This is a genomic window from Anaeromicrobium sp. (genome assembly GCF_025210435.1).
Taxonomy (GTDB): domain Bacteria; phylum Bacillota; class Clostridia; order Peptostreptococcales; family Thermotaleaceae; genus Anaeromicrobium.
Genome location: NZ_JAOART010000081.1, coordinates 1 through 43,866, shown reverse-complemented (window position 1 = coordinate 43,866; position 43,866 = coordinate 1). Strand labels below are relative to the sequence as shown.

The 43,866-nt window shown below is 33.0% G+C and carries 59 protein-coding genes, 1 pseudogene and 1 riboswitch; of the genes and pseudogenes, 1 reads left to right on the top strand and 59 read right to left on the bottom strand.

Annotation, left to right across the window (positions count from 1 at the left end; all coding sequences use genetic code 11):
• Positions 1–310 precede the first annotated feature (310 nt).
• The 5 genes from N4A57_RS09785 to N4A57_RS09765 form a co-directional block, all read right to left on the bottom strand.
• Positions 311–1,963: a bifunctional diguanylate cyclase/phosphohydrolase gene (locus N4A57_RS09785; protein ID WP_293657812.1), complete on the bottom strand. Its 1,653-nt coding sequence runs from the start codon at positions 1,961–1,963 to the stop codon at positions 311–313.
• Positions 1,964–2,013: 50 nt separating this feature from the next.
• A complete protein-coding gene (locus N4A57_RS09780) occupies positions 2,014–2,151 on the bottom strand; it encodes an AgrD family cyclic lactone autoinducer peptide (RefSeq protein WP_293657811.1) in 138 nt (45 codons plus the stop codon).
• Between the two features lie 15 nt (positions 2,152–2,166).
• Positions 2,167–2,781, bottom strand: a complete 615-nt coding sequence (locus N4A57_RS09775) for an accessory gene regulator ArgB-like protein (protein ID WP_293657810.1) — start codon at positions 2,779–2,781, stop codon at positions 2,167–2,169.
• Positions 2,765–3,190, bottom strand: coding sequence for a hypothetical protein (locus N4A57_RS09770; protein WP_293657809.1), 426 nt, complete (start codon positions 3,188–3,190; stop codon positions 2,765–2,767). Before N4A57_RS09770 ends, N4A57_RS09775 begins: the two co-directional genes overlap by 17 nt.
• 230 nt (positions 3,191–3,420) lie before the next feature.
• Positions 3,421–4,269: a patatin-like phospholipase family protein gene (locus tag N4A57_RS09765; protein WP_293657808.1), complete on the bottom strand. Its 849-nt coding sequence runs from the start codon at positions 4,267–4,269 to the stop codon at positions 3,421–3,423.
• A 506-nt stretch (positions 4,270–4,775) separates the two neighbouring features.
• Here N4A57_RS09765 and N4A57_RS09760 point away from each other — a divergent pair.
• A complete protein-coding gene (locus N4A57_RS09760; protein ID WP_293657807.1) occupies positions 4,776–5,657 on the top strand; it encodes a ComEC/Rec2 family competence protein in 882 nt (293 codons plus the stop codon).
• Positions 5,658–5,688: 31 nt separating this feature from the next.
• Here the strand turns inward: N4A57_RS09760 and purF are convergent, their stop codons facing one another.
• The 54 genes and pseudogenes from purF to tuf all read right to left on the bottom strand — a co-directional run.
• Positions 5,689–6,990, bottom strand: a complete 1,302-nt coding sequence (gene purF / locus N4A57_RS09755) for an amidophosphoribosyltransferase (protein WP_293657806.1) — start codon at positions 6,988–6,990, stop codon at positions 5,689–5,691.
• Positions 6,991–6,992: 2 nt separating this feature from the next.
• Positions 6,993–8,306: a phosphomethylpyrimidine synthase ThiC gene (thiC, locus tag N4A57_RS09750; RefSeq protein WP_293657805.1), complete on the bottom strand. Its 1,314-nt coding sequence runs from the start codon at positions 8,304–8,306 to the stop codon at positions 6,993–6,995.
• Positions 8,307–8,717: 411 nt separating this feature from the next.
• Positions 8,718–8,827, bottom strand: a riboswitch (TPP riboswitch).
• Positions 8,828–8,912: 85 nt separating this feature from the next.
• Positions 8,913–9,971: a DUF6765 family protein gene (locus N4A57_RS09745; protein ID WP_293657804.1), complete on the bottom strand. Its 1,059-nt coding sequence runs from the start codon at positions 9,969–9,971 to the stop codon at positions 8,913–8,915.
• A gap of 354 nt (positions 9,972–10,325) precedes the next feature.
• Positions 10,326–11,420 carry a GerAB/ArcD/ProY family transporter gene (locus N4A57_RS09740; protein WP_293657803.1) on the bottom strand — a complete coding sequence of 365 codons (1,095 nt, stop codon included), beginning with the start codon at positions 11,418–11,420 and terminating at the stop codon, positions 10,326–10,328.
• Positions 11,421–11,436: 16 nt separating this feature from the next.
• Positions 11,437–12,567: a Ger(x)C family spore germination protein gene (locus tag N4A57_RS09735; RefSeq protein ID WP_293657802.1), complete on the bottom strand. Its 1,131-nt coding sequence runs from the start codon at positions 12,565–12,567 to the stop codon at positions 11,437–11,439.
• A 6-nt stretch (positions 12,568–12,573) separates the two neighbouring features.
• Positions 12,574–12,789: a hypothetical protein gene (locus tag N4A57_RS09730; RefSeq protein WP_293657801.1), complete on the bottom strand. Its 216-nt coding sequence runs from the start codon at positions 12,787–12,789 to the stop codon at positions 12,574–12,576.
• Between the two features lies 1 nt (position 12,790).
• Positions 12,791–13,933 (bottom strand): Ger(x)C family spore germination protein, encoded by a 1,143-nt coding sequence (locus N4A57_RS09725; protein ID WP_293657800.1) that lies wholly within the window; start codon positions 13,931–13,933, stop codon positions 12,791–12,793.
• Between the two features lie 5 nt (positions 13,934–13,938).
• Positions 13,939–15,417 (bottom strand): spore germination protein, encoded by a 1,479-nt coding sequence (locus N4A57_RS09720; protein ID WP_293657799.1) that lies wholly within the window; start codon positions 15,415–15,417, stop codon positions 13,939–13,941.
• A 270-nt stretch (positions 15,418–15,687) separates the two neighbouring features.
• Entirely contained in the window at positions 15,688–17,139 is a 1,452-nt protein-coding gene (locus tag N4A57_RS09715) for a 4Fe-4S dicluster domain-containing protein (protein WP_293657798.1), read from the bottom strand.
• 11 nt (positions 17,140–17,150) lie between these two features.
• Entirely contained in the window at positions 17,151–18,323 is a 1,173-nt protein-coding gene (locus N4A57_RS09710) for a SpoIIE family protein phosphatase (protein WP_293657797.1), read from the bottom strand.
• Positions 18,320–20,020 (bottom strand): [Fe-Fe] hydrogenase large subunit C-terminal domain-containing protein, encoded by a 1,701-nt coding sequence (locus N4A57_RS09705; RefSeq protein ID WP_293657796.1) that lies wholly within the window; start codon positions 20,018–20,020, stop codon positions 18,320–18,322. Before N4A57_RS09705 ends, N4A57_RS09710 begins: the two co-directional genes overlap by 4 nt.
• Positions 20,021–20,022: 2 nt before the next feature.
• Positions 20,023–20,265 carry a (2Fe-2S) ferredoxin domain-containing protein gene (locus N4A57_RS09700; protein ID WP_330671497.1) on the bottom strand — a complete coding sequence of 81 codons (243 nt, stop codon included), beginning with the start codon at positions 20,263–20,265 and terminating at the stop codon, positions 20,023–20,025.
• Between the two features lie 355 nt (positions 20,266–20,620).
• Positions 20,621–21,322: an N-acetylmuramoyl-L-alanine amidase CwlD gene (cwlD, locus tag N4A57_RS09695; protein WP_293657795.1), complete on the bottom strand. Its 702-nt coding sequence runs from the start codon at positions 21,320–21,322 to the stop codon at positions 20,621–20,623.
• 559 nt (positions 21,323–21,881) lie between these two features.
• Positions 21,882–23,039, bottom strand: a complete 1,158-nt coding sequence (locus N4A57_RS09690; protein ID WP_293657794.1) for an AI-2E family transporter — start codon at positions 23,037–23,039, stop codon at positions 21,882–21,884.
• A 155-nt stretch (positions 23,040–23,194) separates the two neighbouring features.
• The gene (gene rpsI / locus N4A57_RS09685; protein ID WP_293657793.1) at positions 23,195–23,587 is read right to left on the bottom strand and encodes a 30S ribosomal protein S9; all 393 of its coding nucleotides are present in this window, start codon (positions 23,585–23,587) and stop codon (positions 23,195–23,197) included.
• Between the two features lie 29 nt (positions 23,588–23,616).
• Positions 23,617–24,045, bottom strand: coding sequence for a 50S ribosomal protein L13 (rplM, locus tag N4A57_RS09680; protein ID WP_293657792.1), 429 nt, complete (start codon positions 24,043–24,045; stop codon positions 23,617–23,619).
• A 136-nt stretch (positions 24,046–24,181) separates the two neighbouring features.
• Positions 24,182–24,916, bottom strand: a complete 735-nt coding sequence (gene truA, locus N4A57_RS09675) for a tRNA pseudouridine(38-40) synthase TruA (RefSeq protein ID WP_293657791.1) — start codon at positions 24,914–24,916, stop codon at positions 24,182–24,184.
• Positions 24,917–24,934: 18 nt separating this feature from the next.
• On the bottom strand, positions 24,935–25,735 hold the full coding sequence (locus tag N4A57_RS09670; protein WP_293657790.1) for an energy-coupling factor transporter transmembrane component T family protein: 801 nt from the start codon (positions 25,733–25,735) through the stop codon (positions 24,935–24,937).
• Position 25,736: 1 nt separating this feature from the next.
• Positions 25,737–26,591 carry an energy-coupling factor transporter ATPase gene (locus N4A57_RS09665; RefSeq protein ID WP_293657789.1) on the bottom strand — a complete coding sequence of 285 codons (855 nt, stop codon included), beginning with the start codon at positions 26,589–26,591 and terminating at the stop codon, positions 25,737–25,739.
• Entirely contained in the window at positions 26,582–27,412 is an 831-nt protein-coding gene (locus tag N4A57_RS09660; RefSeq protein ID WP_293657788.1) for an energy-coupling factor transporter ATPase, read from the bottom strand. The genes N4A57_RS09665 and N4A57_RS09660 overlap by 10 nt, the downstream gene beginning before the upstream one ends.
• 165 nt (positions 27,413–27,577) lie before the next feature.
• On the bottom strand, positions 27,578–27,919 hold the full coding sequence (rplQ, locus tag N4A57_RS09655) for a 50S ribosomal protein L17 (RefSeq protein ID WP_293657787.1): 342 nt from the start codon (positions 27,917–27,919) through the stop codon (positions 27,578–27,580).
• Positions 27,920–27,942: 23 nt separating this feature from the next.
• On the bottom strand, positions 27,943–28,890 hold the full coding sequence (locus N4A57_RS09650) for a DNA-directed RNA polymerase subunit alpha (RefSeq protein ID WP_293657786.1): 948 nt from the start codon (positions 28,888–28,890) through the stop codon (positions 27,943–27,945).
• Positions 28,891–28,953: 63 nt separating this feature from the next.
• Positions 28,954–29,574, bottom strand: a complete 621-nt coding sequence (gene rpsD / locus N4A57_RS09645) for a 30S ribosomal protein S4 (protein WP_293657785.1) — start codon at positions 29,572–29,574, stop codon at positions 28,954–28,956.
• 23 nt (positions 29,575–29,597) lie between these two features.
• Positions 29,598–29,984, bottom strand: coding sequence for a 30S ribosomal protein S11 (gene rpsK / locus N4A57_RS09640; protein WP_293657784.1), 387 nt, complete (start codon positions 29,982–29,984; stop codon positions 29,598–29,600).
• An 18-nt stretch (positions 29,985–30,002) separates the two neighbouring features.
• A complete protein-coding gene (gene rpsM, locus N4A57_RS09635; RefSeq protein WP_293657783.1) occupies positions 30,003–30,374 on the bottom strand; it encodes a 30S ribosomal protein S13 in 372 nt (123 codons plus the stop codon).
• Between the two features lie 152 nt (positions 30,375–30,526).
• Positions 30,527–30,640, bottom strand: a complete 114-nt coding sequence (gene rpmJ / locus N4A57_RS09630) for a 50S ribosomal protein L36 (RefSeq protein ID WP_029267374.1) — start codon at positions 30,638–30,640, stop codon at positions 30,527–30,529.
• Between the two features lie 17 nt (positions 30,641–30,657).
• A complete protein-coding gene (gene infA, locus N4A57_RS09625) occupies positions 30,658–30,882 on the bottom strand; it encodes a translation initiation factor IF-1 (protein WP_095134799.1) in 225 nt (74 codons plus the stop codon).
• Positions 30,883–30,910: 28 nt separating this feature from the next.
• A complete protein-coding gene (locus tag N4A57_RS09620; RefSeq protein WP_293657782.1) occupies positions 30,911–31,189 on the bottom strand; it encodes a KOW domain-containing RNA-binding protein in 279 nt (92 codons plus the stop codon).
• A gap of 21 nt (positions 31,190–31,210) precedes the next feature.
• On the bottom strand, positions 31,211–31,957 hold the full coding sequence (map, locus tag N4A57_RS09615; protein ID WP_293657781.1) for a type I methionyl aminopeptidase: 747 nt from the start codon (positions 31,955–31,957) through the stop codon (positions 31,211–31,213).
• A gap of 2 nt (positions 31,958–31,959) precedes the next feature.
• Positions 31,960–32,604 carry an adenylate kinase gene (locus N4A57_RS09610; protein WP_293657780.1) on the bottom strand — a complete coding sequence of 215 codons (645 nt, stop codon included), beginning with the start codon at positions 32,602–32,604 and terminating at the stop codon, positions 31,960–31,962.
• A gap of 57 nt (positions 32,605–32,661) precedes the next feature.
• Positions 32,662–33,939: a preprotein translocase subunit SecY gene (gene secY / locus N4A57_RS09605; RefSeq protein WP_293657779.1), complete on the bottom strand. Its 1,278-nt coding sequence runs from the start codon at positions 33,937–33,939 to the stop codon at positions 32,662–32,664.
• Between the two features lies 1 nt (position 33,940).
• Positions 33,941–34,381, bottom strand: coding sequence for a 50S ribosomal protein L15 (gene rplO / locus N4A57_RS09600; RefSeq protein ID WP_293657778.1), 441 nt, complete (start codon positions 34,379–34,381; stop codon positions 33,941–33,943).
• A gap of 18 nt (positions 34,382–34,399) precedes the next feature.
• Positions 34,400–34,582, bottom strand: coding sequence for a 50S ribosomal protein L30 (rpmD, locus tag N4A57_RS09595; RefSeq protein WP_293657777.1), 183 nt, complete (start codon positions 34,580–34,582; stop codon positions 34,400–34,402).
• Between the two features lie 14 nt (positions 34,583–34,596).
• Positions 34,597–35,103 (bottom strand): 30S ribosomal protein S5, encoded by a 507-nt coding sequence (rpsE, locus tag N4A57_RS09590; protein ID WP_293657776.1) that lies wholly within the window; start codon positions 35,101–35,103, stop codon positions 34,597–34,599.
• 16 nt (positions 35,104–35,119) lie between these two features.
• Positions 35,120–35,476, bottom strand: coding sequence for a 50S ribosomal protein L18 (gene rplR / locus N4A57_RS09585; protein WP_293657775.1), 357 nt, complete (start codon positions 35,474–35,476; stop codon positions 35,120–35,122).
• 17 nt (positions 35,477–35,493) lie between these two features.
• Positions 35,494–36,033: a 50S ribosomal protein L6 gene (gene rplF, locus N4A57_RS09580; RefSeq protein WP_293657774.1), complete on the bottom strand. Its 540-nt coding sequence runs from the start codon at positions 36,031–36,033 to the stop codon at positions 35,494–35,496.
• Positions 36,034–36,063: 30 nt separating this feature from the next.
• Positions 36,064–36,462 carry a 30S ribosomal protein S8 gene (gene rpsH, locus N4A57_RS09575; protein ID WP_293657773.1) on the bottom strand — a complete coding sequence of 133 codons (399 nt, stop codon included), beginning with the start codon at positions 36,460–36,462 and terminating at the stop codon, positions 36,064–36,066.
• A gap of 25 nt (positions 36,463–36,487) precedes the next feature.
• A complete protein-coding gene (locus N4A57_RS09570) occupies positions 36,488–36,673 on the bottom strand; it encodes a type Z 30S ribosomal protein S14 (protein WP_095134789.1) in 186 nt (61 codons plus the stop codon).
• 15 nt (positions 36,674–36,688) lie between these two features.
• Positions 36,689–37,231 carry a 50S ribosomal protein L5 gene (rplE, locus tag N4A57_RS09565; RefSeq protein ID WP_293657772.1) on the bottom strand — a complete coding sequence of 181 codons (543 nt, stop codon included), beginning with the start codon at positions 37,229–37,231 and terminating at the stop codon, positions 36,689–36,691.
• A 29-nt stretch (positions 37,232–37,260) separates the two neighbouring features.
• The gene (gene rplX, locus N4A57_RS09560) at positions 37,261–37,566 is read right to left on the bottom strand and encodes a 50S ribosomal protein L24 (protein ID WP_293657771.1); all 306 of its coding nucleotides are present in this window, start codon (positions 37,564–37,566) and stop codon (positions 37,261–37,263) included.
• Between the two features lie 18 nt (positions 37,567–37,584).
• Entirely contained in the window at positions 37,585–37,953 is a 369-nt protein-coding gene (rplN, locus tag N4A57_RS09555) for a 50S ribosomal protein L14 (RefSeq protein WP_095134786.1), read from the bottom strand.
• Between the two features lie 26 nt (positions 37,954–37,979).
• Positions 37,980–38,234, bottom strand: coding sequence for a 30S ribosomal protein S17 (gene rpsQ, locus N4A57_RS09550; RefSeq protein ID WP_095134785.1), 255 nt, complete (start codon positions 38,232–38,234; stop codon positions 37,980–37,982).
• 30 nt (positions 38,235–38,264) lie between these two features.
• Entirely contained in the window at positions 38,265–38,465 is a 201-nt protein-coding gene (rpmC, locus tag N4A57_RS09545; RefSeq protein ID WP_095134784.1) for a 50S ribosomal protein L29, read from the bottom strand.
• Complete coding sequence (rplP, locus tag N4A57_RS09540; protein WP_293657770.1) at positions 38,455–38,895, bottom strand: 50S ribosomal protein L16; 441 nt, start codon at positions 38,893–38,895, stop codon at positions 38,455–38,457. Before rplP ends, rpmC begins: the two co-directional genes overlap by 11 nt.
• 31 nt (positions 38,896–38,926) lie before the next feature.
• Positions 38,927–39,727: a 30S ribosomal protein S3 gene (rpsC, locus tag N4A57_RS09535; protein ID WP_293657769.1), complete on the bottom strand. Its 801-nt coding sequence runs from the start codon at positions 39,725–39,727 to the stop codon at positions 38,927–38,929.
• 16 nt (positions 39,728–39,743) lie between these two features.
• Positions 39,744–40,079 (bottom strand): 50S ribosomal protein L22, encoded by a 336-nt coding sequence (gene rplV / locus N4A57_RS09530; protein WP_095134781.1) that lies wholly within the window; start codon positions 40,077–40,079, stop codon positions 39,744–39,746.
• A 23-nt stretch (positions 40,080–40,102) separates the two neighbouring features.
• A complete protein-coding gene (gene rpsS / locus N4A57_RS09525; RefSeq protein WP_293657768.1) occupies positions 40,103–40,387 on the bottom strand; it encodes a 30S ribosomal protein S19 in 285 nt (94 codons plus the stop codon).
• An 80-nt stretch (positions 40,388–40,467) separates the two neighbouring features.
• Complete coding sequence (gene rplB / locus N4A57_RS09520; protein ID WP_293657767.1) at positions 40,468–41,301, bottom strand: 50S ribosomal protein L2; 834 nt, start codon at positions 41,299–41,301, stop codon at positions 40,468–40,470.
• A 33-nt stretch (positions 41,302–41,334) separates the two neighbouring features.
• Positions 41,335–41,628, bottom strand: a complete 294-nt coding sequence (rplW, locus tag N4A57_RS09515; RefSeq protein WP_293657766.1) for a 50S ribosomal protein L23 — start codon at positions 41,626–41,628, stop codon at positions 41,335–41,337.
• A complete protein-coding gene (gene rplD / locus N4A57_RS09510) occupies positions 41,628–42,251 on the bottom strand; it encodes a 50S ribosomal protein L4 (protein ID WP_293657765.1) in 624 nt (207 codons plus the stop codon). Before rplD ends, rplW begins: the two co-directional genes overlap by 1 nt.
• A gap of 30 nt (positions 42,252–42,281) precedes the next feature.
• Positions 42,282–42,911 carry a 50S ribosomal protein L3 gene (gene rplC, locus N4A57_RS09505; protein WP_293657764.1) on the bottom strand — a complete coding sequence of 210 codons (630 nt, stop codon included), beginning with the start codon at positions 42,909–42,911 and terminating at the stop codon, positions 42,282–42,284.
• Between the two features lie 105 nt (positions 42,912–43,016).
• Entirely contained in the window at positions 43,017–43,337 is a 321-nt protein-coding gene (rpsJ, locus tag N4A57_RS09500; protein WP_095134775.1) for a 30S ribosomal protein S10, read from the bottom strand.
• A complete protein-coding gene (locus N4A57_RS09495; RefSeq protein ID WP_293657763.1) occupies positions 43,295–43,486 on the bottom strand; it encodes a hypothetical protein in 192 nt (63 codons plus the stop codon). The genes rpsJ and N4A57_RS09495 overlap by 43 nt, the downstream gene beginning before the upstream one ends.
• 178 nt (positions 43,487–43,664) lie before the next feature.
• A pseudogene (gene tuf / locus N4A57_RS09490) lies at positions 43,665–43,866 on the bottom strand (elongation factor Tu); the annotation flags it as partial.

Here is a 43,866-nt window from a genome sequence, read left to right as displayed (position 1 = left end):
TTTATACAGTAACTTGCCTACAAGGGAAAATATATTGAAAATCTTTGGAACCCTGGAACGTCACAACATCCTATGCTACCTCAACATGACTCATGAACCTACCTACCAATATTCACACTTTCACTTGTGACAAGGACTTGGGTGGAAAAGATTTTCAATATATTTTCCTGAAGTAGGCTCACATAAAGCAAGTTTGAAAATGATAAATCTATAATCCCATTTTCAAATTGATTTTATTTTAATATTAATTATACCATGTATAGAAAATAAAAAGAATATGAATAATGTATAATTTACCACTTCATATCCTTTATAATTTCTCTTTTATTATTTTTATGAATTCATCAGTAATATGTGGATCAAATTGGATTCCCTTATTCTTTAAAAGTTCTTCAATGGCCGCTTCAGAGCTCTTGCCCATTTTATAAGGCCTATTAGAAGTCATTGCATCAAAACTATCTACCACCGTCAAAATCCTTGATAAATAGGGAATATTCTCGCCTGAAATACCACTAGGATATCCTCCACCATCATATCTTTCATGATGGTGTAATATAAGAGGCACTATATCCTTTAAACTTTCTACAGGCTTTATAATATCCACCCCATAATTGGGATGCATTTTCATATTAGCCCATTCTTCATTTGTAAATTTAGTCTTTTTATTTAAAAGGGCCTTAGATAGGTTTATCTTTCCTATATCATGTAAATATGCTCCATATTTTAGTTTTTTAGTATCCCATTCATTTAGTCCTAACCTATGGCCTAATATATCACAATACATTACTACTCTCTCTGTATGAGCATAAGTATACCTATCCTTAGCATTTATAACACTTATTAAAGTTTTTATAGAACTTATTATATCTATGTGTTTATCTTCAATTTCATTCTTTAATTCCTCTAAAATAGATACATAGGATTCTACCCTATTTTTATGAAAAAACTTAGCCCTATATAGGGCATCATCAGCACTATTTATAAGTTCGCTTTTTCCTATAGATTTCTCTGGATATGATGATACCCCCACTGATATGGTTAATCTCCCATATGTAAGGGCTTCCTCTCCATAAAAATTATTTTTTTCCACTGCCAACCTTATATTTTCACCAATAACAACAGCCTCATTTAAATTCTTTCCTGGTATGACTATGGCAAACTCTTCTCCTCCATATCTAGCTACCATGGCCTTATCTCCAGCTTGCCTTTTTAATATGCGGCCTATTTGTCTTAGTACATGATCTCCCGCTGTATGTCCATAGCAATCATTATAGTTTTTAAAATAATCTATATCAAGTAGTAGTAGTGATACTACATTTTTTTCTTCTTCAGCTCTTTTTATTACCCTATGAAGATATTCTTGAAAATATCTATGATTATAAAGATCAGTCAGTTCATCCTTAACTGCTAACTCCATAATACTATCCCTATACTCATTCTCAAGTTCTATATAATGGCCCAATAGCCAAGCTGTTAATATGAATATACCGGATACTATTAAATCACTCTCAAAGTATGAATTTATGCCCCTGTATCCTGCTTCTATTAAATCTATTCCTAATATTATAATTGAACAAATCCCCGCCATATTCAAACCAATTTTTTTACCATGTTGTATAGATGATACTATGATTAAGAATATGAAAATTGGCTTGTATAAGCTTAAATATCCTCCAGTTATATTGATTAGTATTGTTAAAAAAAACAGCATTAGGATTGTCTCTATTATATGTATAATTTTCCCTTCATGTCCATTTGTAGAAAGTCTATAGGCTGTTACTAATATAATCATCAATATTAGTATTAGCATCAACACATTATATTGTAACTTTTGTACCAAACTTATGCCTAAGTTAAAATCAAGACCTACAAATAAAATAATAGCCCCCTGTAATATGGTCAGTACCTTTACTATAGAAACAATTTCATGTATTTTAATTTCTCTTTCCCTTGTTGTATTCATATTTTACTCCTACTTATAATAAAATATAAGAGATTTTCATCTCTTATATTTTATTCATCTCTTAAACATTTAGGTTCCTCTGGCTGATAACTTCCCCATGCGCACGCAGACGCAGCTGTAGCATTTGCTAATAACGCAAATACACCAGATCCTAATACAACAGCTAGTTTAAATAATTTGTTTTTCATTTGTACACTCTCCTTTTAATTTATTATATTAGATAATATATTATCTAATTTTGACAAAGTAACATTTCCCAATTTAGTTAGGGTAAATATTTGATAAAATATTCCCATAGCAATTGCCATAGATACATTATCTTTAATAAATAGCATGGTGATTATGAGATATATACTTAAAAGTACAAGAGATTTGTTTCTCAATTTTTTTCTCTTTATATCATTCTTTATTCTTTTAGATTCTGTATCTACAGGTACATATTTAAATATTACATAGTATCCATATAGGAATATCCCTCCTATTAAATATAGACTTATATGATTACTTAAATAAATATATTTTACTCCTAATGCCATTACCCCAAATATAAAATTTCCAATTACCACACATCTATTCAAAGAGGTAGCATGGACCCCTCCAGAATACCTTCTTAAAATTGATGCTGTAAATGATATTATTAAAATTTCTTTTAAGGTTCCACAGACTAACCCTATTATTATGGATACTAATATTGAATATAGAATCTGCATTGACACAAAGACACCATATTTTATTACTTCCCGCTGATCATTGTCATGATTAAGTTCATTTTCAATTTTTTCAGAAATATGATTTGATAATTTATGTATTAAATCCATTTTTTCTTCTTTCCCTTATAAATTTTATTAAAAATAACATTATAGCAATTGTAACTAATGGCCCCATACTATATAATGAACTGACCACACCCCCATTTAGTAATTGTTCTATACTTAATTTAAATAGATTCGTATATAATCCTAGAGCTATCCAATCACATATAGATAATATTAAAAACAAAATAATTCCATTAGATATTATATTTATAATATTTATATTGCTTATTTGACTTACCATATATATTAGTCCTGTTAAAGATAATACACTGTGTACCCCAAAGCTTATTGGCAATAATCTAATAACATTTACAATTATTCCATGTATAATACCAACATATATTGCTTTTTTATCTAATTTTTTACTAGACAATATATATATTCCACCTACTAGCAATATACTCTCTATCATTTGCCTTATGATTAATATTGTCTTAGCCCCACCTATCAAATTATATCTCAACTCCTAAATAGTCATATGACACCAACATTTTCTATATTTTTCCTTTTTTCTTATTTTACCATATTTATGCAATACATTTAAACCCCCATTCCTTCGATAAAAAAAGACATGCTTTTTCATGTCTTTACATTTATATACATTTTAATCTAATTTTCTGAAAGATATGACTTTATTTTACTTTAATTTATAAACTCAATTAAATTATCCATATTTTCCTTTGCCATTTCATATCCCAGTTTATAAATGCCATCTATTTTTTCCTTATTTCTCTCTATTCTTCCAACTTGTAAATGTTCTCTCGGTCGAATAACAAAGGCCTTTCCTTCTTCTTCTAATTGCCTTATATATTCTAAAGTTTCATTATAGACCCCATGTGCTTTTAGGAGGGTATTTATTAGATTAGGGTATTGTCTATACTTATATTCTATTAATCTTCCTAGCTTCAAAGGTTTTTTCATATATGACAAGGGTCTTGTTAAAACTAATACTACTTTATTATTCCCATCCTCTATGGCCTTTTTCACTGGAATTGCATCAGCAATAGCTCCATCTAAATATTTTTTACCATTCATATCCACCATATTGGATATGAGAGGTAGACTGCTAGATGCTTTACATACCTCATACATATCTTCTGAATCACCCTTTCTAAAATATATGGCCTGTCCTGTATTACAATCTGTGGCTACGGCTATAAACTCTTTTTTCGAATTCATAAATGTATCCATATCAAAGGGTAATATATTTTTAGGTAAATCTCCAAATATGAAATCCATACCAAATAACTCTCCCTTAGTTATTAAGTTACTATAGCTAAAATACCTTTTGTCCCTTAAAAACTCCGTATTTACCCTGTAATTCCTTCCCCTTTGTTCTGATACATAGGTAGATCCATTACATGCTCCCATGGAAACTCCTATCACATAGGGAATATGTATATTGTTATCTAAAAAATAATCTAGTACGCCAGAAGTAAAATTCCCCCTAAGTCCCCCACCTTCTAATACTAATGCCACCTTATTTTCCATATGTTCCTCCTTTATGACTATAATTATATTAGTAATTATGGCCTTATTTTCATAATCCTATAATTTATTAATCCTATATGCCTTAATAGACAAAATGTGATAAAATTTTATTTAGGCATATGAAAAAAATAAACTAGTCAATTTCCTGAGGAATTTGGATTATTTTCAAGGCATGGTGAGCGAGCATATTGAACATATGTAAGCGATTCCATAACGAAGAAAATAATTCAAATAACCAGTGAAATAACTAATTTATTTTTTGAATATGCCTTAGACTTACATAAATCCAATATTAAAGGAGTAGTTATATGGATATTTTATTTTCTTTTATGGCTTTTTTATTCTTATCACTTTTTATCCTAGGCTTATTAGAACCCAAGTATGTTATTTGGACTAAAAACAAAAAACGGCTTAAAGTTCTCAAGTATTATGGTTCTTTATTTTTAATATTTTTTCTAACATCCACATATATTTTCCCTTTAGGTGGAGAAATTCAAAAAATTCCTGTGAAGGATTTTAATGTCTCTTCCCTTCTATTATCCTTAAAGGATAAAATCAAAAAAGATACTCCCGTCTTATCAGAAGATGTTCATGTATCTGAGGATTATAGTGGAAAACTGAGAGTTCATTTTATAGATGTGGGGCAAGCAGATTCCATATTGATTGAAAATAATGGGGAGACTATGCTAATTGATGCTGGTAATAATTCTGATTCCAAATTATTGTTAAGTTATCTTAGAAAAAATAATATTAAAAAATTAAATTATGTGGTAGGTACCCATCCACACGAAGATCATATAGGTTCCCTAGATACGGTAATAAATAACTTTAAAATTGGAAATGTACTATTACCCAACATAATTCATACCACAAAGACCTATAGGGATGTAATAAGCGCTATAAAAAACAAGAATATTAAAGTAACAAAACCTAAGATTGGAAATACTTTTAAAGTTGGTGATTCCACCTGTGTTATACTGGCTCCAAGGGATAAAAAGTATCACAATCTTAATGATTATTCCATAGTAATTAAAGTTATATTTGGAAATACTTCCTATATATTCACAGGAGACTCTGAAAAGGACTCTGAGGAAGAAATGGTTAGAAATAGAATTAGTTTAAAGTCTAATGTATTAAAGGTAGGTCACCATGGAAGCAGGTCTTCTACTAGTGATGCCTTCTTAAATGAAGTATCTCCTCAATATGCTGTCATATCCTGTGGAAGAAAAAATGACTATAAGCATCCCCATAGGGAAACAGTAGAAAAACTTAGATTAAAGGGAATACCCCTTTATAGGACAGATGAATCTGGTACAATAATTAGTACTTCTGATGGCAATAGTATTGAGTTTAACGTATCTCCAGGTTCATATAATTATCCAAAATAATAAGGATAGATGGCAATGCCATCTATCCTTATTATTTATTAGTAAAACATAACGTACAAATATTTTTCCCTAATATGCTTATTAAATCCTCTGTACTTATATATTTTAGTGTATCTGCACCTATCTCTTCCCTTATTTCTTCTATCTGTTTAAAATGACCTATTATGTTTTCATTTTTCATATTTATTCCCAAGTCACATTTACATCTTATAATGGGCGAAGCTACCCTATAGTGAATCCTATTAGCACCTGCTTTTTTTAACTTTTTTATCAATTCCTTACTGGTAGTTCCCCTTACTAGGGAATCATCCACTACTATCAGGTCCTTTTCTCTTATTCTATCCTTCAATATGAAAAATTTATCATTCACTTTATTCTTCCTATTATTTGGACATATGAAGGTTCTTCCTACATACTTATTTCTAAGGATTCCTGGTTCATATTTAAGATTAGATTCATAGGCATAACCTAGGGCTGGTAAAGTCCCCGTATCTGGCACTCCCATAACCATATGGTCATTACTAAAATCTTCTTTTCCTAGAATTTTTCCTAATTGGGTTCTTATTTCACCTACTGAAATTCCATCTATTTTAGAGTCTTCCCTAGCAAAGTATATATACTCAAATGCACAAGTATTGATACTTTTACTTCCCCTTCTTATTACAGAAACTCCATTTTCGTCTATTTTTATTACCTCTCCTGCCATTAGATCCCTAATAAATGATCCACCCATAGCTTCTATGGCACAACTTTCTGATGCTACTATGTAGCCATCTTCTATCTTACCTAGGCATACGGGACGAATTCCTAAGGGATCCCTCATGGCTATTAACTCATCATCCTTCATAATAACTACTCCATATGAGCCCCTTATCCTATTATAAATTCCCTTTATGCCTTCTTCTTCGAATACTTTTAATATTACTTCCGAATCCGTATCTGTACTAAATTTTATTCCCTTTTTCATGAGATTTTCTTTTATATGATCTCCATTTGTAAGGGTTCCATTATGGGCTAGGCTAATATTGTTACTAAACAGAGGTTGTGTATTTTTAATATTACTCTCCCCCCAGGTAGAATATCTTACATGGCCTATTAATAGATTAGTATTAATCTTTAATCCTTCAAATAGGTTATCTACTAGTCCCATCTTTTTAATATTTTTAATTTCATTATTATCTCTATAGGATATGCCACAGCTTTCTTGACCCCTATGTTGAAGGGCCAATAAACCTGAATATACTTGTGTCTCTACATTTTCTTTCTTGCCTAGAAACACTCCTAATATGCCACATTCTTCTTTGAATTTATCATTAAATTCATCTATTGTCATGGTTAATCATCATCTCTTAATATGTTTATATCTTTCCCAGCCATTACCTTGTTCATATTTCTCATGGAACACATTTTTCCACACATGGTACAGCTATCCTCATTATGTGGCATAGATTCTTCCCTATATTTCCTTGCTTTTTCTGGATCCATACTCAATTGAAACATTTTTTCCCAATCTAAGTTTTGTCTAGCCTCACTCATGTCAAAATCCCATTTCCTTGCTCCAGGTATATTTTTAGCAATATCCCCTGCATGGGCTGCTATTTTAGATGCTATGATACCTTCTTTCATGTCCTCTAAGGTTGGCAATCTCAAATGCTCTGCTGGAGTTACATAACATAAAAAATCTGCTCCTGAGCTAGCTGCAATGGCTCCTCCTATGGCACTTGTTATATGATCATATCCTGGAGCCACATCTGTAACTATAGGCCCTAATACATAAAATGGAGCTCCATGGCACAATCTTTTTTCTAATACCATATTTGCCTCTATTTCATTTATTGCCATATGACCTGGTCCCTCTATCATAACTTGTACATCCCTTTTCCAGGCCCTTTTAGTAAGTTCTCCTAATGTTATTAATTCTTTAATTTGACTTGCATCAGTAGAATCATTTATACTTCCTGGTCTTAACGCATCACCTAAACTTAAAGTAACATCGTACTCTCTACATATTTCTAAAAGTTCATCATAGTATTCATAAAAAGGATTTTCCATATTATTTAATTCCATCCATGCATATGTTAATGATCCGCCCCTAGATACTATATGGTTTAATCTTTCATTTCTTTTAAATGTATTTACAGTTTCTCTATTAAGCCCTGCATGGATAGTAACAAAATCCACTCCATCCTTTGCATGTTTTCTTACCACATCTAAAAACTCTTCTGCCTTTATATCCTTAAGTTCCTTATCATAAAAACCTACTGCATCATACATTGGTACAGTCCCTATCATTGCTGGAGAAATTTCTACTATTTTTTTTCTAAATTCCTCTGTTTTTCCAAAGGAACTTAAATCCATTATGCCTTCTGCTTTCATATCTATGGCCATTTTTACCTTTTCAATTTCCTTATCTATACTAGGACAGTCCTTTGATATTCCTAAATTAACATTTATCTTAGTTCTAAGGCCACTTCCAATTCCTTCTGGACTGATACTTTTATGATTCTTATTAGCTGGTATTACTACTAATCCCTTTGCCACTAAATCTCTTAATTTATTTACATCCATCTTTTCCTTTTCCGATACTATTTCCATTTCCTTTGTTACTATTCCAGCTTTAGCAGCTTCCATTTGAGTATTATATTTCATAATTGTCCCCCTTATAATTTATTAAATAATTAAAGTTCAAAGAGTAGGCCCATAACTCACTCTCACATATGTATGATTTTGGAATAATTAACTAACTATAGATTTATAGATTTCTTGATTTTAAATTTATTTTATTACAGTAGCTTGCCTACAAGGGTAAATATATTGAAAATTTTTGGAACCCTGGAACGTCACAACATCCTATGCTACTCCAACATGAGTCATGAACCTATCTACGGAGATTCATACTTTCGCTTGTGACAAGGACTTGGGTGGAAAAGATTTTCAATATATTTTCCTGAAATAGGCACACATAAAGCAAGTTTATAATCAATAAATCTATAGCCATATCTATATAAAAAAAATAGACTCGTAACGAGTCTATTTTATATGAATTATACACAATTATTCCATACTAAATATAAACATCCCTACGTTGGCATTATCCAAAATCAGGTTATGAGGGTCAGAAATAACATTTCTCTCTCAGGCTATCCTTATAGCCTCCCCTTGTCTTAATATTATTTTTTACAATCTAAGTATACTTTTTTTATCTATCCTTGTAAAGTCTATAGATTATAAAATTGTATAACTTTTATATAAATGTTACCAGTTTTTTAAATCTAAATAGGAAAAGTTTTTCTTACTCAATATATTAAAAGCCACCTTTTGGTGAGTTTTAACTGCTTCTTGGAATTTATACCAATGACTTTTAGTATAGTTCTTGGAATTTTTCCAAGTATATATATCCGTTAAAGGGTCATATCTATTTAATCCTACACTAACTCCATTTATAGCTATTACCCCCCTATCTCTAATTCCTAAAATTTCTTCATTTACTACTTGGTCAAACCATTTATCCCTTTGGTAATCTTCTAAGACTCCTCCCCCGTATTCTTTTTTCCTTGCCAATTCCTTATATCTTTTTATCCTATTATCCTTTTCTTCATTTCCCTGATCCATTTTCCCTATGGCATTATTTAAATCTTCTAATAATTTTTTAGATTCCCAATGTACATGTTGTGAAGTTTCATTTGGATTTAATGACAAATAAAGTTTCCTAAATATTTCCCGTGCTGCTTCTAAAAATCGTTCCCTATTATTTACTTTAATATATTTTCCCACTAATCTACTATCTTTCCAAATAAGGGCTGGCCAATCAGGATAGTAATAGGCAGAAGCATGGCCTATATATGGTATAATCTTTTCTACACCTCCATCAACACTATTAAATGTATCATAATATCCTGTAAAATTTTGATGGGCCCAAGTATCCGCAAAGGAATGGAGTGCTATTCCAATTCTATATAGATTTTTACTATAAATTGCCATATCAAATATACTATTAACATTTGTACTATTTGGTGTAGTATTTAACATATGTAATTTCCCATCTTTCCTCCTAGCAGATAGGGCTAATGGGTCCCCTGGGATGAAATGAAACAAGGGGTATATTCTAAATAGTTTTTTCTTAGGCTTAATTATATTCATAGTTTGGCTAATATGATTTGTATATTCTTCTGGTGTCCCTTTACTTATGGTAAAAATCATATCATTGTCATCCACATATTGAGAAGAAATAGCCATTATTTTAGCTGACTCTGGTCTAAAACCTGCTCTAGTAGCTATTAAATAAATCATATAATAATGAAACTCTATATTCATAAAAAACCCCCACTCATATAATTTATACATTATATGAATAGGGGTAACACATAATACCTTAACTTTTTTCCCTACTATACATTATTGGTTATTTATAGATTTATCAACACTAAGCTTTCTTCATACAGTAACTTGCCTACAAGGGAAACGATTGAAAATCTTTGGAACCCTGGAACGTCACAACATCCTATACTACTCCAACATGACACGTGAACCTATATACGAAGATTCACACTTTCGCTTGTGACAAGGACTTGGGTGGAAAAGATTTTCAATCGTTTCCTGAAATAGGCTCACATAAAGCAAGTTTATACACCAGAAATCTATAATCATATATTAAAATTACTATTCCATTTAATTTCCTACCTTGCCCCTTTTGTTTTTATTAATATATACTCCTAAAAATACTATCAGAGGTAAAAATACTTCAAAGACTATAGCATAATAGGGATATATATTAATACCCCAACTTACAAATCCCATGGCTGAAGGAAAAATCCTGTAGCCAATACCTACTATTAACAGACCTACAGGTGAAACTATGTAATTGTATTTTTCCATATTCAATAGGGTTGATATACCCTTGCACGTGAAATAGAGGCAAACAGATATTTTTATAAATGAAGATACACTGGTGGCTAAAATAGTAACAATTTCCATTCTCTCTATAAACTCTCCCACACTGGCTTGACTAGCAACCACATAAACGGGGAAATATGTATTTGAGTATATATTATGGCCAACTACTAATATTTCAGAAACTGTAACTCCCACTAAAGTTATACCACCTATTAATATACCTATAGCATAGCTTTTATACATATTTTTCTTGTCTTTAATTTCTTCTATTAAGGCTATTGCCACAAAAGTTTCTCCAAAGGGAAAAGTAAAGGTACTTAATGTTCCTTTCATAAAATTTGAAAGGCCACAATGTAATAGGGGCATTATATTTAAATAATCCATCTTAGGTATTAATAATAATACGGTAAATACGGGTATGGGGGACGTTAAAAAAACTATAATTACTGCACTTTTCCCTATTACAACAGGTCCCTTTTTCACTAACCATATGGAAAGAATCATCATTCCCATGAAAAAAATAACTAATGGTGTGTTATTTAAAGTAGTTGATGTGGGAAACTCTCCAAAATCATAGAGAGTCAGAGCACACAAATGTATCCCAAACCATATGAAAAGTATATTTATTATGGTGCCAATGAACTTTCCAAAAACTATCTCTATCACTTTGAAAAAATTTTTATTATCATATTTACTTACTATATAAGAATAAATCTTTGCCATGCCTATGGATAATACCATTCCCGTAAATATAACTATCCATATGTCCTCATGTGCCTGAGTTCCCAAGGGAAGTACAAATCCTGATGACAATATGAACAATATTATTATACAGCTAACTTCTACTTCATTTATTTTATTATTATCCATAAAATAGCACTCCACTCTAATTATTAACCTTAATAGGACTATTTTTCTTTTCACTTCCCTTTATTAATACATTAACATTTATATTAAATTTTACTTCCCTAAATATTCTATCCCAATCCCCTCTTACTTTAGCCCATAACTTAGGTTGTTGAGCTTTCACATGCCTAGAGAAATCAAATATGTCTACTCCAAATTCATTTTGAACCTTTTTTATTAAATCTTCCATGTCCTTCTTTTTCTTTTCTTCTAATTTCTTCTCAAGAATGTCCCTCTTTTCCTTTATGTAATCCACATCTCCACCTAGCTCAATAATATTTGCCTGAGTATCCACATCTATATAAATATTTATTTCATTATCTACTAATTTTACTTTAATTTTAGTTTTGCTGTCTAAAATAGACAAGCCCACTGGAATTTCACCCTCATAATATTCATATCCCCTTTTAACATTATCTTCTATAATGAGTAAGATATTAGATTCTTCATCAGTGAACCACCCTAATAGTTTGTCCTTTTTAAATAGGGCTAGTCCCGTTACTACCACATGTTCTGTACCATTATTTTTTTCTATCTTCACCCCTGGTAATGATGGATTTTGATTAGGTTCATATAGCCTTTGTATAAACTCGTCCATAGGAACAGCATGTAACCCTACTAGACTATTTTCACTTTCCATCCGAAGAATTCTCGCTATTCTAAAGGACGATATTGGCATATATTCATTCTCTTCTATCTGCAATATATCTCCTGCACTCTTTCCCTTTGAAATGAGTATCCACATATCATTTCTCATTTCACCATCCCTATATATATAATCTAAAATATGCAAAATTTCATCTTTTGCCAATTCCTCACTGAATATGAAAATCTTTGCATGGGACCAATAAAATTTTATACCAGACTTACTTACCATATTTCTTACTGAATCAAAGGGAGAATCTCCTTGTGTAGTAAATATTTCACCTCTATTTTCCTCCCCTTCTTCAGTCATGGGATCTATGGCTTCCAGGGTTAATATATATTTCTGGGTATTAGGATTATAGTCTATGGCAGCACCAGCTATAAGTCTCCTATCATTTATTTCCCTATAGTTCCAACAACCACATAGCATTATGGGAATAAATAGAATTACTATGTATTTTTTCACCACAAATCATCCCTGCTTTCCAATGACAGCTTCTACCATTTTTTGTATAGGTATGGCTGGTGATGGCACCTTCACCCCAATTGAAATTAGTACGCTCAATACTAAAGCTAATGTATATAGTACTAAATACACAGTTAAATCCTTTTTCTTTTTTTTCTTAACTAGGGGAGTAATCTCTATTGCACCTATAATTACATATACTAATATGATAAAAAAAAGCATACTATCTCACCACCTTTATTGGTCCTGACCTTAAAGCACTTCCCTGAATAACCACATGTGAACTTATTTTTACCTCCATATTACTAAATACTTCATTCCAATTATTTTCTAATTCTTTCCACACCTTAGGATATTCTTTCTTAAATTCATAGGAAAATCCAAGATTATCACTTTTATATTCATCTTGAAATAACTCAATTACTTTCTCACAATTAGTCACGATTTCTTCTTGAGCCTTCTTTTTTATTTTATTTTGAACTTCTTCCTTATCTATAAGTATTTCTTTATTTATGTTAGCTATATCTACTACTGTTTTAATATGTATATCCATAGATAATCTTTTATCTTCGTAATTTGCCTTTAACTTTGTATCACTACTATATATCTCTAATGTAGCCTTTTGATCTTTTTCCTCTAAATCCACATTTAAAAGTCCACCATCTAATTTATTTAATATAAACAATAAATATTTAGTTTCTTCCCCATCTAATTTTCCAATATATTTCATATCTTTAAATATGGCCGTCCCCCTAACGCTTATTTCCTTCCCCTTATTCCCCTCTTCTAATTTAATCAAAGGTAGAATAGGGGATGTGCCCTTTGTAGCCAATTTATCTACAAAGTCATATAATTCAACCCCTTTGTACTTTGCTATTTCCTTTTCGTTTTTAAATGTATCCTCTATTTGAAAACTCAATATGTTTTGGAGGACCTTTTCACTACTTAATATTTCAAAGGGGCTATTTTCTTCAGCCATTACTAACCATATATTATCTCTAAAATCACTACTTCTTTTCATATAATCTACACATGACATGAATTTTTCTTTATTTCCTATTAATTTAGGCCCTAATAGTGCCATTTTAGTATGACCCCAAAATATCTCTCTTCCCGTTATCTTAACTAAATTCCTTATGGCTTCAGTCATATTCTTACCCTTAGATTTTATTATTTGTGATCTAATAATAGTTCCACCCTGTTGTCTAACGGGTTTGGCAATTTCAGTTGTGAGTATAACCTCCTCACTATTTTCATCATAATCTAGACCTATACCCATTACGATGGATACATCATCAATTTCAATGTAGTTCCAACACCCTGTTAATAGGGTAGATATTATAATTAATATGATTATTTTTTTCATCTAAATCACCTTTTTTTATGTGATTTTTTTCTTTGTCTAACTCTATTTTTCTTACCTATTAACTTAGGTCTTAGTGTCATATACCACCAGGGGGCCCTTATGGCCGTATCCTTTACATCTTGAAACTTTAATTCTCCAATATCTAACATGTAAGGTATTCCAAAGGATTTCATTGATACTAAATGTATTATGAGTCCCATAACTCCAAATATGTATCCATATAGTCCTAAAAAAGAAGCTAATATTAAAAATATTAATCTTACCACATTAAGGGGACCTATCATATTAGGTAATAAGAAGTTAGTTATTCCCGTTAGAGCCGTTATTATTACAATGGGAGCACTAACAAATTTTGCATCTACTGCAGCTTGGCCTAATATGATGGCTCCAACAAAACTTATGGTAGAACCTATAGGTGCAGGCAATCTAATTCCACCCTCTCTTAATAACTCAAAAGCCAATAGAAGAAGTAGGGCCTCCACAATAGTGGGAAAGGGAACACCATCCCTAGCTGCTGATATACTAAGTATTAAAGGAGTTGGAACCATCTCCTGATGAAAGGTTACTAAGGCCACATAAATGGCTGGTACACTGGTGGATAAGAAAAATCCTAAAAGCCTTAGCATCCTATTAAAGGATGAATATATATACCCATTATAATAATCTTCATTAGTTTGAAAATATTCTATAAACACATAGGGCATTGAAAGCACATAGGGAGCACCATCCACAAATATGGCAATCCTTCCTTCTAATAATTTCCCTGCTATGGTATCAGGTCTTTCACTACCACCTATAGTAGCAAAGGGAGATAGGGGTTCATCCCTTATTAATTCTTCTATATACCCACCTTCTAATATTCCGTCTATGTCTATAGTATCTAATCTTTTTTCTACTTCTTTTACTATGTTCATTTCAGCTATATTTTCTATATAACTGATGCATACCCTAGTTCGAGTTTCTTTGCCCACTTCTCTAAATTTAAATCTCAAATTTGGACTTTTTATCTTCCTCCTAAGAAGTGCTATATTAGTCATTATGGCTTCATTAAAGGACTCCCTAGGGCCTCTTACTACCTGTTCTGATATGGGCTCCGTTATACTTCTTTCTTCCCATCCTTGTGCTGGTATTACTATGCCTTCATTTTCTCCATCAATTAGAAATACAACAAATCCATAAAGTATATCACCAATCATTTCATTTACCTTGTTTTTCACATTAACATCATGGCTAATTATTACGTTATCTATTAAATATGAAATTAAATCAGTTTCTGGTAATTTATTATGCCATAAAATAGGTCTTAATAAGGTTGAGTATATGGTTTCTCCATCAATCATATCTCCTGCATATATTAAACAACAATCTATTTCATTTTTATATTTAAATTTTCTATATTTTATAGTAGCTTCCTTATTAAAACTCTTATCAAATATTTCTATATTCTCTTTTAATGACAATGATAGTATTTTATCTTTATCCATAGTCTAACTCCTTAACCTATTATTACAAATATTAGTATTTACTTTTAAGTATATGACTATACAAAAAAAAGAGTATACTTTAGGCATATTCAAAAAATAAATTAGTCATTTCACTGGTTATTTGAATTATTTTCTTCGTTATGGCTCCCTTACATATGTTCAATATGCTCGCTCACCATGCCTTGAAAATAATCCAAATCCCTCAGGAAATTGACTAGTTTATTTTTTTCATATGCCTTAAATAAAGTCTACTCTTTTGATCTACTATTTTTACCTATGCATATGTAAATCACATTTTTTACTTTCGTCCACAATATAATCTCCATTAATATTTTTCGATTCTTTCGCATAGTCATTTACTTTTTTAGTATTTTGTTTTCTTCTAATTAAATTAACGGGCCCACCAATACAACCATCAACACAAGCCATACCTTCTATGAAATTTCCGTTTAAACGTCCCACCTTCAACATTTTAAATGCCTTATCACATTCTTTTAACCCATTACAAGTAACCGGTTTGAAGTCCACATCTATCTTTTCCTTGTTTATTACATTTTTTATTGCTTCTGTTACTCCTGCACTTCTTGCAAACATCTTACCATTAGGTGTTGCCTTACTGTTAAAGTCACCTTCACAATCTTCAATTTTAATATCTTTAGCAACCAACATGGCATACAATTCTTCAAAGGTCATTACAAAATCTGTAGCACCTTTTACATCTTCTCTCATGGCTTCTGCTTTTTTTGCAATGCAAGGTCCTATAAATACAACCTTTGCCTTTTCGTCCTTTTCCTTTATAAGTCTACTTATGGCTATCATAGGTGATACGGTTGAAGATATATTATCCTTAAATTGTGGATATGTTATTTCCGCATATTTTACAAAGGCTGGACAACAGGATGTGGTCATTACCCCATCATCCTTTGATTTTTCTAAAAATTCCTCTGTTTCATAATGGGCTACTAAATCGGCACCCTCTGCTGCTTCTATCACGTCATAAAACCCTAATTCTTTTATGGCTTCTACCACCTTAGAAAAATCCGTATCAAATTGACTTACTATGGCTGGAGCTACTACAGCATATGTTTTATATTTAGTATTTTCCTTTGAATGCTTTATAATATCTAATATATCTGGTATGAAGGATTTATCCATTATGGCCCCAAATGGACATTGTACTATACATATACCACATTGTACACATAAATCATCATTAATTACAACAGTCTTATCTTCATCTAAGGTTAAAGCTCCCGTAGGACAAGAACCTCTACAAGGTCTCATTACATCTGATACGGCATTATACTGACAAGCATCCCTACATTTACCACATTCTATACAAATATTTTGATTAATATAGGCCCTTTGTCCCACATGATATATGGCTCCTACAGGACATGCTTCTGAACACCTATGGGCTAGACATCCCCTACAAGCTTCTGTTATTGTAAATCTGTTTATAGGGCAAGCATCACAGGCTATATCTAGGACCTCAATAATATTTTTATTATTGCTTTTTCCTCCCATAGCAGCCCTTACCCTTTGTTTCATTATGGCCCTTTCCTTATATATACAGCATCTAGTTCTAGGCTTTGGTCCCTTTATTATTCTCTTTGGTATTTTCTTATAATCTTGTAATAATCTATTTTCCATAGCTGATTTTGCCACTTCTTTTAATACTTCAAACTTTATCAATTGTACATTACTTTGAAATTTAATCATATGTCACCTCGTTATATACTTTTTTTAGTCACAACTTTTCCCATTTTCTTCATAACTTTTATCATATCATTTATTATCTTTAACTTGGTAGAATAATTAATAGGAAAATCAGATTTTTGATGGGCAGGATTCACTGCTGAACCAATCCATATATTTAGATGGGTACAATCTTCTATGAGGATTTTAGCCAACATGGATGCTCCATCCTTTTTATTATAAAAGGACTTTCTAAATGCTAATTCTCCCTTTTCTCTATAATATTCTATTCTCTTTAATGCATTATTTAAAGTAAGTACTCCTTCTGTTGTCAAATCTATTCCCTCTATATATGCTATAGGTGGTACTTCATGGTCTATTATATCCATACTTACTTTCATTTTTCTATTTAGTTCTCTAGATGCTACATTAGCTGCCGTACCACCACATACTATTTTTTTTCCTTCTCCCCTTATCCAATCATATACTACTTCCTTATCCTTCATTTTATCCTGTGGTGGCCCTATTAGCATATTTATTATTTCAGGTTCTTTAACCTTAACAGATACTACAGTAGTATCATCTCCAGGTTTCCCTCCGTATAAATTTTCACATACATCTATTAAATTCTTTCCTACACCATCTGCTGATTTTTCTTTCAGATTTATATTTACTAAGTAATCTTTCACATTATCCCATTGCCAACCTAAATTTAAGTAAGCTCCTACTCCTGCATGAATAACTCCATCACTGACTACAGTAAGGGTATCCTTTGGTGATAATTTAAAGTCACTTTCTTTTATAGTTTTTCCCTGTAGTTCCTTTTTCCTCTTTACCACTTCTAAGTGTTTATTTCCACTTACTAATATGAATGGAGGATTATCATATTCTGCTATATAAACACTACCATCATCCCTTATCTTTATCATAGTAAAGGTAGCATAAGCTAATTTTCTTACTCTACACTCAGGGAGGGTATTTATTATGGTATCTACGGTCTCTTCTATGCTAATGCCTTCATTTAGCATGGTTGCTGCTATTTTTGAAGTTAGTGTAGCTAGGATATTTGCCTTTACTCCACTGCCTAATCCGTCTGCCACAACTATTATTACACTATCTTCATTTCTTATTATTTCAACCTTATCTCCACACAGTTCTTCTTCATATTTATTTAGACTATTTGATGATACATCTATAAAATATTTCATCTATAATCACCATTTTCTTGAAGGACTATTTTCTTTAACTTAGTAAGTATACCCTTAGTCTCAGCTGTGGTTTCTCCCAGTAAGCTGGCAATTTCTTGAGCTACCCTCATTTGCTTTTCTATTACCTTTTGTGCTGCTTCTATGGTATTTTCCTTTACTAGAGTTAATTCCTCTTTGTGTTTTTCTTCTTCTGTTATATTTGTCATAATGGCAAGTAATATGCTTTCCTTTTCTAAATATATGATACTCTGAAATAATACAATATTATATTCCTTATGATATATTTTTTTACCTATAATACTTTCTTTCCTTTGAAGAACTCTTCTAAATAACTCATCATCTAATATGACTTCAACAGGCTTATTCTTTACTTCATGGGCTCTTACATGAAATAATTTCTCTGCTTTATTGTTAAGTTCTTTTATTTTTAGTTCATCATCTATAAGTATTATTCCATTTGGTGAATGTTCAAATATTACATTAGTAAGGCCCTCTGCTTTACTTCTCATAAAGGGAAGACACATATTTAATTCAGCCATGCCCTCATATACGGCTTGAGCCTTTTCTCTACAAGTATTGTATCCACAGCCTCCACAATTTAGTTCATCCTTTTCTTCATACTTACCTATTTTTTTTAATATTTCTTCTATCTCCTCTTGTGATGCTTCTTTTCTCAAAGGACTCTTATCTAAGAATTTCTTATTAAAATTTTCACAATTAGAATCCTGAAATCCTTCCATATCCTTAGCTTCTTTCACATAATCCTTTACTGCTTTTTTTACTTTGTAAAAGTTTTTCTCAGTCATGGCAGGTCCTTTTATACAACTACCACTGCAAGTATTTATCTCTAAACAAATCTTATCTAAATGATTGTTTTCTATAGATTCTAAGGTTTCCATGGAGTTTTCAATTCCACTTATCTTAAGTACTTCATATTCTCTAGATACATTCTCATAATTTAAAACGGATTCTAATGGGTAGGCTCTACCCCTTTTAAATGAATCTTCATTAAAATCACTTTCTTCTAAATGATCAAGTTCTATTTTTTCATTATAAAACCACTCTTCTAATTCATCAAAAGTTATTACTGCATCTACTATATCATCATGTCTAAAATCTACAGCCTCTAACTTTTTTGCAATACAAGGACCTATAAATACTACATAGGAATCCATTCCATATTTTTCTTTTATTATTTTTCCATGGGCTATCATAGGTGATACTACTGGTAGCATATAATTTACTAGTTTTGGATAATAATTTTCTATTAGGTCATTAGCAGCTGGACAACAGGTAGTTATATATATTTTTTTATCCCCTTTTTCTATCTTATTCTTATATATTTCTGATACTACTTCTGCTCCAATGGCAGTTTCTTCTACTATACTAAATCCAAGTTCAAATAATCCTGTTGCAAATTGTCCCACCGTCTTCATATTAAAAGCTCCCACATAACTAGGGGCTACACTGGCTATTACTTTTTTTCCATCTTTAATAGCATCTTTAACCTTTTCTAAATCACTTTTAATTTTTCGTGCATTTTGTGGACATACTCTAAAGCAATTTCCACAACCGATGCATTTCTCAATTACAATTTGGGCCTGCTCATTTTTTATTTTTATTGCTTTTACAGGACAACTTCTTAAACATTTATAACAATTCTTACAATTAGCCTTTGAAAAGTTCAATATGTTCATCCTTAAAGCCTCCCTAAAACATTTTCATAAAAAAACTCATCCACAGTACTTTCATTTACAGAACTTATTTCATCTCTCACCTTTACAGATACATAGTCATTACACTCACCTAAACAAAAGGATGCTTTTATAACTATCTTATCTTCAAGATTCTTCATCTTAACAAGTTCTTGTAATCTTTTAATTACCCTTTGTGATCCTTTTAAATGGCAAGCACTTCCAACACATATACTAATTTCCATAATCCTATCACCCTTTTTTATCCAGTCATATTCATAAACAGTATACTATCCCCTTAACCACATGGCAACGATTAAATTAATAATTTTGATAATTTTTTATCATATTAAATCTACAAAAAAAATACATCTATAAATAGGGATATACCTTCATGGGTAATCCATATTTATAAACGTTAATTTTCTAAAAATTCCTGAATATAATCCTTTATAATTATATCCTAATTTTATCCACATATTCATACACATGTTAATTATAATAGTGTATAAAATGTGGATAAATATAATATTCTATATACGTGTAATTTTCTGACTTTTAGCAGTTTTTAGTTTTTTTGTTCACATCTTATCCACAAGTATCTTAATCTATCTCTTGAAAATATTCTAATACACCCACATATATGGCCCAGGCCACCTTTTCTTGATATATATTATTAGAAAGTAACTTTTCTTCTTGGAAATTACTTAAAAAACCACATTCCACTAGGACTGTTGGTACCTTACATTCTTTTAATATGTATACATCCCTTTTAGATTTAGCTTCCCTATGGTTTTTCCTATCTAATACTTTTTTTAATTGTTCTTGAATATTTTTAGCTAATAATTCGCTTTCTTCCGAATTTTCTGGATAAAAAGTCTGAGCCCCATAATATTTAGAATCAGGGAAACTATTCATATGTATACTAATAAATAAATCAGCATTATTTCCATTCATCATTTTTCTACGCTCTCTTAGGTCTTCATTTTTTTTCTTTCTTATGGTTCCAGAGTCAGAATATAATCCCACATCCTCATCCCGTGTAAGAATCACAATAATTCCTTGTTCTTCTAATAACTCTCTCAACCTTAAAGCTATCTCTAAATTTATCTTACTCTCATTAGTTCCACTTTTCCCCACTGCACCTCCATCTATGCCACCATGGCCTGCATCTACTATTATTACTTTACTTACATTGAATTTAAAAGTACTTACAAATTTATCTGATATTAATAATAAGGCTCCTATGAGTATAAACATGATTACTACTAGGTATACATATCTTTTTCTCATAATTACTATCAAGCTACCACCTCACATATTTATAGATTTCATGATTTTAAATTTTCTTTACACTGTAATTTGCCTACGAAGGTAAATATATTGAAAATTTTTGGAACCCTGGAACGTCACAACAGCATATGCTACTACAACATGACACGTGGACCTATATACGAAGATTCACACTTTCGATTGTGACAAGGAATTGGGTGGAAAAGATTTTCAATAGTTTCCTGAAATAGGCTCACATAAAGCAAGTTTATACACCAGAAATCTATACTTTTTCCCTAACTACTAATATATTTTATTCACCTTTTATAAATATATGAGAACTATTATATTTATGGATTTCGTAACACTAAGTTTTCTTTATACAGTAACTTGCCTACAAGGGGGAATATATTAAAAATTTTTGGAACCCTGGAACGTCACAACATCCTATGCTCCTCCAACATGAGTAATTAACCTATCTACGAAGATTTACACTTTCCCTTGTGACAAGGACTTGGGTGGAAAAAATTTTCAATATATTTTCCTGAAGTAGGCTCACATAAATCAAGTTTATAAACTATAATCTATCCTTTTATTCTTTTCTAATATTATTCTTATTCTTTAACCTTTTTTCCACTACTTTATCAAAGGTAACTAATATTATGGATATGACAGGAACTCCTAAAAACATACCTACTAATCCAAATAAACTTCCTCCTAATATAATAGAAAATATAATCCATATGGGATTTATTCCTATCTTGTCTCCTAAAATCTTAGGAGTAAGATAAAAACTATCAAATTGCTGTAAAAAAAATAATAATATTAATACCCATAAAGCTTTAGTACTACTATAAAAGGATACGAACATAAATCCCACTACCATTCCTATTAGTGGGCCAAAATAAGGAATCATATTTGTAATAGTAACTACTATACTTATGAGTATTACATAGGGACTTTTAATAATAGTCAATATTCCAAAGGCCATGATACCTATGATTAAAGAATCAACAGATTTCCCTATAACATACTTAACAAATATTTTATCCCCTTCTATTATGAACTTCTCAATTTCATCCACCCTATGATCATCTAAATATGCCCTTAATATACGTCTAGTTGAATTTATTATTTTCTCCTTATATATAAGAACATAAAAGGATACTATACATGCCAATAATATATTTAAAGTTTTAGATGTAAATATAACCACTCCATCTAATATGTTGTTTATACTGCTTCTTGCCTTATATCCTAATCTAGTAAAGATTTCTTTTATATTTCCATTTAACATTTGTACAAAATTATAAGAGTCTTTTTTGTCTATTAAATTAATCAATTCTAGAATTTTACTTTCACTTTTATTTATATATTTAGGTAGATTATTGACTAAATCCTTAATACTGCTTATGGTAGCTGGTATTATTAAAATAAGTACAATGGTCACAATTCCTCCAATAAATAATATAACTAATCCTATACTTATGGCCCTTTTATATTTAAGACCCTTTATTTTACTTAATAATTTAAATTCTATCCATTTAACTAGGGGATCTAATATATAAGCTATTATTAATCCTCCTAAAAAAGGCTTTAATATATTTAATACTCTATTTATTCCAGTACCTATATTTCTGTACATGGAATCTAAATTATCAACAAATTTATAATATGTGATAGCAATTAATATTACAATCAATAAATTCATATATCCCTTTATGAAATATTTTTTTTTATTCAACCTCATTCTATCACCCCCTAATATTTTTAATAATATAACTCTAATTAGTTTGCACATTTTTTCTATTATATATATCTATATTTTCATATACTTTAATATAAAACAAAAAAACACTATCCAGTTTAAAACTGAATAGTGTTTTAATTTCTCTATAGAAAATATTATCTCTTTGAGAATTGTGGAGCACGTCTTGCTTTCTTTAATCCGTACTTCTTTCTTTCTTTCATTCTTGGATCTCTTGTTAAGAAACCAACCTTTTTAAGAGTAGGTCTAAATTCTCCATCAGCTTTTAATAAAGCTCTAGAGATACCATGTCTTAAAGCTCCAGCTTGACCAGTGTATCCACCACCGTGTACCTTTGCGATAACATCAAACTTTCCTTCTGTTTCTGTTAAAGTAAGAGGTCTTCTTACTTCTCTTCTTAATGTTTCGTAGTTGAAGTATTCTTCCACGTCTCTTCCATTAATAGTTATATTTCCTTGTCCAGGAACTAATCTTACTCTAGCGATAGATTTCTTTCTTCTTCCTGTACCATAGTATTGTACTTTAGCCATTGTGCATCCTCCCTTCTTTCAGAACCTATTTATATATCTAAAACTTCTGGCTTTTGAGCTTCATGCTTGTGCTCAGCACCAACGTATACATGTAATTTTTTGAACATTTTTCTTCCTAAAGAATTCTTTGGAAGCATTCCCTTAACAGCTAATTGAATAATAGCTTCAGGCTTTCTTTCCATCATTTCTTTGAAAGTAAACTCTTTTAAGTTTCCTACATAACCAGTGTGATGTCTGTACATTTTGTTTTCAAACTTCTTACCAGTTACCTTTATTTTTTCAGCATTTATAACAATTACATTATCTCCAGTATCAACATGTGGAGTATAAATTGGTTTTCTTTTTCCTCTTAATATAGCAGCTACTTCTGAAGCAAAACGACCTAATGTCTTACCCTCAGCATCCACTACATACCACTTTCTTTCAATCTCTTGTGGCTTAGCAACGAACGATTTCATTGATTTCCCTCCTATCACTACTTTAACACTCTTTCACTCTCGTAATCTATTTTTAGAAATCCGGGGCTAGTGGATTTACTAATATACACATTACCTATATATTTTAATATACCTACATTTTAATGTCAAGGTATTTTTAATAATATACATGGCTTAAATACAGGCCCTGGGCTGGTGCCGTATGTCCAGCCCTCTTCCTACTCCTAGATTCTATAATTTTACCCATTTCATCTACTGATTTCTTCCCTTTTCCAACTTCCACAAGGGTACCTACTATAATTCTAACCATATTATATAAAAATCCATTACCTTTAATCTCTATGGTTATTAAGGGACCCTCCCTATGAATCCTTAAATCATAGATAGTTCTCACCGTATCTACTACAGAGCTGCCTGAGGACATAAATCCTATAAAATCATGAGTTCCTATAAATGCCTTAGAAGCTTTTATCATTTTATCTAAATCTAATTCATCTCCAACATAATAGGCATAATTTCTCCACAGGGGGCTTCTATATGGGTCATTATAGATTTTATATATATACTTTTTTCCAACAGCATCATATCTTGCATGGAAATTTTCCTCTGCTAATTCTGCATTTATTATGGCAATATCATCTGGAAGTATGGAATTTAAAGCAACTGGTATTCTCTCTATTGGTATGGTAAACTCTTCCCTGAAGTTGGCAATCTGTCTAAGTCCATGGACCCTTGCATCAGTTCTCCCAGATCCATTTATCTTCACATTCTTTTTCATTATTTTAGATAGACCCTTTTCAATTTCCTCTTGAACAGATCTATCATTTTTTTGTCTTTGCCATCCATAAAATAAAGTACCATCATATTCCACCGTTAGCTTTACATTTTTCATATGTTCACCTTCAATTTTCTAATACATGACTCTATCTATTATAACTGCACCTATCATGAGAATCGTAACAAAAGCCCCTACATAATCTTTACTACTAATGGACAATTGATTCATTCTAGTCCTATTTTCTCCACCCCTATAGCATCTAGCTTCCATGGCCATGGCTAACTCCTCAGCTCTTCTAAATGCACTTATAAATAGGGGTACTAATAAGGGTACTAAACTCTTTGCACGTTTCATTAAATTTCCACTTTCAAAATCTGCTCCCCTTGCCATTTGAGCCTTCATTATCTTGTCAGTTTCCTCAAGTAATGTAGGAATGAACCTAAGGGCTATGGTCATCATCATGGCCAATTCATGGGCTGGAACTCCAATTTTTTTAAATGGATTTAATAACTTTTCTATACCGTCTGTTAACTCTATAGGAGATGTACTTAGAGTTAACATGGACGTACCTATTATTAATAATATTAATCTAGTAGCCATAAATACAGCCTGTCTTAAACCTTCTTTAGTTATATTAAGTGGACCTACTTCATATAAAATCTCACCCTTAGTCATAAACATATTTATTAAAAAGGTAAAAGTTATAATGAGAAATAATGGCTTTAATCCTCTAACAATAAATTTCACAGGTACCTTTGATAAACCTATGGTAATTACTAAAAATCCAATTACGTATCCATATGCCATAAAGTTTTTTACTAAAAACAAAGACATAATATAGGCAAAGGTAATAATTATTTTAACTCTTGGATCCATTTTATGGACAGACGAATCTATAGGGTAATATTGCCCTATGGTTATATCCCTTAACATATTACTTACTCCTCATCCATTTTAGTATTTCTGTCTTAGCCTCATCTATGGTGAATATATCCTTCTTTATATTAATTCCCTTTTCACTAAGCTTATTCATAAGTATAGTAATTTGAGGAACGCCTAGACCAATTTCTGTTAATAATTTACTTTCCTTAAAAACTTCCTTAGGACTTCCCATAAGAGCCACTTGCCCCTTATCCATTACTACAATTCTATCTACTAATCTAGATATGTCTTCCATACTATGGGAAACTAATATTATATTCATTCTATATTCATTATGAAGCTTCTTTATTTGATTTAAAATATCATCCCTTGCCTTTGGATCAAGGCCTGCTGTAGGTTCATCTAATATTAATACTTCTGGCTTCATAGCCACAACTCCCGCTATGGCAACCCTTCTTTTTTGTCCTCCACTCAGTTCAAAGGGAGATTTGTCCTTTATCTCTTCATAATTAAGACCCACCCATTTTATGGCCTCTTTAACCCTAGCATTTACTTCATCCCCATCTAGTCCTAAGTTAGTAGGGCCAAAGGCCACATCCCTATGGACTGTTTCTTCAAATAATTGATGCTCAGGATATTGAAATACTAATCCTACCTTTTGACGAATTTCTCTTAAATTCATCTTAGGCTTTGTAATATCTACTCCATTTATAATGATTTTTCCACTATGGGGTTTTAATATTCCATTTAAGTGCTGCACTAAAGTGGATTTACCTGAACCCGTGTGGCCTATAAGGCCTATAAATTCTCCCTTCGCAATACTGAAACTCACATTATTTAATGCTGTCGTTTCAAAGGGAGTATTAGGATTATATATATGTTTTAAATTTTCTACCTTTATTGACATAAGTAATTCACCAACTCATCTACTGTAAGTATATCCTTAGGAATATCCATTCCTTCTTTATTTAATTCAAAAGCTAATTCCGTTACTTGAGGTACATCTAGTCCTAATTTCTTTAGCTTTTCCACTTGGGAAAACACTTCCTTAGGTGTTCCTTCAATTATTATATTTCCCTTTTCCATAACTATTACTCTATCTGCATATACGGCCTCTTCCATGAAATGAGTAATATTAACTATAGTTATCTTATCTTCTTTATTTAGCTTTACCATAGTCTCTACAACCTCTTTCCTCCCAGAAGGATCTAGCATGGCCGTAGGCTCATCAAAGATTATACACTCTGGTTTCATGGCTATAACACCCGCTATGGCAATTCTTTGTTTTTGTCCTCCCGAAAGTAAATGGGGACCTTTTTTTCGAAACGCATACATTCCTACGGTCTTTAGAGCATCATAAACTCTTTGTCTTATTTTTTCCGGATTCACCCCTAGATTCTCAAGTCCGAAGGCTATGTCTTCCTCTACCACAGTGGCCACAATCTGATTATCTGGATTTTGAAATACCATTCCAGCATCCTGTCTTATATTCCATATATTATTATAATCTGAAGTATCCAGACCATTTACAAAGACTTTTCCACTACTTGGTAATAATAAACCATTAGTATGTTTAGCCATGGTAGATTTACCAGATCCATTATGGCCTATGACTACAAGAAATTCTCCTTTTTTAACATGTAAGTCTACTCCGTTTAATGCTACAGTTTCCCCTTCTCCTTCTCCATATTTATGTACTAGTTCTTTAATTTCTATAATATTTTCCATTGTTTCTTTCCTTCCCTATGGGTTTAGTATTCTTTCCTTAACAATTATATCAACAAATACTGAAAAAGTCTTTATGAGAAGTAGAATTTATATGGTATTATTACACTTAATTTCTATAATTTTATACTAAAAAGGGACTAAGTTCACACTTAATCCCTCAATCTATTATACTAATTCAAGAATAACCATCTCAGAAGCGTCGCCTCTTCTTGGTCCTAATTTCATTATTCTAGTGTATCCACCATTTCTTTCAGTATACTTTGGTGCGATCTCATCGAATACTTTTTTAGTAACATCTTTATCTAAAACAAAAGATTCTGCTTGACGTCTAGCATGAAGATCTCCTCTTTTACCAAGAGTTATCATCTTCTCAGCAAGCTTACGAGTTTCTTTAGCTCTTGTGATAGTAGTTGTTATTTTACCGTCTCTAAGTAAGCTTGTTACTAAGTTTCTTAACATAAGCTTTCTGTGACCAGTTGGACGGCCTAATTTACGATGTCCTGCCATTTCTTTCCCTCCTTCTAGCTATGCTATTCATCACTAGGTCTCAATCCTAGCGTTAGTTCATGCAATTTATGTTGAACTTCTTCAAGGGATTTCTTACCTAGGTTCCTTACCTTCATCATATCTTCTTCTGATTTCTCAGTAAGCTCTTGTACAGTATTTATTCCAGCTCTCTTTAAGCAGTTATATGATCTAACAGACAGTTCAAGCTCTTCAATAGTCATTTCCATAACTTTTTCCTTCTTGTCCTCTTCCTTTTCTACCATGATTTCTACATTTTCCACATGGTCAGTTAGATCAATGAACAATCTTAAGTGATCGTTCATTATTTTAGCTCCTAAAGAAACTCCCTCATCAGGTTTTATACTTCCATCCGTCCAAACCTCTAGAGTAAGCTTATCAAAGTCAGTCACTTGACCAACTCTTGTGTTCTCCACATGATAGCTAACTTTCTTTACAGGAGTATAGATAGAGTCAACTGGTAGTACACCAATTGGCATATTATCACTTTTATTATTTTCAGCTGGAACATATCCTCTTCCTTTAGCAAGAGCTATTTCCATAGCTAACTTAGAACCTTCTTCTAAAGTTGCAATATGAAGGTCAGTATTTAGTATTTCCACATCAGCATCTACAATAATATCTCCTGCAGTTACTAATCCTGGACCTTCCATATCAATCCTAACTACTTTTTCTTCATCAGAATTTAAGTTAGCTGCTAAAGATTTTAAATTAAGAATGATCTCTGTTACATCTTCCTTTACCCCTGGAATTGTTGAGAATTCGTGTAAAACTCCATCAATTTTAACCCATTTAACGGCTACGCCAGGTAATGAAGATAATAAAATTCTTCTTAAACTATTACCTAAAGTTATTCCATAACCCCTTTCAAGAGGTTCCACGACAAATTTCCCATAAGTAGATTCATCGTTTAATTCAACACATTCAACTTTTGGCTTTTCAATTTCAATCATTAACTTAACCCTCCTTGAAATTTTTTTTCATAAATATATGAGGGTAACTGATTCTACCTTCTATTACTTAGAGTATAACTCGACGATTAAGTGCTCTTCTATTGGAAGATCAACATCTGATCTGTTTGGAAGTGCAACTATTTTTCCCTCTAACTTCTCGAAGTTTGCTTCTACCCATGCAGGTACAGTCCTAGCTGCTTCTGCTAAAGCTTTAAACTTAGCTGAGCTTAAACTCTTTTCTTTTACTCCGATTACATCTCCTACAGAAATTAAGTATGAAGGAATATCTACCTTCTTACCATTTACTAAGAAATGTCCGTGTCTTACTAATTGTCTAGCTTCTTTTCTAGATGAAGCAAATCCCATTCTAAAAACTACATTATCTAGTCTAGTTTCTAAAACCTTTAAGAAGTTCTCACCAGTGATTCCTTCCATTTTTTCAGCTTGGTCAAAATACTTTCTGAATTGTCCTTCTAATAATCCATAATATCTCTTAACCTTTTGCTTCTCTCTTAATTGTAATCCATAGTTAGATAATTTTGTTCTTCTTTGTCCGTGTTGTCCTGGAGCATATGCTCTCTTAGAAACTGCACATTTATCTGAATAACATCTTTCACCTTTTAAATATAGCTTTTGTCCTTCTCGACGACAAAGTCTACAAGATGGTCCTGTATATCTTGCCATTATTATTACACCTCCTAATCTAATTAAACTCTTCTACGCTTTGGTGGTCTACAACCATTATGTGGAACTGGAGTTACATCCTTAATTAATGTAATTTCAAGTCCTGCTGTTTGTAATGCTCTAATTGCTGCTTCACGTCCTGAACCAGGTCCCTTAACGTAAACTTCTACAGTCTTTAAACCATGCTCCATAGCAGTTTTTGAAGCTGCTTCAGCTGCCATTTGTGCAGCAAAAGGAGTAGATTTTCTTGATCCTTTAAATCCTAATCCACCAGCACTAGCCCAAGAAAGAGCATTTCCTTGTAAATCAGTAAGAGTTACGATAGTGTTGTTGAATGTAGATTGAATATGCGCTTGACCACGTTCTATATTCTTACGCTCGCGTCTTTTTTTACGAACTTTTTTTGCCATGCCTTTTACCTCCTTTTCCTACTTCTTCTTCTTACGGCTTACAGCTCTCTTAGGTCCTTTTCTAGTTCTTGCATTAGTCTTAGTCTTTTGACCTCTCACTGGAAGACCTTTTCTGTGACGGATTCCTCTTAGGCATCCGATTTCTTGTAATCTCTTAATATTTAAAGATATTTCTCTTCTTAAATCACCTTCAACTGTGTATGAATCATCAATGATTTGTCTTAACTTTCCTACTTCTTCTTCAGTTAAGTCTCTAACTCTTGTATCAGCACCGATTCCAGCAGCTTCTAAAATATCATTAGATAAATTTCTTCCTATACCATAAATGTATGTTAATCCAATTTCGACTCTCTTGTCTCTTGGTAAGTCAACACCTGCGATTCTTGCCATTATGTTACACCTCCTAATATGTTATACTCCTTAAAAAGGCTTATATATTAATTAGGTATAAGTATACTTGGAAATGTCCAAACACCAGCCGCACTTATATCCTAACTAAACGCTTTTACCATTATATCAATTATTATTGTAATTTGCTACTATTAACCTTGTTTTTGTTTATGTTTTGGGTTTTCACAAATTACCATTACTTTACCTTTTCTCTTTATGATCTTACATTTTTCGCAAATAGGCTTAACTGAAGCTCTTACCTTCACTGTTATCCCTCCTTAGATTACTTACCCTTGCCTCTCCAGGTAATTCTTCCTCTTGTCAGGTCATAAGGTGACAATTCTATAGTAACAGTATCACCAGGTAAAATTCTGATGAAATTCATTCTTAATTTTCCTGATATATGAGCCAATATTTCATGGCCATTTTCTAATTTTACTTTAAACATAGCATTAGGTAAAGCCTCAACAACTGTACCTTGCACTTCTATTACATCGCTTTTAGCCATAGGAACTTTCTACCTCCTATTTTCTGAATCAATTTAGATCCAGTTTCTCAAGTTCTTTGCGTAAAAGCAAATTAGTTATTTTGTCGTCATTTAAAACTCTTTTTCTGACTTCTTCACTTATTAAATTATATATTAATAAGTGCTTAACTTTTTTCCTTTTTAAGTTATCTACTTTTCGCAAATCGCCATCTGCTATTAGTACATATTGACAGTCAACTTTTTTGATAACAATAAAGTTTCTATCTTTGTCCCTTCCAGCCTTTGACTTAACTATCTGACCCACGGAAAGTTCATCAATTTTATTCATGATGTTCTCACCTACCTGACTTTAAATAGTGGTTAATATTATTGGTTCTTCTTCTGTTATAGCTACTGAATGTTCATAATGGGCAGAATACTTACCATCTATAGTAACTACAGTCCAGTTGTCTAACAAAGTTTTTACATGATATGATCCCATATTTACCATGGGTTCAATAGCTAAAACCATTCCTGATTTTAATCTTGGCCCTTTACCAGGTAATCCGAAGTTCGGAATTTGAGGGTCCTCATGCATATTTTGACCGATTCCATGTCCTACAAAATCTCTAACCACTGAAAATCCATTTTCCTCCACATACTTTTGAACAGCATGGGAAATATCAGATAATCTATAGCCTTCTTTGCAAAACTTCAAACCTTCATAAAAGCTTTGTTTTGTAACTTCAATAAGCGCTGACGCTTCTTCCCTTACATTTCCCACTGGATGGGTTCTTGCCGCATCTCCATAATAACCATTAATAACAGCACCAATATCTATACTTATAATATCGCCATCTTCTAAAGTTTTTAATCCAGGTATGCCGTGGACTACCTCTTCATTTACAGATGCACAAATAGTTGCTGGAAATCCATGATATCCTTTGAAAGCTGGTATGGCGCCATGCTTTCTGATCTCATTTTCTGCAATATGATCTAATTCTTTAGTAGTAATACCAGGCTTTATATGCTCTTTTAAAAGTTCATGAGTATATGCTACGATTTTACCCGCTTCTTCCATATACTCAATTTCCTTTTTTGATTTTATAATAATCATATCTAAGCTCCTAAAGCCTTTACTATATCGTCAAATACCTTATTAATGTCCTGTTGGCCATCAATAGTCACTAGTATACCTTTTTCTTTATAATAGTCAATTAGTGGTTGAGTTTCATTGATGTAAACTTCAATTCTCTTAGATACAGTTTCTGCCGTATCATCAGCTCTTTGATAAAGCTCTCCACCACATTTGTCACATAGACCTTCTTGTTTAGCTGGATTAAATTCAATGTGGAATGTAGCTCCACATTCTTTACAGATTCTTCTCCCTACAGCTCTTCCAACTAACACTTCCTTATCCACATTTATATTAACTACTTCATTTAAGTTAACTTCCATGTTTTTAAGTGCTTCATCTAAAGCTCTTGCTTGATTTACTGTTCTTGGAAATCCATCAAGTAGAAATCCTTCTTTGCAATCCGCTTCTTCTAGTCGGTCTTTAACAATTGCTACTACTATTTCATCAGGAACTAGTAGACCCTTATCTATATATTCTTTGGCTTTTACACCTAGATCTGTTTTCTCTTTTATATTCTTTCTGAAAATATCTCCAGTAGATATATGTGGTACATTATATTTCTCAACTATGCCTGCAGCTTGTGTTCCTTTTCCTGCACCTGGAGGTCCTAATAATATTAGTCTCACAAACATCATCTCCTAGAATTGAAGTTACATGGGGAAACATCCCCCATTGTATCTTCCTTATTTTAAGAACCCTTGATAATGTCTCATCATCATCTGAGCTTCTATTTGTTTACTAGTTTCTAGCGCAACACCTACTACAATCAATAATGAAGTCCCACCAAACCTCATACTGAAGTTTGTAAACTGCATAACTAATGTTGGCATTACTGCTATACCAGCAAGGAAAACAGCTCCTGCTAAAGTGATTCTTGTTAACACTCTGTTTAAGTACTCAGCAGTAGGCTTTCCTGGTCTTATACCTGGAATAAATCCACCTTGCTTCTTCATATTATCTGCAACTTCTACAGGATTAAATGTAACCGCTGTATAGAAGTATGTAAAAAATATGATTAATATTATATTTAAAACTGAGTATATCCACACACCAGGCGTTCCCGCTGGAGATAACCATTTTTGCACAAACGCACTAAAAGCTCCACCTTGGAAAAAATAAGTTAACGTTAGTGGAAATTGTAATAGTGATACGGCAAAAATTACTGGGATAACTCCCGATTGATTTACCTTAAGTGGTATATGAGTTGAGTGACCTCCGTACATTTTTCTGCCAACAACTCTTTTTGCATATTGTACTGGGATCTTTCTGGTTCCCTGTTGAATTGCTACTACTCCTGCTATAACGAATACTGCTAATACAGCAAATATTACTAAAGAAATTATGGAAATTTCATTGGCATCCCATTTAGCATATGTTTGTGCTATTCCTAATGGAATTCTAGAAACTATCCCAGTAAAGATAATTAAAGAAATACCATTACCAATGCCATTTTCAGTTATTTGTTCTCCTAACCACATTAAGAAAGCAGTTCCAGCAGTTAAAGTTACAACTACTACAGCAACAGACCAGAAACTAGTATCTATTAATGCTTGTCTAAATAAACCAACACTAACTCCTGTAGCTTGAACTAAAGCTAGTATTACAGTTCCATATCTAGTATACTGAGCAATTTTCTTTCTTCCTTCTTCACCTTCTCTAGCTAATACCTCAAGACTTGGAATAGCTATAGTTAGAAGTTGCATTATAATAGATGCTGTAATGTATGGAGTAATACTTAAAGCAAATATTGTAAATTTACCAAAAGCACCCCCTGAGAATAGATTGAATAAATCAAACAATCCACTCTCAGAGTTTCCAAACATTTGTTGAATCACTTCTACTTTCATACCGGGAACTGGTATAACAGAACCTAATCTAAATATAAGCATCATACCCAAGGTGTATAATATCCTTCTTCTTAAATCAGGAATTTTCCAAGCATTCTTTAGGGTAGTAAGCAATCTAGATCACCTCTGCCTTCCCTCCAGCAGCTTCAATCTTTTCGATCGCAGACTTACTGAATTTATGAGCACGTACTTCTATTTTCTTTTCTATGTTTCCGTCTCCTAAAATCTTAACACCATCTACAATCTTGCTGATTGTACCAGTTTCTAATAATAATTCTGGAGTTACGATAGTTCCTTCTTCGAACTTGTTTAAAGTTTCAACATTTATGATAGCCCAAACTTTCTTGAATGGGTTAGTGAAACCTCTCTTCGGTAGTCTTCTATATAAAGGCATTTGTCCACCTTCGAACCCAGCCTTGATATTTCCACCGCTACGAGACTTTTGTCCGTCTTGACCACGTCCAGCTGTTTTACCTTGTCCAGTGGCAGTACCTCTTCCAAGTCTCTTTCTGTTCTTAGTGGAACCCTGTGCTGGTTTTAATTCATGTAGCTTCATGGTTACACCTCCTTAGATCTATATTTCTTCAACTTTTACTAAGTGATCTACTTTCGCAATCATACCTCTCATTTGAGGATTATCTGGTTTTTCAACCGTTTGATGTAATTTTTTTAGTCCTAGCGCTTCTATGTTCTTTCTATGTTGAGGCTTGGACCCGATAGTACTCTTTACTAATGTTATTTTTAACATTTTAGCCAAGGTCTTCCCCTCCTCTAACCTAATAATTCTTCTATAGTCTTACCTCTAAGTTTTGCAACTTGTTCAGCAGACTTTAATTCTTTTAATCCAGCCATAGTAGCATTTACCATGTTTCTAGAATTGTTAGTTCCTAAAGACTTTGCTCTTACATCCTTAATTCCTGCTAATTCTAATACTGCACGTACTGGACCTCCAGCGATAACTCCTGTACCTTCTCCTGCTGGCATTAATAAAACATTTCCAGCTCCAAATATACCTCTTATTCTATGTGGAATCGTTGTTCCAACTCTAGGAACAAAGATTAAGTTCTTCTTAGCAGCTTCAATAGCTTTTCTTACGGCTTCTGGAATTTCTTGTGCTTTTCCAGAACCCATACCAACATGACCGTTTCCATCTCCAACTACTACAGTAGCACTGAATCTGAAAGTTCTACCACCTTTAACAACCTTAGTAACACGGCTAATGTTGATAACTTTTTCTTGTAAGTCTAAATTGCTCGCATCTATCATTTGACGGCGCATTCTTTTCCCTCCTTTACTAGAATTGTAGTCCAGCTTCTCTTGCACCTTCAGCTAGTTCTTTAACTCTTCCGTGATAAATGTATCCACCTCTATCGAAAACAACCTCTTTGATTCCCTTTTCGATAGCTCTCTTTGCAACTAATTCTCCAACTAGTTTAGCAGCTTCCTTATTGCTAGCGTTAGCTACTTTTTCTTTAATTTCTTTATCTAAAGTAGAAGCAGAAGCTAAAGTGTTTCCAGCCACATCATCAATAACTTGAGCGTAAACGTTGTTTAAACTTCTAAATACATTTAATCTTGGTCGTTCAGGAGTTCCAGATACTTTCTTACGTACTCTGGCATGTCTTGTTTGACGAGTTTTATTCTTGCTCACTTTATTTCACTCCTTTCCTATTTACCTGTTTTACCTTCCTTACGGCGAATTACTTCATCAGCATACTTGATTCCCTTACCCTTGTATGGCTCAGGCTCTCTCCAAGATCTGATCTTAGCAGCGTAGTTTCCTACAGCTTGCTTGTTTATTCCTTTTACGATAATCTCGTTAGTTCCGTTAACTTCTGTAGTAAGACCTTCTGGATCTACCATTTCTACAGGATGAGAGAAACCTAAAGATAAGTTTAATTTCTTACCTTGCTTAGCAACACGGTATCCAACTCCAACAACTTGTAACTTCTTTTCGTATCCTTTAGTTACACCAGTGATCATATTGTCAATTAATGTACGGCTAAGTCCATGTAATGATCTGTGTACCTTGTTGTTTGTTGGTCTCTCAACAGTTAAAGTATTTTCTTCTATATTAACCTTAATAGCTTCGTTAATTTGCTCTGATAATTCTCCCTTAGGTCCTTTTACAGTAACAAGATTTTTGTCGTTTACTGTAACTTCTACACCTGCAGGGATAGTAATCGGCTGTTTACCTATTCTTGACATTGCTGCACCTCCTATACCTAAAGATATCTATTACCAAACGTAGCAGATAACTTCTCCACCAGTTCCTAATTTTCTAGCTTCTTTATCTGTAACAATACCGTTAGAAGTAGAAAGGATTGCTATTCCAAGCCCTCCTAATACCTTTGGTATTTGATCTTTCTTAGCGTATACTCTTAATCCTGGCTTTGATATTTTCTTTAATCCGCTTACAACTTTTTCACCTTGTGCTCCGTACTTCATTTGGATTCTTACAATTCCTTGTAATCCATCTTCGATTACATCATATCCTTTGATGAAACCTTCACTTAATAATATTTCAGCAATAGCTTTCTTCATCTTAGAAGCTGGAACGTCAACAGTATCATGTTTAACAACGTTAGCATTTCTAATACGAGTCAGCATATCCGCGATTGGATCTGTCATAGTCATGGTGTATACCTCCTTCCCTATATTCCTACCAGCTTGCTTTTCTTACTCCTGGTATTTCACCTTTATAAGCTAATTCTCTAAAGCAAATACGGCAAATACCAAATTTTCTTAAATAAGCATGTGGTCTTCCGCATATTCTACATCTATTGTATTCTCTTGTTGAGTACTTTTGCTTTCTTTGCTGTTTAACTACAAGAGCTTTTCTAGCCACAGTGTTCCCTCCTAACTATTTAGCGAATGGCATACCTAATGATTGTAATAACTCACGAGATTCTTCATCAGTCTTCGCAGTTGTTACAAATATAATATCCATTCCTCTTACTTTATCAACCTTATCATATTCTATTTCAGGGAATATTAATTGCTCCTTAAGTCCTAATGCATAGTTACCTCTTCCGTCAAATGCGTTCTTCTTAACACCTTTGAAGTCTCTAAGTCTTGGTAACGCAACATTGAATAATCTATCCATGAACTCATACATTTTTTCGCCTCTTAAAGTTACTTTCGCTCCTATTGGCATACCTGCTCTGATTTTAAAGTTCGCAACAGATTTCTTAGCTCTAGTTATAACTGGCTTTTGTCCTGCTATAGTAGCTAATTCCTCTACAGCTACTTCCATGATTTTAGAATTGTCTTTAGCTTCTCCTAAACCCATGTTGATTACTATTTTTTCTACTTTTGGTAATTCCATAACATTAGAGTAGTTGAACTTCTCCATTAATGCTTTAGTAGATTCATTTCTATACTTTTCTTTTAATCTAGCTGTCATCTCGTTAACCTCCCTTCAACTACTTAGTATTATATAATCTCTCCGGACTTTTTAGATACTCTTACTTTTTTACCGTTTTCTATTTTAAATCCTACTCTTGTAGGAGCTTTTGCCTTTTCGTCCCAAAGCATTACGTTAGATACGTGAATTGCTCCTGGTTGCTCCATGATTCCACCTTGTTGAACCTTAGCATTTGGCTTTTGGTGCTTCTTTTGAATGTTAACACCTTCAACGATTACTCTGCTTTTCTTTGGAAGAGCTTCTAATACTTTACCCTTCTTACCTTTATCTTTTCCAGCAATAATAACTACTGTATCACCTTTTTTAACGTGCATCTACTACACCTCCTCGAACTATAATACTTCTGGTGCAAGTGAAACGATTTTCATAAAATCTTTTTCTCTTAACTCTCTTGCTACCGGTCCGAAAATACGAGTTCCTACAGGGTTCTTATCTTCTTTGATTACAACCGCCGCATTCTCATCAAATTTTATATAACTTCCGTCGTTTCTTCTAGCTCCACTTACTGTTCTAACAACTACAGCCTTAACTACTTGACCTTTTTTAACAACTCCGCCTGGTGTTGCATGTTTAACGGCACAAACAATTACATCACCTATGTTAGCGTACTTACGCTTTGATCCACCTAAAACTCTAATGCATAGTAATTCCTTAGCACCTGAGTTATCTGCAACTTTTAAGCGAGTTTCTTGTTGTATCATATGGTATACCTCCCTCCGCTTTTAACTTACTTAGCTCTCTCCATAATTTCAACTAATCTCCATCTCTTATCTTTGCTTAATGGTCTAGTTTCCATAATTCTTACTCTATCTCCAATGTTACATTGGTTATTTTCGTCATGAGCTTTGAACTTCTTAGTTCTCTTAACGGCTTTTCCGTATATTGGGTGACGTACAAAATCTTCTACTGCAACAGTGATAGTTTTTTCCATCTTGTCACTTACTACACGACCTACTCTAGTCTTTCTTCTATTTCTTTCCACGAGTTAAGCCCTCCTTTCGACTATCTATAATTACTTTTCCATGTTTAATTCTTTTTCTCTAAGGATGGTCTTAGTACGAGCAATCTCCTTACGAACAGATTTAACTTTCATAGGATTCTCTAATTGACCTGTAGCTAATTGGAATCTTAAGTTAAATAACTCATTTTTTAACTCTATTAACTTACCATTTAACTCTTGTACAGTCATATCATGAAGCTTATTAGCTTTCATTAGCTTCACCACCCTTTTCCAATTCTTGACGTGTTACAAATTTACACTTTATAGGTAATTTGTTTATAGCAAGTCTCATAGCTTCTCTAGCTGTATCCTCTGGAACACCCGCTAATTCAAACATAACTCTACCTGGCTTTACAACTGCAACCCAATATTCTGGTGAACCTTTACCAGCACCCATACGAGTTTCTGCAGGCTTTTGTGTTACTGGCTTATGAGGGAATATTTTAATCCAAACTTTTCCCCCTCTTTTAATGTATCTAGTCATAGCAACTCTGGCAGCTTCTATTTGTCTTGAAGTAATCCAGGCTGGCTCTAGTGCCATTATACCAAAATCACCGTATGTTACTTTGTTACCTCTTTGCGCAACACCTGTCATTCTGCCTCTGTGCACTCTACGACGCTTAACTCTTTTAGGCATTAACATCGTCTGTATCCTCCTTCCCTAGCTTCAAAATTTACTTGTTTGCTTGTCCGTTATTTTCTCTTCTCTTGAAGTTATTTCTTTTATCATTTCTGTTATTTCTTCTGTCATTTCTTGGCTTTCTATTGTCTCTGTTGAAGTTTTTATCTCTGTTAGCTCTTCTTTGTGCCTTTACTTCTTCAGCAGTTTGAGGAAGAACTTCTCCATGATTTATCCAAACTTTAACACCAATTTTTCCGTAAGTTGTATCTGCTTCAGCAAATCCATAGTCAATGTTAGCTCTAATTGTATGTAGAGGAACATTTCCTTCATGGTACATTTCATTTCTAGCCATTTCAGCTCCGCCAAGTCTTCCTGACACCATAACTTTAATACCTGGTACTCCAGCTCTCATAGCTCTTTGAATAGCTTGCTTCATAGCTCTTCTGAAAGATACTCTTCTTTCTAATGAAAATGCTACGTTTTCTGCTACTAATTGAGCATCCTTTTCTGATCTTCTTACTTCGTTAACGTTAATGAAAACTGTTTTTACATCTCCAGATTTGTTAACTAATTTTTCAATATCTTTTCTTAAAGTTTCTACTCCAGAACCGCCTTTTCCGATAACCATTCCTGGCTTAGCTGTGAAAATATTCACTTTAACCTTATTATTAGCCGCTCTTTCGATTACAACTTTAGAAATTCCAGATGTATAAAGTTTGTTTTTTACAAACTTACGAATCTTGTTATCTTCGATTAAAAGGTCTGCAAAGTTTTTCTTATCCGCATACCACTTTGAGTCCCAGTCCTTAATAACTCCAACTCTTAATCCGTTTGGATTTACCTTTTGACCCATGCGTTATCCCTCCTTTTTAAGCTCTTTCTTTTAGTACTACATCTATATGACTACTTCTCTTTAATATTCTCATTCCACGACCCATAGAACCTGCTCTCCATCTCTTCATTGTAGGTCCTTGGTTAGCGTTAACTGCAGCTACATATAACTTATCTGCATCCATTTCGTGGTTATTCTCAGCATTTGCCTTAGCTGACTTAATAACTTTAGCAAGTACAGCAGCTCCTGCTCTAGGTGTATATTCTAAAACTGCTAATGCCTCATCAGCATTCATGCCTCTAACCATGTCCGTAATAGGCTTTAATTTTCTTGGAGATATACGTACATATTTTGCTATAGCTCTAGCTTCCACTTGGATAACCTCCTTTCGTTTATCTATCTTCTAACTTTTGATGATTTTTCATCACCAGCGTGTCCTCTGAAAGTTCTAGTTGGAGCAAATTCTCCTAATTTGTGTCCAACCATATCCTCTGTAACATATACAGGAACGTGCTTTCTTCCATCATAAACGGCTATAGTGTGTCCAATCATTTGTGGGAATATAGTTGACGCTCTTGACCAAGTCTTTACTACTTTCTTGTCGCCAGCCGTATTCATTTCTTCTATTCTATTTAAAAGTTTTGCTTCTACAAAAGGTCCCTTTTTAAGTGATCTACCCATTGTTAATCCTCCCTTCGGTATCTATATAAACCGAGGACTATGAGGCCAAGGTCCATCTTTCCATGACCTCTTTCCCTCTATTACTTTTGATTTCTTTTCTTAACGATAAATTTATCAGAAGCTTTGTTTTTCTTTCTTGTCTTGTATCCAAGAGCTGGTTTACCCCAAGGAGTAACAGGAGAAGGTCTACCGATAGGTGATCTACCTTCACCACCACCATGTGGATGGTCATTAGGATTCATTACAGAACCTCTTACTGTAGGTCTGATACCCATATGTCTCTTACGTCCAGCTTTACCGATTGTGATATTTTCATGGTCTAAGTTTCCTACTTGACCTATTGTAGCTTTACAATTAACACTAATATATCTAACTTCACCAGATGGTAATCTTACTTGTGCATATTTATCTTCCTTAGCCATTAATTGAGCAGAGTTTCCAGCTGATCTTACTAACTGTGCTCCCTTTCCTGGCTTCATTTCGATATTATGAATAACTGTACCTACTGGTATATTTTTAAGTGGTAATGCATTTCCTACTTTGATATCTGCTTCTGGTCCAGATACGATTGTGCTTCCTACTACTAACTTATTTGGAGCAACGATATATCTCTTTTCTCCATCTGCATATGTTAATAATGCAATGTTAGCACTTCTATTTGGATCATACTCGATTGCAGTTACCTTTGCAGGGATACCGTCTTTATTTCTTTTAAAATCTATAATTCTGTATTTTCTTTTAGCTCCGCCACCTTTATGACGAACTGTGATCTTACCATGTGCATTTCTTCCAGCAGTTTTCTTAAGTGGTACTAATAATGACTTTTCTGGCTCTTTCTTAGTTATTTCTTCAAAAGTTGAAACAGTCATATGTCTTACCGCTGGAGAAGTCGGTCTAAAACTTTTGATACCCATGCTTTTTCCCTCCTTTTTCTTAACGGTTTACTATTACATCATGCTTTCGAAGAATTCGATTCCATTACTATCTTGAGTTAACGTAATAACAGCCTTCTTTCTGTCAGCTCTCTTACCCATGTGTTTACCCATTCTCTTAACCTTACCAACTACCTTTATAAGGTTAACTTTAGCAACTTTAACTCCGAATACAGCTTCAACAGCTTGTTTTACTTCTGTTTTATTAGCTCTCATGTCTACTTCAAAAGTATACTTTCTATCTGCCATGCCATCCATACTTTTTTCACTGATAACAGGCTTTTTAATTACATCATATGGAGTTCTCATTATGCGTACACCTCCTCTATCTTAGCAACAGCTTCTTTAGTAACAATGAAGTTGTTATGGTTTAAGATGTCATATACGTTTAATGCTCCTACTATTGTAGTAGTCACTCCAGGAATGTTGCTAGCAGATTTGATTACCTTTTCGTCCACTTCAGGTAATACGATTAATGCCTTCTTGCCAGCTTTAACGTTTGATAGAATATTAATCATATCCTTAGTCTTAAATGTTTCTAATGCTAATTCATCTAAAACTATCATTTCACTTTCCTTAACCTTAGAACTTAAAGCAGACTTCATTGCAAGACGCTTAACTTTCTTAGGTAGTGTATATCTGTAGTCTCTTGGCTTTGGTGCGAATACAACTCCACCACCAACCCATTGTGGAGATCTAGTACTTCCCTGACGAGCTCTACCAGTTCCCTTTTGTCTCCAAGGCTTTCTTCCGCCACCTCTAACTTCCGCTCTAGTTTTAGCAGATTGAGTACCTTGTCTTTGATTTGCTAAGTAGTTCTTAACAACCTCATGTAATACACTTGCATTTATTTCAGCTCCGAAGATGTTTTCACTTAATTCAATGTCACCTACTTGTTGACCTGAAACATTGATTATATCAACCTTTGGCATTTCAATTCCTCCCTTCTGTAGCTAGATTTATTACTTAGCTTTTACACTTTCTTTTATTGTTACAACTCCACCCTTAGGTCCTGGAATTGCACCTTTAACTAAAATTAGATTTCTTTCAACATCCACTTTAGCCACTTCTAAATTTTGAACAGTAACACGCTCATTACCCATTCTTCCAGCCATTTTCATGCCCTTGAACACTCTTGATGGATAAGAACTTGCTCCTAATGATCCTGGTCCTCTGTGGTACTTAGAACCATGACTCATAGGTCCTCTTGATTGGTTATGTCTCTTAATTGGACCTTGAGTTCCTTTACCTTTAGAAGTTCCAACTACATCAATCTTAGCTCCAGCTTCGAAGATATCAGCTTTAATTTCTTGTCCTATTTCATATCCTGTTACATCATCAATTCTAACTTCTCTTACAACTTTCTTAGCAGCTACTCCAGCCTTCTCAAAGTGTCCCTTTTCTGGCTTTATAACTTGCTTTTCCTTTTTATCTTCAAATCCAATTTGAATAGCGTTGTAACCATCAGTTTCAACAGTCTTTACTTGAGTAACATGAACTGGACCAGCTTCAACAACTGTTACAGGAATTACAATTCCCTCTTCTGTGAAGATTTGAGTCATTCCTAATTTTCTTCCTAAAATTTGTTTCATTTGTTACACCTCCTAATTTTCTTACAGCGGATTACACCTTTTCATGCAATCATACTAAGTAGAGGCAAATCTATATAAACCTATATCTTAGTATCTACACTTTTACTATAATTTAATTTCAATATCAACACCAGCTGGTAAATCTAATCTCATTAAAGAGTCTACAGTCTTAGGTGTTGGGCTTAAAATATCAATTAATCTCTTGTGAGTTCTTTGTTCAAATTGTTCTCTAGAGTCTTTGTACTTATGAACAGCTCTTAAGATAGTAATGATTTGCTTTTCAGTTGGTAGTGGCACTGGACCAGATACCTCAGCACCTGTCTTCTTAGCCGTTTCAACTATTTTCTCAGCAGATTGATCTAATATTTTGTGATCATATGCTTTTAATCTGATTCTGATTTTTTGCTTTCCCTTGCTGTTTGCCATGTTATTTCCCTCCTTTTCATCGCACGCATTTTTTGCTCAAAACGTACAACGAGAACCTCGGTACACTCTTCCAGGTGTTTCTTATCTTTTAAAGAAACAGAGAGCTCACGAAATCCTGTCGCCCATTTCACTGAACGGACATTCTCCATGAAAATTTCCCCTTATTACAGCGGCAACCTTTCATTTCATTGCAGTCCTGCAAACACACTATTATAGTATAGTGCATCTTTCTATTTTTGGCAAGTATTTATTTGACTTTTTTTAAAAAAATTATTTAAAATATAGCCGAGTTAAACTCGGCTATATCATTAAACTTCAAATAATCAATTATTCGATGATTGAAGCAACTACTCCAGCTCCAACTGTTCTTCCACCTTCTCTGATAGCGAATCTTAATCCTTCTTCGATAGCGATTGGTGTGATTAATTCGATTTCCATTTGTACGTTATCTCCAGGCATACACATTTCTACACCTTCTGGTAATGCGATTGATCCTGTTACGTCAGTTGTTCTGAAGTAAAACTGTGGT

What these genes read in the sequence shown, in the direction of transcription:
- rpsH (WP_293657773.1), bottom strand. Translation starts at nt 36,462, where the DNA reads ATGACTATGACAGATCCAATCGCGGATATGCTGACTCGTATTAGAAAT.
- N4A57_RS09775 (WP_293657810.1), bottom strand. Translation starts at nt 2,781, where the DNA reads ATGGATTTAATACATAAATTATCAAATCATATTTCTGAAAAAATTGAA.
- rpsJ (WP_095134775.1), bottom strand. Translation starts at nt 43,337, where the DNA reads ATGGCAAACAGCAAGGGAAAGCAAAAAATCAGAATCAGATTAAAAGCA.
- rplB (WP_293657767.1), bottom strand. Translation starts at nt 41,301, where the DNA reads ATGGGTATCAAAAGTTTTAGACCGACTTCTCCAGCGGTAAGACATATG.
- infA (WP_095134799.1), bottom strand. Translation starts at nt 30,882, where the DNA reads ATGGCTAAAAGCGATGTAATAGAAGTGCAAGGTACAGTTGTTGAGGCT.
- N4A57_RS09705 (WP_293657796.1), bottom strand. Translation starts at nt 20,020, where the DNA reads ATGAACATATTGAACTTTTCAAAGGCTAATTGTAAGAATTGTTATAAA.
- N4A57_RS09770 (WP_293657809.1), bottom strand. Translation starts at nt 3,190, where the DNA reads ATGATAGAGAGTATATTGCTAGTAGGTGGAATATATATATTGTCTAGT.
- N4A57_RS09660 (WP_293657788.1), bottom strand. Translation starts at nt 27,412, where the DNA reads ATGGAAAATATTATAGAAATTAAAGAACTAGTACATAAATATGGAGAA.
- N4A57_RS09715 (WP_293657798.1), bottom strand. Translation starts at nt 17,139, where the DNA reads ATGATTAAATTTCAAAGTAATGTACAATTGATAAAGTTTGAAGTATTA.
- N4A57_RS09650 (WP_293657786.1), bottom strand. Translation starts at nt 28,890, where the DNA reads ATGATTGAAATTGAAAAGCCAAAAGTTGAATGTGTTGAATTAAACGAT.
- purF (WP_293657806.1), bottom strand. Translation starts at nt 6,990, where the DNA reads ATGACAATAGATGAATTTAATGATAAATTCAAAGAAGAATGTGGCATA.
- truA (WP_293657791.1), bottom strand. Translation starts at nt 24,916, where the DNA reads ATGAAAAATGTAAAGCTAACGGTGGAATATGATGGTACTTTATTTTAT.
- N4A57_RS09620 (WP_293657782.1), bottom strand. Translation starts at nt 31,189, where the DNA reads ATGAATAAAATTGATGAACTTTCCGTGGGTCAGATAGTTAAGTCAAAG.
- N4A57_RS09495 (WP_293657763.1), bottom strand. Translation starts at nt 43,486, where the DNA reads ATGGAGAATGTCCGTTCAGTGAAATGGGCGACAGGATTTCGTGAGCTC.
- N4A57_RS09720 (WP_293657799.1), bottom strand. Translation starts at nt 15,417, where the DNA reads ATGGATAAAGATAAAATACTATCATTGTCATTAAAAGAGAATATAGAA.
- rplM (WP_293657792.1), bottom strand. Translation starts at nt 24,045, where the DNA reads ATGAAATCGTTCGTTGCTAAGCCACAAGAGATTGAAAGAAAGTGGTAT.
- rpsM (WP_293657783.1), bottom strand. Translation starts at nt 30,374, where the DNA reads ATGGCAAGAATCGCAGGTGTTGACTTACCAAGAGACAAGAGAGTCGAA.
- rpmC (WP_095134784.1), bottom strand. Translation starts at nt 38,465, where the DNA reads ATGAAAGCTAATAAGCTTCATGATATGACTGTACAAGAGTTAAATGGT.
- rplO (WP_293657778.1), bottom strand. Translation starts at nt 34,381, where the DNA reads ATGAAGCTACATGAATTAAAACCAGCACAGGGTTCCACTAAGAACAGA.
- rpsE (WP_293657776.1), bottom strand. Translation starts at nt 35,103, where the DNA reads ATGCGCCGTCAAATGATAGATGCGAGCAATTTAGACTTACAAGAAAAA.
- rplC (WP_293657764.1), bottom strand. Translation starts at nt 42,911, where the DNA reads ATGAAACAAATTTTAGGAAGAAAATTAGGAATGACTCAAATCTTCACA.
- N4A57_RS09725 (WP_293657800.1), bottom strand. Translation starts at nt 13,933, where the DNA reads ATGAAAAAAATAATCATATTAATTATAATATCTACCCTATTAACAGGG.
- rplQ (WP_293657787.1), bottom strand. Translation starts at nt 27,919, where the DNA reads ATGGCAGGACATCGTAAATTAGGCCGTCCAACTGGTCACAGAAAGCTT.
- rplX (WP_293657771.1), bottom strand. Translation starts at nt 37,566, where the DNA reads ATGCACGTTAAAAAAGGTGATACAGTAGTTATTATTGCTGGAAAAGAT.
- N4A57_RS09690 (WP_293657794.1), bottom strand. Translation starts at nt 23,039, where the DNA reads ATGAGGTTGAATAAAAAAAAATATTTCATAAAGGGATATATGAATTTA.
- rpsD (WP_293657785.1), bottom strand. Translation starts at nt 29,574, where the DNA reads ATGGCAAGATATACAGGACCATCTTGTAGACTTTGTCGTCGAGAAGGA.
- N4A57_RS09780 (WP_293657811.1), bottom strand. Translation starts at nt 2,151, where the DNA reads ATGAAAAACAAATTATTTAAACTAGCTGTTGTATTAGGATCTGGTGTA.
- N4A57_RS09730 (WP_293657801.1), bottom strand. Translation starts at nt 12,789, where the DNA reads ATGCTTTTTTTTATCATATTAGTATATGTAATTATAGGTGCAATAGAG.
- map (WP_293657781.1), bottom strand. Translation starts at nt 31,957, where the DNA reads ATGATTATTATAAAATCAAAAAAGGAAATTGAGTATATGGAAGAAGCG.
- rplE (WP_293657772.1), bottom strand. Translation starts at nt 37,231, where the DNA reads ATGACAGCTAGATTAAAAGAAAAGTATAGAAATGAATCTACTAAAGCA.
- thiC (WP_293657805.1), bottom strand. Translation starts at nt 8,306, where the DNA reads ATGAAATATAATACTCAAATGGAAGCTGCTAAAGCTGGAATAGTAACA.
- rpsK (WP_293657784.1), bottom strand. Translation starts at nt 29,984, where the DNA reads ATGGCAAAAAAAGTTCGTAAAAAAAGACGCGAGCGTAAGAATATAGAA.
- N4A57_RS09710 (WP_293657797.1), bottom strand. Translation starts at nt 18,323, where the DNA reads ATGAAATATTTTATAGATGTATCATCAAATAGTCTAAATAAATATGAA.
- rplP (WP_293657770.1), bottom strand. Translation starts at nt 38,895, where the DNA reads ATGTTAATGCCTAAAAGAGTTAAGCGTCGTAGAGTGCACAGAGGCAGA.
- rpsC (WP_293657769.1), bottom strand. Translation starts at nt 39,727, where the DNA reads ATGGGTCAAAAGGTAAATCCAAACGGATTAAGAGTTGGAGTTATTAAG.
- rplD (WP_293657765.1), bottom strand. Translation starts at nt 42,251, where the DNA reads ATGCCAAAGGTTGATATAATCAATGTTTCAGGTCAACAAGTAGGTGAC.
- N4A57_RS09740 (WP_293657803.1), bottom strand. Translation starts at nt 11,420, where the DNA reads ATGGATAATAATAAAATAAATGAAGTAGAAGTTAGCTGTATAATAATA.
- N4A57_RS09745 (WP_293657804.1), bottom strand. Translation starts at nt 9,971, where the DNA reads ATGAATATAGAGTTTCATTATTATATGATTTATTTAATAGCTACTAGA.
- rplN (WP_095134786.1), bottom strand. Translation starts at nt 37,953, where the DNA reads ATGATACAACAAGAAACTCGCTTAAAAGTTGCAGATAACTCAGGTGCT.
- rplW (WP_293657766.1), bottom strand. Translation starts at nt 41,628, where the DNA reads ATGAGAACTCCATATGATGTAATTAAAAAGCCTGTTATCAGTGAAAAA.
- rplF (WP_293657774.1), bottom strand. Translation starts at nt 36,033, where the DNA reads ATGTCAAGAATAGGTAAACAGCCGATTACTATCCCTGCAGGTGTAGAA.
- N4A57_RS09665 (WP_293657789.1), bottom strand. Translation starts at nt 26,591, where the DNA reads ATGTCAATAAAGGTAGAAAATTTAAAACATATATATAATCCTAATACT.
- N4A57_RS09765 (WP_293657808.1), bottom strand. Translation starts at nt 4,269, where the DNA reads ATGGAAAATAAGGTGGCATTAGTATTAGAAGGTGGGGGACTTAGGGGG.
- N4A57_RS09785 (WP_293657812.1), bottom strand. Translation starts at nt 1,963, where the DNA reads ATGAATACAACAAGGGAAAGAGAAATTAAAATACATGAAATTGTTTCT.
- N4A57_RS09670 (WP_293657790.1), bottom strand. Translation starts at nt 25,735, where the DNA reads ATGTTAAGGGATATAACCATAGGGCAATATTACCCTATAGATTCGTCT.
- rpsI (WP_293657793.1), bottom strand. Translation starts at nt 23,587, where the DNA reads ATGGCTAAAGTACAATACTATGGTACAGGAAGAAGAAAGAAATCTATC.
- rpsS (WP_293657768.1), bottom strand. Translation starts at nt 40,387, where the DNA reads ATGGGTAGATCACTTAAAAAGGGACCTTTTGTAGAAGCAAAACTTTTA.